Here is a 55,639-nt window from a genome sequence, read left to right on the forward strand (position 1 = left end):
CGCGGCGCCCGGCGGTGCGGGCGAGCAGCGGGAGGCCGAAGGCCAGGGTCTTGCCGGAGCCGGTGCGGCCGCGGCCGAGGACGTCGCGCCCGGCGATCGAGTCGGGCAGCGTGGCGGCCTGGATCGGGAAGGGCTCGGTGACGCCCTGGCGGCCGAGCGCGGAGAGGATCGCCTTGGGCATCTCCAGCTCGGCGAAGGACGCCGCCGGGGGCCGGGCCGGGGTGCCCTGGACCACGGTGAAGTCGGTGGCCTCGGGGGCGGCGGCGGGGCGGGCCTGCTTGGGGGCGCCGCTACGGCCGCGCGGCTTGCGCGGGCGGTCGCCGCCGGCGGTGCGGCGGGCCTGGTCGGTGGTGCGGGGGCCGCGGTCGCGCGGCGAGCGGGCAGGGGTGGTCACGGATTCTCCGTCCGTCGGTCTACAGCCCGGGCTGCGGGCTGGAGTCGGCCGTCGGATGCATGGAGTGCGCCGCCCCGGCCGTACGGCGGCATGAGCGGGGGCCCGCACCGTGCGGTGCGGGCCCCCGCTTCGCGATGATCGCGAGTCAGCGTGGAGGCTGACGTCAGCCGATGATCTGGATGTTCTCGGCCTGCGGGCCCTTCTGGCCCTGGGTGACGTCGAACTCGACCTTCTGGCCCTCGAACAGCTCACGGAAGCCCTGGGCAACGATGTTCGAGTAGTGGGCGAACACGTCGGCGCCGCCACCATCCTGCTCGATGAAGCCGAAGCCCTTCTCGCTGTTGAACCACTTCACGGTGCCGGTAGCCATAACCGTCTCCTCTAAATCCTGGGGGCATCAGGGATCCACACCTCGTGGATCCCCGTGGTAGCCGCGATCCCCATCCGGAGACTGAAACACCGGACAAAACAAATGCGCCTGTCGGTTGGTACCAGCAGGCGCACACCACGTTCATGGGAACCAAAACTGCAACTGCTTCGACTGTAGCACGGTGGCACGGGGGTTGACCGGGGATTTTCCCGCCCAGGAGATCACGTTTGGTGGCCTCGGAAACGGGGCAGCGGCGCCCCGCCGTAGCGGGGCGCCGCCTGTTCGTACCGACCCGGTCAGGGCCGGGTCAGGGCACCGTTCACACCGACCCGGTCGGCTCAGCGCCGGCCGGCCGGCTCCGGCATCCCGTGGGCACCGGCCACCGGGGCCGGGCCCTCGCCGTGACCGTGGCCGTGGCCGTGGCCCGGGGCGTCCGCGTGGCCGGGCCACCAGGCGCGGTGGCCGAGCAGCGCGGTGAGCGCCGGGGTGAAGAACATCGCCATCACGAAGGCCGCGATGAGGATGCCGATGGCGATCGAGAAGCCCATCTCGCTCATCATCGTGTTGCCGGCCAGCAGCATGGTGGCGAAGGTCGCGGCCAGGATGAACCCGGCGGCGGCCACCGTCGGGCCGGCGTGCCGGATCGCCTGGCTCGCCGCCTCGCGGGGGCTGCGGCCCTCCTGGGCCTCCTCGCGCAGTCGGGCGATCATCAGGATGTTGTAGTCGGTGCCGAGCGCGACCACGAACAGGTAGATCAGGATCGGCAGCATGAACATCAGGCCCTGCTCGCCCTTGATGTTCTGGAACAGCAGGGTGGTGGCGCCGAGGGTGGCGCCGAAGCCGAGGCCGACCGAGGCCATCAGGTACCAGGGGGCGACCACGCTGCGCAGCAGCAGTCCGAGGATCACCATGATCAGGACGGCGGCTATCGGGAAGACCAGGCTGTAGTCGTGGGCCATCGCCGTGTTGATGTCCTTGTACACGGAGGTGGTGCCGGCGACGTAGGCCTTGGTGCCGGCGGGCGCGTGGTCGTGGGCGACCTTGCGGACCTCGCCGATGGTGTCGATGGCCTTGTTGCTGGCCGCCTCGTCCTTGAGGACGACGGTGATGTCGGCGGTGAGCCCGTCCTTGCTGACCCCGTGCTCCGGGTCCGGCAGGGCCGCGCTGGAGACGCCGTCCACCTTGCCCAGGTCCGCCACGTAGCCCTTGAGGCCGGCGACGTCGATCTTGTTGCCGTTCTGGCTGGTCAGGTAGATGTGCGCGGGGTCGGCGGCACCGGCCGAGTAGGCCTTGATCATGGTGTCCTGGACGACCATCGACTCCTTGGTCTTCGGCATCGAGCTGCCGGCCATGTCGAAGGTGCCCTGGTAGCCGAGCGCGGCGACCGCGAGGCCGGCCATCACCAGGCCGGAGAGCAGGGCGGCGGCGCCCGGGCGGCGGCCGACGCTGCGGCCCATCGCGGCGAAGCGGGCGTTGGACGGCTCGCGCTGCCAGGCCTTGGAGGGCCAGAACAGGACCTTCTCGGGGATCAGGCAGAGGATCGCGGGTACCAGGGTGACCGAGGCGATCGCCGTGACGGCCACCGCGATGGCCAGCGACGGGCCGAGCGCCTTGAACATGCCGAGGCTGGACAGGACGAGCACGGCGAAGGCGACCACGACGGCACCGGCGGCGGAGGCGATCGCCTCGCCGACCCGGCCGACGGCGTTGGCGACGGCCTGCTTGCGGTCGTCACCGGCCCGCAGCCGCTCGCGGTAGCGGAACATCAGGAACAGGAAGTAGTCGGTACCGACGCCGTAGAGCACGACGGTGAGGATCTGTTCCATCGAGTTGTCGGCCTTGAGCCCGAACAGCTTGCTGGCGTCCGCGATCAGGCCGTTGGCGACCATCGAGTAGATGATCACGGAGAGGATCGGCAGCAGCGCGATGATCGGGCTGCGGAAGATGATCCCGAGCGTGAGCAGGATGATCACGACCGTGCCGAGGCCGATGAGCATGCCGGCCGTCTTGCCGGCGTCCTTCTGGTCCAGGTTCATCGCGGCCGGGCCGCCGACCTGGAACTTCAGGGTGCTGCCGGAGGCGAGCGCGGTGCCCTCGTCGCGGAGCTTCTTCGCGGCGTCGGTGAACTCGTCCGACTGCATCTTGGTCTTGTCGATGGAGACCATCGACATCGCGTACTTGTGGTCCTGGGAGTAGGACGCCGGAGAGACCGGGACGACCAGCTCGACCAGCGGGATCTTCTTGTCGGCCAGCCCCTGGGTGACCTTGGTCATGGTCGCCGCGTCGCCCTCGTCCAGCTTGCCGCCGTCGGTGCGCTCGAAGAGCAGCAGCGCGGAGGGCGAGATGTTGGACGGGAAGGCCTTCTGCTGGAGCTCGGCGGCCTGGATGGACTCGTAGTGCTTGGGCAGGAAGGCGGCCTCGTCGGTGTTCGCCTTCAGCGGCGGGGCGGTCGCGACGATCGCGACCGCGGCGATCAGCCATGCGCCGATCACCCACCAGGGGCGGCGTACGACGAATTGTCCTAGTCGGTGGAACATGCTCGTGTGCCTCCTGGGCATGGTTCACCGCAGCCCTTGGGGGACGGGACGCTGGGCGACGGCAGGACCGGCGCGGGGAGTGCCGACGGCACTCCCTTGCCGGTCGGCAGGTAAGTAGGTTTGGGGCATCATCCTACGAGTACTTGCTTGCCGCCCGGCAAGGAGCCCCCGTGTGCTTCAACCCCCGTCGGGCCGCCCGAAGCGGCCCCGGCCCAGTCTCTCCCGGACGCACCCCTCCTGACCTCGTGCTCCGGGTGGAGTCATCTCCCCCTCAGGGTGGAGGAGCATCCCCTACCCCCCAGGAGGAGATCTCGGGGTCGGAGGGTAGGGAAAACCCCACCCGGGCCCCGAAGGAAGCACCAGGAAACGGCCACCCGCCAGCCGGATTACCCGTCAGGACCGGCTTCCCTACTGTCGATCGGGACGCCGGAGCGCAGCCGGCGCACCCCAGAGCGGCGGTCCCCCGACCCAGGGCCCCCGCCGCTCCCGTCCGGCGACGACCGCCGCTCTCCCAGGGGGGAAACCACCGTGAAGCCCGTGAAGTCCAGACTCGGCCTGGCGGCCGCGATGGGCGCCTGGAGCGCCCGGCACCGCAAGACCGCCGTGTTCGGCTGGCTGCTCTTCGTCGTCCTGGCCGCCGCGCTCGGCTCCGCCCACGGCAGCGTCAGGATCACCGACGCCGAGTCGGTCCCCGGGCAGGTCTCCCGGGCCGCGCGGATCCTCGACGAGGCCGGGCTGAAGAGCCCGGCCGGCGAGACCGTCCTGGTCCAGAGCGCCACCCGCACCGCCGACGACCCGGAGTTCCGCACCGCCGTCGGCCAGGTGGTCGCCGCCGTGAACGGCACCGGCCGGGCCGCCGAGGTCCGCTCGCCGTACGACACCAAGGCGGTCTCCGCCGACGGCCACTCCGCGCTCGTGACGCTGACCCTCAAGGGCGACCGCACCGAGGCCGCCGACCAGGTCCAGCCGGTGCTGGACGCGGTGGCCGGCGTGCAGAGGCAGCACCCGGACCTCACCGTCGTCCAGCTCGGCGACGCCAGCTCCGGCAAGTGGATGCGGGACCAGGTCGGGAACGACTTCGCCCGCGCCGAGTGGACGGCCGTGCCGCTCGCCCTCGGCATCCTGCTGGTCGCCTTCGGCGCGCTGGTCGCCGCCGTGCTGCCGGTGGTGCTCGCGCTCACCGCCTTCGTCGCGGCCGCCGGACTGGTCGCGCTCGGCAGCGGCTTCCTGCACACCAGCGGCGACGCCTCCTCGGTGATGCTGCTGGTCGGCCTCGCCGTCGGCGTCGACTACTGCCTCTTCTACCTGCGCCGCGAACGCGAGGAGCGGGCCGCCGGGCGCGACGCCGCCACCGCGCTGGCCGTGGCCGCCGCCACCAGCGGCCGGGCGGTGCTGGTCTCCGGCGTCACCGTGGTGGTCGCCATGGCCGGGATGTTCCTCACCGGGATCGCCACCTTCAAGGCGATGGCCTTCGCCACCATCCTGGTCGTGATCACCGCCGTGCTCGGCTCGCTCACCGTGCTGCCGGCGCTGCTGTCGATGCTCGGCGACCGGGTCGAGAAGGGCCGGGTGCCGTTCCTCGCCAAGCTGCGCCGCCCGGACGCCGCACGGACCGGCGGACGCTTCTGGAACGCGGTGCTGACCCCGGTGCTGCGCCGCCCGCTGGCCGCCACCCTGCTCGCCGGCGCCTTCCTGCTGGCCCTGGCCGCGCCGCTGCTCACCATGCACACCGCCAAGCTGACCTTCCAGCAGCAGCTGCCCGCGGGCAACGCCCTGGTCGCCGCCTCGCAGAAGATCGAGGCCGCCTTCCCCGGCAGCCCCGCCCCCGCCACCGTCGTGATCAAGGCCGTCGACATCGACTCCCCCGCGATGACCGCCGCGATCGCCGACCTCAAGGCGAAGGCCCTGGCGAGCGGGCGGATGCACGGACCGGTGGAGGTCACGGTGCACGCCGACAGGAACGTCGCCACCGTCGACATCCCGCTCAACGGCACCGGCAACGACGCCACCAGCAACGACGCCCTGAGGGCCCTGCGCGAGGAGCTGGTGCCCGCCACCGTCCTCACGGTGCCCGGCACCGAGGCCCCGGTCACCGGCGACACCGCCGGGTCGTACGACTTCAACCGGAAGATGGGCGACTCGATGCCGCTGGTCTTCGGCTTCGTGGTCGTCCTCGCCTTCCTGCTGATGCTCACCACCTTCCGCTCCCCGGTCGTCGCGGCCACCGCCGTGGTGCTCAACCTGCTCTCGGTCGGCGCCGCGTACGGGGTGCTGACGCTGGTCTTCCAGCACGGCGTGGGCGCCTCGCTGCTGGGCACCGCCGGGGTCGGCGCGGTGGAGTCCTGGGTGCCGCTGTTCCTCTTCGTGATCCTCTTCGGGCTCTCGATGGACTACCACGTGTTCGTGGTCTCCCGGATCAAGGAGGGCCACGACCGCGGCCTGCCGACCCGGGCCGCGATCGCCGACGGCATCCGCTCCACGGCCGGGGTGGTCACCAGCGCCGCGGTGATCATGGTGGCGGTGTTCTCGGTCTTCGGCTCGCTGTCCATGCAGGTGATGAAGCAGATGGGCGTCGGCCTCGCGGTCGCGGTGCTGATCGACGCCACGGTGATCCGCGGGGTGCTGCTGCCCTCGGTGATGACCCTGCTGGGCGACCGCAACTGGTACCTGCCGCGCTGGCTGAACTGGCTGCCGGACCTCTCCCACGGCGAGCCCGTCCCGCCGGCCGGCGCCGACCGGGGCCTGCCCGCCCAGCCGGCCGGGCCGGCGGAGGGGGCCCGCCACCGCCGGGCCGGGGTCTGAGCCTCCCCGGCCTCCCCGACCCGTCCGGGCTGTCCGACCCGTCCGGCTTGTCCCACCCGCCCGACGCGTCCGGTGCCGGGCCCCGCAGCGCGCGGGGCCCGGCGTCCGTGCGTCATGATGATCACCGTCCGGGGTCCCCCGGATGAACGTCGGCGGAATGGGAACCCCAGTCATGATCCCCTTCGACGAGGGCCGCGCCCGGCTGCTCCTCGCCCAGGCCTGCGAGTCGGCCGGGCTGGCCGCCCCCGACGGGGCCACACTGCTCGCGCTCGGCGAGAACGCCGTCTTCGACCTCGGCGACCCGGCCGTGGTCGCCAAGGTCGGCCGCGGTCCCGAGCTGTACGACCGGGCGCACCGGGAGCTGGCGCTCGCCCACTGGCTGGCCGGCCAGGACGTGCCGGTGGTCCGCCCATACGACGCGGTGGCGCCCGAGCCGCAGCTGGCCGACGGCCACCCCGTCACCTTCTGGCACCGGCTCGCGCCCGCCGTCCGGCCCGCCCGCCCGGTCGACCTCGCCCCGCTGCTGCGCGCCCTGCACCAGCTGCCGCCGCCGCCCTTCACGCTCGGCCGGCGCGACCTGCTGGCCCCGGTCGAGCGCTGGCTGGCCTCCGCCGAGGGCCACGTCGACCCGGCGGACGTCGCCTTCCTGCGCCACCGCCGCGACGCCTTCGAGGCCGCCCTGCCCGACCTCGTCCCGCGGCTGCACCCCGGGGTGATCCACGGCGACGCGCTGCCGCGCAACATCCACGTCGGCCCGGACGGGCCGGTGCTGCTCGACCTGGAGTTCATGGCGAACGACCTGCGCGAGCACGACCTGGTGGTCCTCGCGCTCAGCCAGGACCGGTACGGCGTGCCCGCCGAGGAGTACCGCGCGTTCACCGAGGCGTACGGCTGGGACGTGCGCGAGTGGCCGGGCTTCACGGTGCTGCGCGGCGCCCGGGAGACCGCCAGCGCCTCCTGGGTGGCGCAGCAGGCGGCCAGCAACCCGGCCGCGCTGAAGGAGTTCCGGCGCCGGGTCGACTCGCTGCGGGACGGGGCCACCGAGGTGCGCTGGTACCCGTTCTGAAGGGCGCCTCCGGTACCCGCGGCGGCGCGGGGCCGCCACCGGGGCGAGTGTGAGAAGACTCTTACGGCGGTTCGGTCCGGTCGGCAACCGGTGCACGTACGATCGGCGTCCTATCGGACAGTCATCCTGACCCGAGAGATCGGCACCGTACTCGCACCTCAGGAGCCGCCGCCATGCACCGGACCGCCCGCCGCCCCTCCGCCCCGAACCGACTGTCCCGATCCCGGCGCCGGCTGCTCGCGGGCTGTGCCGCGGTGGCCGCCGCCCTGGGGCTGGCCGCGTGCGGGACCGCCAGCGGGGCGCTCCAGCCGCCGAGCGCGGCGGCGACCTCCGGGACGGCGTCCCCGGCCGACGCCCGGCCGAGCGGGACGGCGGCGACCGCCCTCACGCCGACCCCCGGCTCCGACGCCGTGCCGCCGGGCGCGGGCTCCCCGGCCGCCTCCCCTGCCTCCCCTTCCTCCCCGTCGGCGCCGGCCAAGCCGCACCCGCCCGCGGCCACCGGCACCCCCCTCTCCGCCACGCCCACCGCGCCGGCCACCCCGACCGCACCGGCCGCCGACCCGTCCTCGCCCGCCGCGCCGCCCCCGCACACCGGGGCGGGCACCGTGATCGGCTCCACCGCCTCCGGCGGCCGCACCGTCGCGCTCACCTTCGACGACGGCCCCGGCCCCGCCACCGGCCAGATCCTCGACCTGCTGGCCCAGTACCACGCCAAGGCCACCTTCTGCCAGATCGGCCAGAACGCCGCCGCCAACCCCGCCATGGTCAAGCGGATCCTGGCCGCCGGGCACCGGCTCTGCGACCACAGCGTCCACCACCCGCAGCCCTTCGCCAAGCTCCCGCACGACAAGGCCGCGTACGAGATCACCGCCGCCCGGAACATGATCCTCCAGGCGGGCGGCCCCGGCACCGAGGTCGGCTGGTTCCGCGCCCCGGGCGGCGGCTTCAACGCCGACAACGAGCACATCACCGCGAGCCTCGGGATGTCCTCGCTCGGCTGGTCCGTCGACCCGCGCGACTGGGCCCGCCCGGGGACGCCGGCGATCGTCTCGGCCGTGCAGAAGCAGCTCAAGCCCGGCGGCGTGGTCCTGATGCACGACGGGGGCGGCGACCGCGGCCAGACCGTGGCCGCGCTCAAGCAGCTGCTGCCCTGGCTGGTCGCCCAGGGCTACACCTTCGACTTCCCTGCCGCGTAGGGCCGTCGGGGCCCGCCGCCGCGGAGTTTCCCCCTCGTTCACCGACCGGACAGCGGGCGCGCGTACCGCCCGCCCCGGCCGTCGCACTAGCCTCCGGGCATGACTGCCGCTCCCCCGTCGAGCAAGCAACTCCCTTACCTGGAACCGCGCCTGGGCTTCGGCCGGGCGGTCGCGGCACTGCTCCTGCTGGCGCTGTGCGCGGTGGCCGGCCGGCTGTTCGCGGCCGGGGTGGTCGCCTACCGGGAGCCGGAGACCTGCACCCAGCAGCTCTGCCTCGGCTCGGCCGCCACCCAGGCGTACTGGGCCGGCGCCCTGTTCTGCTGGCTGACCGGCATGCTGGCGGCGGGCCGGGTCGGCCGCTCCCCCGGAGCCGGGGCCCCGAACCGGCTTCCCCCCGGCGGCGTGCTGTTCCTCGCCCTGCTGCTCGGGCCGCTCGGCGCGGCCTTCGGCCCCGGCGGACCGTACCGGCCCGCCCTGCCCGCCCTCGTGATCCTGGCGGCGCTCACCCTGCCGCTGGTCGTCCACTCCGAGTCCCGGCTCCGCGCGCAGCACCGCGCGTACCGCGCCGCCCGGACGGTCGCCGACCGGCTCGCCGCCCACGGGGTGAGCACCGCCGGCACCGTCACCGCCGTCCAGCCCGGCGAGCCCAGCGGCTACGCCCAGCCCCAGTTCCGGCTCACCGTCGGCTACACCACCCCCGACGGCGTCCAGCGCAGCCTGGTCTGCGCGATCCGCATCCAGGCCTACCTCGCGCCGAGGGTCGGACAGCTCATGACCGTCCGCTACGACCCGCTCGCGCCGGACACCGCCGAGGCCGCCATCGTGCCCCCGCCGGAGGGTGTCCGACCGCAGGCCTAGGTGTTCCGTCCCGTGAGGTCGGGGACGCAGCCGGCGGGCCTCACCGGGCGGGCCAGCGCGGGTCGACCACCGCCTGCGGGTCCTTGCCGCGGCGCAGCCAGGCCTGGAGGCCCTCGGCCCACTGCCGGTACCAGTCGATCTGCCGGCGGTGCAGCTCCGCGAGCGGCACCGCCCCCACCTCGGCCGGGTAGCGCCCGGCCAGCGCGACGGCGACCCGGACGGCGGCCAGCGCGTCGCTGCCCGCCTCGTGGGCGTCCGTCAGCTCCACCCCGTACAGCTCGCAGACCCGTTGCAGGGTGCGCGAGCCCTTGCGGTACTTGTCCACGGCCCGGTCGATCACCAGCGCGTCCAGCACCGGCCCGACCGGCCGCCCCAGGCGCTCGGCGAGCGTCGCCAGCCCGTGCCGGCGCAGCTCGGCGTCGAGCAGCGACAGGTCGAACGGCGCGTTGAACGCCACGACCGGCCGCCCGGCGGCGATCCGCTCGCACAGCGCCGCGGCTATCTCCTCCACCGCCTCCTTCGCCGGCCTGCCCTTGCTCCGCGCCACCTCGTCCCCGATCCCGTGGATCGCCTCCGCCTCGGCGGGTATCGGCACCCCCGGGTCGATCAGCCAGTGCGCGGCGTCCACCCGGGCGGCCCCGACGGTGTCCACGAGCGCGGCCGTGACGATGCGGTCCACGGCCGGGTCGGTGCCCGTGGTCTCCAGGTCGAAGCCGACCAGTGGCTGCTGCCACCAGCTCATCAGGTGTGTCCTTCCGTCCTGCCTCTCGAAACAGCCCCTATCATCACCCGCCCCACCGACAACCCGTCCCGCGGGGAGCCCGATCATGGACCCGGTCGCCCTACGCTGCCCCTCGGACCCGCACGAAGGAGCCGACCATGAGTACCGCCCCGAACCTGCCCGTGCCCCCTCACCGGCACGACGAGCCCCATCCGCTGCGGACCATCAGAGAGATCCGCGGGTCACTGCCCGAGGACCAGGTCGAACACTTCGACGCCGAGCTCGCCGACACCGACATCGACGCGCTTCCCGCGATGCTGCACCGCTGGGCGACGCTGGGCACCGACGGCTTCCTGGACTTCCTCCTGACGACGCCCTTCGACGGGCTGGAGTTCGGGGCGCGCTCCTACGACGGCGAGGGGGACCCCGAGTGACCTATCTGCTGGACACGAACGTGGTCGCCGAAATCACCACGCGGCCGAAGCCGGCCCCCGCCGTCATCGCACGGGCCCGGTCCGTCCCGGCCACCGAGCACTCCCTCAGCGTCATCACCGTCGCGGAGATCGAGGCAGGCGTCAGAGCCGTCTCCGACCCGGTGCGTCAGGCCGCTCTCGGACGGGTCCTCGACGGCCTCCGGGCGGAGTACGAGGGGCGGATCGCCGTCATCGGAGAGCGGGAGGCCGCCGCATACCTCTCCGTTCACCGTCGACCCAAGAGCCTCGGGGCCACCATCGATCCGCCCGACGCGCTGATCGCGGCCACGGCCATCGCGAACGGCTGGACGCTCGTCAGCCGCAACGTCAAGCACCTGGCGCGGACCGGTGCGACCGTGCTGAACCCGTGGATGTACTGACAGCCCGTCACGCCCGACCCGGCCGGGCGTGACGGGAGGCACGCGCTACCGGGCCGGGGGCCGGGTGGGGAGGGCGAGGCGGGTGGGGAGGACGCTGGAGGCGACGGCGAGCAGCAGGCACAGGAGGGTGCTCGCGGCGAGCGGGGTCCAGGGCAGGCGGAGGGGGACGGCGGCCTGGCCGGCCAGGACGCGGTGGTTGAGCAGCGCGGTGGTGCCGTACTGGGTGAGCGCGGTGACGGCGAGGGCGAGCAGGGCGGCGGTGGCGACGACCAGGACGGCCTCCAGTGCGACCATCCACGTCACCTGGCGGCGCACCGTCCCGGCCAGCCGCAGGACGGCGAAGTCGCGGCGGCGGTCGGCGGTGCTCATCACCATGGTGTTGACGATGGCGATCAGCGCGTAGAGCAGGGCGGGCCCGAGGATCGTGGTGGTGGCGATCCAGGCGTAGTGGGCGCCGGGGTCGGGTCCTGGGTCGCGGGCGTCGGTGAGGGTGCCGCCGAGCCGGTCGGCCGGTTCGGCGTCGAGGTGGACGGCGGCGGGGCGGGCGTCGGCGAGGTGGCCGGCGGCGGCCTCGCCGCTGAGCAGGACCTCGTCCAGGCCGAGCTGGGTGCGGTAGACCAGGGCGAGCCGCAGGCTGGTGACGGTGCCGTCGGCGAGGCGCAGGTTGACCTGGTCGCCGATCTTCCAGCCGTGGCCGCGGGCCTGGTCGGTGGAGGCGGCGAGGGTGGCGCCGTGCAGGTCGGCGGCGCTGCCGTCGACGGCGGGCAGGGTCCAGGCGGTGGCGAGGTCGCCGTCGACGACGGTGGCGGCGGAGGGCACGCTCGCGGGCGAGTCCTCGCCGTGGTCGTCGAAGTCGGCGGTGGCGGCGCCGAGGCCGGTGACCACGGTGGCGGTGGCGGCGGTGGCGTGCAGGTCGGGCCGGGCGGCGGTGAGCCGGCGGGCGGCGTCGGCGGGCAGCGGGGCGGCGGCGGGGCGCAGCACGTACCGGGCGGCGGTGGTGGCCCGGTTCTGGGCGGTCATGGCGTCGGCGAAGGCGGCGGTGGAGCCGATCACGGTGCCGGTGAGCGCGATGGTGAGGAAGGCCGGGGTGGCGGTGGAGACGGTGCGGCGCACGGCGGTGAGGGCGTTCTGCCGGGCGAGCAGCGGGGCGGCGGCGACGGCCCGGGTGAGCGGGGCGCTGAGCAGCCGCAGCAGCGGCGGTACGACGGCCGGTGCGAACAGGGCGAGCGCGGTGATGGCGAGCAGGTCGGCGCCGAGGACCCACTGGGAGGCGAGTTGCGGGTCGGCGGGCTGGTCGCCGGGGGTGGCGGGCAGGGTGGGCGCGGCCAGGTAGTAGCCGACGGTGGCGGCCAGGGCGGTCAGGCCGAGCAGCGCGCCGGTCCAGCGCAGCGGGGTCATGACCCGGCGGTCGGCGGCGGCGTCGCCGAGGGCCTCGACGGCGCGCACCCGGCCGGCCCGCAGGGCGGCGGTGACGGCGCCGAGCAGGGCGACGAGCAGGCCGACGGCGGCGGCGAGCAGCATCGGCCCGGCGGCGGGGCGCGCGGTGAACCCGTCGGGGGCGGCGCCGCGGGCGGCCAGCCAGGCGGCGAGGGCGGGGGCGCCGGGCAGTGAGAGCAGGCAGCCGCTGAGGGCGGCGGCGAGGGCGACGACGGCGGCCTCGCCGGTGATCAGCTGGACGATCTGCCGCGGTGTGGCGCCGACGGCGCGCAGCATCGCGATCTCCTGGCGGCGCTGGGCGACGGCGAAGGCGAAGGTTCCGGCGACGACGAAGACCGCGACGAAGGCGGCCATCGCGGCGGTGAACTGGAGCACCTTGTGCAGGGAGGGCGCGCCGAGCGGGGAGTCGTCGCCGGCGGTCTCGTTCAGCAGGCTGCCGGTGGTGGCGACGAGCAGGACGCCGAGGGTGAGGGCGACGTAGGAGCCGGCGAAGGCGGCCTTGCGGCGGCGCAGGCTCGCGGCGGCGACGGGCAGCAGGGTGAGCGGTGAGGTCATGCCGCCGTCTCCAGGGCGGTCATCCGCTCGGCGACCTGCTGGGCGGTGGGGCGGGGCAGGTCGTCGACGATCCGGCCGTCGGCGAGGAAGAGGACGCGGTCGGCGTAGCCGGCGGCGACGGGGTCGTGGGTGACCATGACGGTGCTCTGGCCCTCGCGGTCGACGAGGTCGCGCAGCAGGGCGAGGACGTCCCGGCTGCTGGCGGAGTCGAGGGCGCCGGTCGGCTCGTCGGCGAACAGCATCCGGGGCCGGGTGATCAGGGCGCGGGCGATGGCGACGCGCTGCTGCTGGCCGCCGGAGAGCTGGGAGGGCAGGTGTCCGGTGCGCTCGCCGAGGCCGACCTGGGCGAGGGCCCGGCGCACCTGCGCGGGGTCGGGTCGGCGGCCGGCCAGCCGCAGCGGCAGGCCGACGTTCTGTTCGGCGGTGAGCGAGCCGACCAGGTTGAAGGCCTGGAAGACGAAGCCGATCCGTTCGCGGCGCAGCACCGTCAGTTCGGTCTCGCCCATCCCGGAGAGGTCGGTCCCGTCCAGGGTGACCCGGCCGCTGTCGGGCCGGTCGAGGCCGGCGCAGCACTGCAGCAGGGTGCTCTTGCCGGAGCCGGAGGGGCCCATGACGGCGGTGAACCCGCCGCGGGCGAACTCGACGTCCACCCCTCTGAGTGCCCGTACGGCCTCCGGCCCGGTTCCGTAGGTGCGGTGTACGTCGTCGAGGCGCAGTACGGCCCCGCTCTCCCCCGTGATCTTCACGGGGGCTACACCTACCACGGGGGTCACGGCCCTGACCAGGGCGTTTGGGGGAATCGTTATGCCGTCAGTTACGCCGCCAGTTACGCCGTCAGCCGCCGCGCCCCGGCGTGGACTTCGGCGCGGGCTTCGGCTTCGCGGACTCCGGTCCCGCCGACGGGGCGGTGCAGGTGGACGTCGACCGGGTCCTCGTGGACGACGGTGAAGCCGTGGCGTTCGTACAGCCGCTGGGCGGCGCTGCCGCGGAGGACGATGAGGCGAAACGGTTCTCCGGCGGCGTCGGCCTCGGCGAGGAGGTGGCGCAGGACGGCGGTGCCCAGGCCCCGGCCCTGGAGGTGCGGGGCCAGGTAGAACAGCTCCAGGTGGCGTCCGCCCCGCTCGTCGGGGCGAACGGTGACGCAGCCCGCGAAGGCCCGGTCGACCAGGAGCACGGAGGTGTACCTGGTCGAGAAGGACGCCCGCACCCGCTCGCGGGAGCGGGCCGGGTCCCAGCGGCCGAGGCGTTCCAGGTCGGCGCGCATGACCCGGGCCTTGAGGTCCGTGACGGGTTCGAGGTCGTCGGGGGTGGCGGGGCGCAGGCTCCAGGCGGGGTCGCTGTTCACGGCCCGCAGTCTGGCAGCCGCGCCACCGCCCCGACCAACCGGCCTAGGAGACGGACCGGGAGTCGGCCCAGATGCCCTCGAACTCCTCGCGGTAGACCTCCAGCAGTCCGGGCTCGGTGCCGCCGGGCTGCTGGCCGGCGCCGCCGCGCAGCACCAGGGCCGGGGACTCCATGCCACGGGCGCGGCGCAGGTAGGGCTGGATGACGCCGAGGTCGCGGCCCTGGCGGCGGCCGCCCGCCTGGCCGGGCGTGCGGGGGCCCTCGACCAGGTAGGCGGTGAAGCGCGGGGTCTCGTCGAAGACCCGGATCTCGAAGCCGCCCTGGTCCCGCAGCCGGGCCCGGACCCGCCGTACGTGCATGATGTTCATCTCGATGGAGCGGGACAACTCGCTGCGCCCGAGGCCGAGTTCGCGTTCGCGGCGGCGGACGGCGCTGCTCGCCGGGTTGAGGAAGAGCAGCCGGACCCGGCAGCCTTCGCCGGCCAGCCGCACCAGGCGCTTGCCGGTGTAGTTCTGGCAGAGCATGCCGAGGCCGATGCCGAGCGCGTCCAGCCGCCGGGCGCCGTCCAGCAGGTCCTCGACGGGCAGGTCGCGCTGGAGCCGGACCCGGTCGGCGTGGACGGCGACGACGTCCGCGTACCGGCCGGCCACCAGGGACTCGACGACGTCGGCGGGCACCCCGCCGGCGCCGCCGTCCAGCACGGCCAGCAGCCGGGCGGCGGCGCGTTCGGTCTGGGCCAGCACGGTCTGGGTGAGCACCCGGTTGCGGGAGACGACGTGCCGGGCCACCTCCAGTTCGTCCAGCGCCAGTTCGATCTCGCGCCGGTCGGCGAGGTACGGCTCGAAGCAGGGCCAGTGCTGCACCATCAGCTCGCGCAGCTGGGGCAGGGTGAGGAAGACCAGCGGGTCGTCGTCGGCGGGGTCGAGCAGGTAGCCCTTGCGGCGGCTGACCTCGCGCACGGCGCCGGCCCGGTGCGCCCACTCCTCGCCGGCCGGGCCGGCGGCGGCGGTGACCCAGTCCTCACCGTGGGCGGGGGCGTAGATCGGGTGCAGCACCTCGTCGACGAGGGCGCGCAGCCGCTGTTCGACCAGGTTGAGCCAGACGTAGGCGCGGCCGGACAGCCGGACCCGCTGGTAGGCGTCCTCCCACTCGGCGGCCGACCAGGCCAGGGCGGGTATCTCGACGGGGCCGCTCTGGGCGGGCACCAAGGCCCGGCCGGTCAGGGTGGGGCGCATGACCACCGTGGGCGCCTCGCTGCGGGCCGCGCCCCGGCCGGGCCCGTCGGGCCCGGTGCCGCGGCCGCCGGCGGGGAACACCATGCGCCACCTCATCTGGTCGCCGCACCGACCCCCGCGGGCGCGGGGACCGTTGACGGGCTGTCGGGAGTCGGCCCAGGCGGCCGGACGATCAAGGGTACTGCCCGTCGCGAGCCGCCCGCAGCCGGATGCCCGGGGGCTCTCCCGCACCACCGGGAGCACTCTTCACACGAATGCCCGACGGGCGCTCGTTCGGCCCAACCCGGGCCGGATCTCCCGGACGCCGGGGGAGGGCTCGGGGAGTATGCGCTGTGCCGCGCGTCACGGCGACTGTGCCGTGCGTCACGGCGCACGCTTGCGCACATGCCCGGCCGTCCGGCCGGGAAGAGAGCGTCCGGGTCCGGGCGGACGGCCGGGCCATTCATCGGACTACACGTCAGTTTCCGTTGGCAGCAAGGAAGTTGAGGAGTCATGCAGGTCTGGCCCGGTACTCCCTACCCGCTCGGCGCCACCTACGACGGGGCCGGCGTCAACTTCGCGGTGTTCTCCGAGAGCGCCGACCGGATCGAGCTGTGCCTGATCGCCGAGGACGGCTCCGAGACGGCCGTCGAGCTGCGCGAGACGGACGCCTTCGTCCGGCACGCCTACCTCCCGGGCATCCAGCCCGGCCAGCGCTACGGCTTCCGCGTGCACGGCCCGTACAACCCGGGCCTGGGCCAGCGGCACAACAGCGCCAAGCTGCTCCTGGACCCGTACGCCAAGGCGATGAGCGGCCACATCGACTGGGACGAGTCGGTCTACGGCTACCACTTCGGCGCCCCCGAGCGCCGCAACGACCTCGACTCCGCCCCGCACACCATGCACTCGGTGGTCATCAACCCGTACTTCGACTGGGGCACCGACCGCCCGCCGCGCACCGACTACCACCGCACCGTCATCTACGAGGCCCACGTCAAGGGCCTCACCCGGCTGCACCCGGGCATCCCCGAGGAGATCCGCGGGACGTACGCGGGCCTGGCCCACCCGGCGGTGATCGAGCACCTGGCCAAGCTCGGCGTCACCGCGATCGAGCTGATGCCGGTGCACCAGTTCGTCCGCGACCACCGGCTGCGGGACCTGGGCCTGGCCAACTACTGGGGCTACAACACCGTCGGCTTCTTCGCCCCGCACTCCTCCTACTCCTCCACCGGCGACCGCGGCCAGCAGGTGCAGGAGTTCAAGTCCATGGTCAAGGCGCTGCACGCGGCCGGGATCGAGGTGATCCTGGACGTCGTCTACAACCACACCGCCGAGGGCAACCACCTGGGGCCGACACTGTCGCTGCGCGGCCTGGACAACGTCTCCTACTACCGCCTCGCCCGGGACCAGCGCTTCTACGAGGACACCACCGGCACCGGCAACAGCCTGCTGATGCGCAGCCCGCACGTGCTCCAGCTGATCATGGACTCGCTGCGCTACTGGGTCACCGAGATGCACGTCGACGGCTTCCGCTTCGACCTCGCCGCCACCCTCGCCCGGCAGTTCCACGAGGTGGACCGGCTCTCCTCCTTCTTCGACCTGGTCCAGCAGGACCCGGTGGTCTCCCAGGCCAAGCTGATCGCCGAGCCCTGGGACCTCGGCGAGGGCGGCTACCAGGTGGGCAACTTCCCCCCGCTGTGGACGGAGTGGAACGGCATGTACCGGGACACCGTGCGGGACCTGTGGCGCGGCGAGACCGCCGCCCTCGCCGAGTTCGGCTCCCGGCTCACCGGCTCCTCCGACCTCTACCAGGACGACGGCCGCCGGCCGATCGCCTCGATCAACTTCGTGACCTGCCACGACGGTTTCACCCTGCGCGACCTGGTCTCGTACAACGAGAAGCACAACCAGGCCAACGGCGAGGAGAACCGGGACGGCGAGTCCTTCAACCGCTCCTGGAACTGCGGCGTCGAGGGCCCCTCCGCCGACCCGGCCGTCGAGGAGCTGCGGGCGCGCCAGCAGCGCAACCTCATCGCCACCCTGATGCTCTCCCAGGGCGTGCCGATGCTCTCGCACGGCGACGAGCTCGGCCGCACCCAGCTGGGCAACAACAACGCCTACTGCCAGGACAACGAGCTCACCTGGGTGCACTGGCCGCAGGACGACGGGCCGCAGGCGCGGCTGCTGGAGTTCACCCAGGGGATGATCTGGCTGCGCCGCGACCACCCGGTGTTCCGGCGGCGGCGGTTCTTCCACGGCCGGCCGGTGTCCGGGCGGCCGGGGGCGGCCGGGCCCGCCTCCGCCGTACCGGGCCGGGGCGGGCACGGCCCCGGCCCGCAAGGCCCGGGCGGGCCGGCCGTCGGCGGGTTCGACGACCTCACCGACATCGCCTGGTTCACCCCGGCCGGGGAGGAGATGACCAAGCGCAACTGGGGCGCCAGCTACGCCAAGTCGCTGACCGTCTTCCTCAACGGCTACGCGATCTCCGAACCGGACCGGCGCGGCGGGCGGATCGTCGACGACTCCTTCCTGCTGCTGTTCAACGCCCACTTCGAGCCGCTGGAGTTCACCGTGCCCGCCGACCACGGGCAGGAGTGGCAGGTCGTGGTCGACACCGCCCGGTCCCGGCTGCCCGCCCCGGGGACGGGCGCCCGGGTCAAGGCCGGGGACTCCCTCTGGCTCACCGACCGCTCGCTGATGGTGCTGCAACGGCCCGCGTAGCACGGTGACGGCGGCCCCGGACCGGCTCGTACGGGGGCGCGCGGCGCCGTCGGACGGCCGGGGCGGTCACCTGTTCGGGTCAGCAGCGGGTCTTGGCGGCGGCCTCCCCCGGGTACCTATGGAGCTATGACCCCCGCCGCCGAGCCCGCGCAGCCCCGCCCGGCCGCCGCCGTCCCCTCGTCGTCGTACCGCCTCCAGCTCCAGCCCGGCTTCACCCTCCGCGACGCCACCGCCGCCGTCCCCTACCTGGCCGCCCTCGGCGTCTCCCACCTGCACCTCTCCCCGCTGCTGGAGGCCGTCCCCGGCTCCACCCACGGCTACGACACCGTCGACCACACCCGGATCAGCGAGCAGCTCGGCGGCGAACCGGCGCTGCGCGCGCTGGCCGCCGAGGCGCACCGCCACGGCCTGCGCCTGATCGCCGACGTGGTGCCCAACCACATGGCCGTGCCCGCCCCCGAACGGCTCAACCGGCCGCTGTGGCAGGTGCTGCGCGACGGGCCCGACTCGCCGTACGCGCACTGGTTCGACATCGACTGGACCGCCCAGCCGGGCCCCGCCGACGCCCCCGGGCGCGGACGGGTGCTGCTGCCGCTGCTCGGCGACCGGCTCGGCGCCGTGCTGGACCGGCTCACCGTGGACGGCGACACCCTGCGCTACCACGAGCACGAGCTGCCGCTGCGCCCCGGCACCTCCGGGCTCCCGCTGGAGGAGCTGCTCGCCCGCCAGTGGTACCGGCTCGCCTGGTGGCGCCTGGCCCGCACCGAGCTCAACTACCGGCGCTTCTTCACCGTCAACGAGCTGATCGCACTGCGCGCCGAGGACCCGGAGGTGTTCGCCGCCACCCACGCCGTCCTGCTCGCCCTGCACGCCGACGGCGTCCTGGACGGCTTCCGAATCGACCACCCGGACGGGCTCGCCGACCCGCGCGGCTACCTGCGGCGCCTGGCCGACGCCACCGGCGGCGCGTACGTGGTGGTCGAGAAGATCCTCACCGGCGAGGAGCGGCTGCCCGAGGACTGGCCGGTGGCCGGCACCACCGGCTACGACGCGCTGCGCCGGATCGACGGCGTGCTCCTCGACCACGCGGGCGCCTGCCGGCTGGCCGGGGCGTACGAGTCCTTCCTGCACGGCGGCCCGGTCCGGGACCTCTGCGCGGACCCGCACCCCGCGGTCGCCGAGGCCCGGCGCGGGCGGGCCGACATGACCGGGCCGGACGGCGAACTCGCCGCCGAGGTCGAGCGGCTGGTCCGGATCGCGCTGCGGATCGGCGCCGCCGAGCCCGCGCACGCCGACCACGCGCCGGGGCAGCTGCGCGCGGCGCTCGGCCGGCTGCTCACCGGCTACCCGGCGTACCGGCCGTACGCCCGGCCCGGCGAGGCCGTCCCGGCCGCCTCGGCGCGGCAGCTGCGGGCCGCCCTGGACGACTCCGCCGACCCGACCGACCGGCTGGTGGCCGCGCTCGCGCTCGGGGAGCTGGGCCGCGGCGCGGACAAGGACGAGTTCTGCGCGCGCTTCGCCCAGACCGCCGCCGCGGTGGCCGCCAAGGGCGTCGAGGACACCGCCTTCTACCGCTGGAACGCCCTGCCCGGCCTCAACGAGGTCGGCGGCGAGCCGGCCCGGCCCGGACTGCACCCGGCGGAGTTCCACGACTGGTGCCGCGCCCAGGAGCGCACCTGGCCGCACGGCATGACGGTGCTCTCCACCCACGACACCAAGCGCAGCGCCGACGCCCGGGCCCGGCTCGCCGTGCTCGCCGAACGGCCGGACGCCTGGGCCGCCGAGGTCGACGCCTGGTCCACCGCCGCGGGCCCCGCCGCGCCCGGCCTCGACCGGGACGCCGACTGGCTGCTCTGGCACACCCTGGTCGCCGCCTGGCCGATCGACCCGGACCGGCTGGCCGCCGCCCTGCTCAAGGCCGTCCGCGAGGCCAAGCTGCACACCTCCTGGACCACCCCCGACCCCCGCTACGAGCGGGCCCTGGAGCAGCGCGCCCGCTCCGTCCACGGCAACCCCGGGCTGCTCCCCCGGGTCGAGGGCGCCGTGCACGCCCTCGCCCCGTACGCCCGCGCCAACACCCTGGCCGCCGCGCTGCTGCACCTCACCGTGCCGGGCGTGCCGGACCTCTACCAGGGCGGCGAGGAGCCGCTGTACACCCTGGTGGACCCGGACAACCGGGGCGTGGTGGACCTCGGCGCGCTGGCCGTGCGGCTCACCGACGCGGCCGCGCCGCGCCCCGGCGACCTCGCCCGGGAGAAGCTGCACCTCACCGCCACCGCGCTGCACCTGCGCCGCTCCCGGCCGCTCGGCTCCTACCGCCCGCTGCCCGCCGCCGGCCCGGCCGCCGAGCACCTGCTGGCCTTCGCCCGGGGCGCGGACGTGGTCACCGCCGTCACCCGGCTGCCGTACGGGCTGGAGCGGGCCGGCGGCTGGCGCGACACCGTGCTGGAGCTGCCGGCGGGCGGGCCGTGGACGGACGAGCTGACCGGGCGGGGCTTCCCGGCGGGCGCGGTGCCGGCCGCGGAGCTGCTGACGGCGCTGCCGGTGGCGCTGCTGACGAGGAGGGGCTGATGCCGGTCTACCAGGTGTGGGCGCCCCGCGCCGCCACCCGGGTACGGGTCGAAGTCGACGGCACGGCCCACGAGTTGGCCCGCCGCCCGGACCGGGACGGCTGGTGGTCCGGCGAGGCCCCGGCGGGCGACTACGCCTTCCGGCTGGACGACGGCCCGCCGCTGCCCGACCCGCGCTCGGCCCGGCAGCCGTACGGCCCGGACGGGCCCAGCCGCGCCGTGGACCACGCCGGGTTCCGCTGGTCGCGGACCGGCTGGCACGGCCGGGCCCTGCCCGGCGCGGTGCTGTACGAGCTGCACGTGGGCACCTTCACCCCCCGCGGCACCTTCGAGGCCGCCGCCGAACACCTGGACCACCTGGTCGAGTTGGGCGTGGACTTCGTCGAGCTGATGCCGGTCTGCCCGTTCCCCGGCAAGCACGGCTGGGGCTACGACGGGGTCTCGCCCTGGGCCGTCCACGAGCCCTACGGCGGGCCCGAGGGGCTCAAGCGCTTCGTGGACGCAGCCCACCGCAAGGGCCTCGGGGTGGTGCTGGACGTCGTCCACAACCACCTCGGCCCGTCGGGCAACTACCTTCCCGCGTACGGGCCGTACTTCACCGACCGGCACCACACCCCGTGGGGCGCGGCGGTCAACCTGGACGCGCCCGGCTCGGACGAGGTCCGCGCCTACCTGATCGGCAGCGCGCTGGCCTGGCTGCGCGACTACCGGATCGACGGGCTGCGGCTGGACGCCGTGCACGCCCTCGCGGACGACCGGGCCGTCCACTTCCTGGAGGAACTCTCCACCGAGGTCGGGACGTTGGCGGCCGCCACCAACCGGCCGCTGTTCCTGGTCGCCGAGTCCGACCGCAACACCCCGGCCACCACCACCCCGCGCGAGGCGGGCGGGCAGGGCCTCACCGCCCAGTGGAGCGACGACTTCCACCACGCCCTGCACTGCGCGCTCACCGGCGAATCCCACGGCTACTACCGGGACTTCGCCCGCGAGCCGCTCGCCGCCCTCGCCCGGACGCTCACCCGGGGGTTCTTCCACGACGGCACCTGGTCCTCCTTCCGCGGCCGCACCCACGGGCGCCCGTTCACCCCGCTCGACGCGGGCCACCGGCTGCTCGGCTACCTCCAGACCCACGACCAGGTCGGCAACCGGGCCCTCGGCGACCGCGTCTCGGCCGGCCTCTCCCCCGGCCGGCTCGCCTGCGGCGCGGCCCTGGTGCTCACCTCTCCGTTCACCCCGATGCTCTTCATGGGCGAGGAGTGGGGCGCCGCCACCCCCTGGCAGTACTTCACCGACCACACCGACCCGGACCTCGCCGAGGCCGTCCGACAGGGCCGGCGGCGGGAGTTCGCCGAGCACGGCTGGGCCGCCGAGGCCGTCCCCGACCCGCAGGAACCCGCCACCGTACTGCGCTCGGTCCTCGACTGGACCGAGCTTCGGCGCGCCCCGCACAGCGAACTCCTCGTCTGGTACCGGAAGTTGATCCGACTGCGGCGCGAGCGGCCGGAACTGTCCGACCCCGACCTCGGCGCGGTGCGGGCGACGTACGACGAGGCGGCGGGCCTGCTGGTGGTGCACCGGGGGCCGTACCGGATCGCCGTCAACCTCGGGCCGCGGGAGGCCGCACTGCCACTGGGGGCCGCCGGGCGCGAGGTGGTCGCGGCCTTCGGGGCGGCGGAACTGGAGGGGACGGCGGTGCGGGTGGCGGCGGACGCGGTGGCGATCGTGCTGACCTGAGCCGTCGGCCGACCTGACCGGCTCACCCGGCCGGCTACCAGAGGAAGGTGCCGATCCGCTCCCGCAGCGACGGGGCGTCCAGGCCGTAGGCGGCCAGGTGCTCCTCGATCGAGCCGTAGTGCCGGTGCTCCTCGCGCGGCACGCCCAGGCCCAGCACCCGGTGCGGACGGTCGGCGAGCGCCGCGTGCGCCTCGTTGGCGGAGGTGCCCGCCAGGTACGGCTCGACCAGCACCACGTCCGCCCGGTCGCCCAGCGCCGCGCGCAGCCCGGCGGCGTCGAAGGGGCGCACCGTCGCCGCGTACAGCACGGTGACGTCCAGGCCCCCGGTGGCCGCGAGCACCGCGTCCAGCATCGGCCCAACGGCGAGCACCACGCCGCGCGAGCCCGTCCGGACGGTGGCGAAGCGGCCCGGCTCGACCGGCACCGCGGCCGCGTTCTGGTGCCCCGAGAGCCGCACGTAGACGTTGCGGTCGCCGTCCGCGTAGGCGTGGCGCAGCAGCCGCTCGGCCTCGTCCGGGTGGCCGGGGACGTGGACCGTCCAGTCCGGCAGGGTGTCCAGCAGGGCGACGTCGCCCGGGGACATGTGGGTGCGGCCGCCGGCCGGCCAGTCGTACGAGCCCGCCGCGCTCACCAGCACGGCGCCGACGCCCTGGTGGACGAGGTCCAGCTTGACCTGCTCGAAGGGCCGCTCGATCAGGAAGCTGGCGAAGGTGTGGGCGATCGGGCGCATCCCGGTGAGGGCCAGGCCGCCGGCCGCGCCGACCAGCAGCTGCTCGCGGATGCCGACGTTGACGACCCGGTCCGGGTGGCGCTCCTGGGCCGGGGCGAAGGCGGCCGCGGTGATGTCGGCGAGCACCACGGCCAGCCGGGGGTCCTCGTCCAGCAGGCGGGTGGTGACGTCCACGAAGCGGTCGCGCATGGTGTCCATCGGTGAAGTGCCTTTCGTTGCGGGGGTGGTCGGTGGTCGGGTCCGGCGGGGGCGGGCCGCCCGCTCAGGAGTCCTTGGGCTCGACCCGGGCGACCACCACGTGCGGGCGGCCCGGGTGCTCGGCGGTGTAGGCGCGGTGCAGCGCCTCGTGGTCGCGGCCGTCCACCGTCGCGGTCGACCAGCCCTCGGCCGCGAACCGCTGGGCGAGGCCGCCCTGCCAGCCGTGCGTGGCCGAGGAGTTGTCGATCACCACCACGTGCAGCCGGTCCAGTCCGTACGCCCCGGCGAAGGCCACCGCCTCGGCGTTGGAGCCCTCGTCGAACTCCGCGTCGCCGACCAGCACCCACACCGCCGGGTCGGTCAGGCCCTGCGCCCGCAGCCCGAGCGCGGTGCCGACGGCCAGCGGCAGGCCGTGCCCGAGCGAGCCGGAGGCGATCTCCACGCCGGGGACCAGCGTGCGGTCCGGGTGGTGGCCGAGCGGCGAGTCGTAGCCGCCGAAGCTCGGCAGCACCTCCGGGGAGATGAAGCCCTTGGCCGCCAGCACCGCGTAGTAGGCCATCGGGCCGTGGCCCTTGGAGAGCAGGAAGCGGTCCCGGTCCTGGGCCTCGGCGGTGGCGGGGGTGACCCGCAGCACCCGGTCGTACAGCACCCAGAGCGCGTCCAGGGTGGAGGTGGCGGCGGGGCCGTGCTTCTCGTCGCCGGTCATCAGGCCCATCAGGGCCGAAAGGTCCTCGAACCGGGCCCCGGTGGCGGTGCCCGCAGTCGCGTTCGTCGTCATGACCACGATGGTGCAACTTAAAGCCAGCTTGAGGTCAAGCGGTTACAGTGGGCTCCCATGACCGCCCATTCCGACGGCCGTCGGACCCCCGGCCCGCACCACACCGACCTGCTCACCATCGGCCAACTCGCCGACCGCAGCGGCCTCGCCCCCTCCGCGCTGCGCTACTACGAGAGCCTCGACCTGATCCAGGCCACCCGCACCACCGGCGGCCAGCGCCGCTACACCCGCGGCACGCTGCGCCGGATCGCCTTCATCCGCGCCGCCCAGCGGGTCGGCCTCTCCCTGGACGAGGCCCGGGTCGCCCTCGACCGCCTTCCCGAACGCCCGGCCCCCAGCGGCACCGAGTGGGACCGGGTCGCCGGGTCCTGGCAGAGCCGGATCGACGAGCAGATCGCCGAACTGGAGCGGCTGAAGGCCAAGCTCACCGGCTGCATCGGCTGCGGCTGCCTCTCGCTGACCCGCTGCGCCCTCTACAACGCCGCCGACCGCGCCGGCGAGGCCGGCCCCGGCGCCCGCTACCTGCTCACCCGCGACCCGGACACCGGGCCCGAGCCGGTCCCGCCGGCCGTCGAGGCCTGCGGCACCCGCCGGAGCGGGCACTGACCACGGGAGCGGGCGCTGACCGCCGGAGCGGGCGCTGAAAAGCCTTTGCGCTGCGGGTGCCCGCCTGCTTACGGTGCCGCCGTGCTGCCCTTGGTGCTGACGGACGAGGAGTGGGACGCGGTCGTCCCCGACGAGACGGTGATGCGCCCCGGCGCGGAGGCGCTCTGCGCCCGGCTGGGCCTCGCCGGCCTGCCCCTGGAACGCTTCCCGGAAGGCTCCGTCCCGGTGTACGCGGTCGGCGACGCCCTCGTGCTCAAGCTGTTCCCGGCGGACGGCGCCCGGGACGCCATCGTCGAGGAGCGCGTGCTCACCCGGCTGGACGGCGCCCTGCCGATCCCCACCCCGGCCCTCCACCAGGCCGGCGAGGACGCCAACGGCTGGCGCTACCTCCTGATGTCCCGGCTGCCCGGGCAGGGCCTCGCCCCGGCCTGGCCGCGCATCCCGCGGCCCGACCGCGAACGGATCGCCCGCCGCTGTGGCGAGTCGCTCGCCGCCCTGCACGCCCTCGACCCCGAACCACTCGCCGACACCCTCGGCCCCGGCGACTGGCCGGCCTTCCTGGCCCGCCAACGGGCGGGCGCGGTGGACCGCCAGCGCGAGCGCGGGCTGGCCGAGGAGTGGCTGGAGCAGATCCCGGACTTCCTCGCCGCCGCCCCGCTCCCCACCGCCCCCGGCCGCGCACTGCTGCACACCGAGTTCATGCGCGAGCACCTGCTCACCGACCCGGCCGACGACTGGCGCCTCACCGGCCTGCTCGACTTCGAGCCCGCGATGATCGGCGACCCGGCCTACGACCTGGTCGCCGTCGGCCTCTTCACCACCCGGGCCGACCCGCACCTGCTCGGCCACCTGCTGGACGCCTACGGCCACGCCGTCGACCCTCGCCTGCTGATGGCGTACACGCTGCTCCACGTCTACAGCAACCTGCCGTGGTACCTCCGGGAGTTGAAGCCCTCGGCGCGGACGCTGGACGCCCTCGCCGAGGAGTGGTTCGGGGTTTCCTAGGGACGTTTTGCGGACGTTTTGCGACGCGGGTCAGGGACGCGGGTCGGTGCGCAACAGGCTGTACCGGACGACGTCGCGCCACTCGCCGCCGCGGAAGGTCACCGCCCGCTGCACGCCCTCCCGGGTGAAGCCGAGCTTCTCCAGCACGCGCTGCTCCGCCAGGTTGCCCGCCTCGGTGTCCGCCTCCAGCCGCATCACCGGCGAGTGCGCGAACAGGTAGTCCACCAGCAGCCGTTGGGCCCGGGTACCGATCCCCCGCCCGCGCGCGCCCGGCACCAGCTGCACACCCAGACTCCAGTACGGCGCGGACGGCCGCACCCCACTGCGGTTGGCGGCGACGAAGCCGCCGAACCCGCCATCGACGACGACCGCGAGCATCACCTGCTCGTCCTCCAGCAGCCCGCTCGCCGCCCAGCGACGACGGTGCCGCTGCGGGTCCCGCCAGCCGTACCACTGGAATTCACCCAGCGCCTGCGGATCGTTCACCAGCTCCTCGAGGGCGCCGAGGTCGGCCTCGACCATCGGGCGCAGGGTGACGCTTTCTTCGCTCATGTCGGCGTCAACGCAGGATCCGGTGGCACCGGTTCCTCATTCCGTCGGAAATTCCGCGCGCCTGCCCCGCGTCCGTCCCATCGCCTCGCGATTCACCGCGCCGGGCACGACATCGGCGCCGCCTTCACAGGACGATCGAGCGGGCGAGCCGGAATCCGACGTCGTCGATCCGCAGGGTCGGGTGGCTGCGGCGGCGGACGGAGGCGCGGCAGCTCCAGTGCTCGTCGAACCAGCCGCCGCCGCGCAGGACGCGGTAGTCGCCGTACACCTCGGGGTCGTAGCGCTCCCAGCACCACTCCCAGACGTTGCCGAGCAGGTCGTACAACCCGTAGGCGTTGGGGAGCAGTTCGCCCACCGGGTGCGGCCGCTCGTCCGAATTGCCGCGGTGCCAGGCGATCTCGTCCAGCGAGCCGTAGCGCGGGCCGTCCGTACCGGCGCGGCAGGCGTGCTCCCACTCGGCCTCGGTGGGCAGCCGGTAGCCGCCGGCGGCGCGGTCCCAGGAGACCTCCTCGCCGTCCACCCGGTAGGCGGGGGCGAGGCCTTCGCGCCGGGAGAGCTCGTTGCAGTAGTGGACGGCGTCGAACCAGGAGACGCTGTGCGCGGGCCGCCGGTCGCCGCTCGCCCCCTCGTACTGCTCACGGGTCACCGGACAGGCCGCCAGCTCGTACGCGGCCACGTCGACGGCCCAACTGCGCTGGGTACGACGGTCGGAGAGGGTGACGCGGCCGGCCGGAACGGTGATCATCCACCGATCCTAGGGGGCGGCCCGCAGCAGGGCGATCGCGGACTGCTCGGCCAGCTCCTCCGCGTGCGGCGGCAGCGGCGCACCCGCGTGCAGGGGGCCGCGGACGACGGCGAGCGGCAGGCCGGTGACGGCCAGGGTGACCCGGTCGAGGTCCAGCGGCGTGGCGGCGCCGAGCCGCCCGGCCAGCCCGGCCAGGGCCTCCCGCACCCGGAGGCCGCCCTGCCGGTCGCGCAGCCGCTGCTCCTCGGACCACTCCGCCCGACCGAAGGCCTCCGGGCCGTGCAGCAGGACGACGGCCCGCTCCCGGTGGGCCCGGCACCAGGCGACGACCTGCCGGGCGAGCGCGCCCGCCGCGAGGTGCGGCTCCTCGTGCGCGTCGATGGCGGGCAGGCAGGCGCCCTGGAACTCCTCGACCGTCCGCAGCCACAACTCGGCCAGCAGGGCGGCCCGTTGGGGGAATCGGTGGTAGACGGAGCCGTTGGGCGCACCGCTCTCCCGGGCGACGGCGGACATCGTGACGGCGGCCGGCCCACCGGCGGCCGCGAGCCGTACGGCGGCGTCGAGGAGGGCGGATTCGTCATGGCGGGGTGGCCTGGGCATGTAGTAGAGAGTACTCTCCAATTCAATTGGAGGGGATCATCCAAAACCAGGAGGGGAGCCCCGGCATGGCCGTGCTCAACATCCACGAACGCACCGTCCCGGCACCGGCGGAGACCGTCGGCGCCCTCATCGACAGCCTCGCGAGCCCGGACGACCGGCTCTGGCCGGGCCCGCGCTGGCCCCGGATGCGGTTCGACCGCCCGCTCACCCCCGGCGCCACCGGCGGCCACGGCCCGGTCCGCTACACCGTCTCCGACTACGCACCGGGCCAGTGGGTGCGCTTCCGCTTCGACGGCCCGCGCGGCTTCGACGGCCACCACGAGTTCACCGTCCACCCGGCGGGCGACACCACCGTCCTCCGCCACACCATCGCCATGCGCCTGCACGGCCCGGCCCTGCTCGCCTGGCCCCTCGCCTTCCGCTGGCTGCACGACGCCCTCCTGGAGGACTGCCTCGACCGGGCGGTACGGTCGGTCGGCGGCACCGTCCCCCACCCCGCCCACTGGAGCCCGTACGTCCGCCTCCTGCACCGCCTGATCCCCCACTGACCGGCGCCTGCCCGACCGAGGCCCGAAGCCGGAGGCGGCCCTGGCTTCCCCTGCCTGCCCGCGCACGTGAACGCGTGCGCGGGCACGGTTTCCCACCGCCCAGTGCCCCGTCTCCTCAAGCAGCCCCGCGCCCAACGCGGGGCTGCCCACCTCGGTCCAACCGCCAACCGGACCGTGGGCTCAACGCCCGGCCACGAGGCGGGTTGTGTCTTGGGTTGCGAATTTCAAGCAGGTATCCGACCGTCAGTTTTCGGGTGGCCTCGTACCGAACACGAGGCCACCCTCACTTGACGTCTGTAGCGGTGTCACGACACGGTGTTACCCACACGGACTTGCAGCCAACTTCGCGGAAGGGGCAGTCATGACACTTCGCTTCATCGGGATCGACCCGGACTCGCCGAACGGTGGCTCTCCGACAGTCTGGCTCGAAGACGAAGCCGCGGAGATCGTCGTACAGGGGCTGCTCCCCTCCACGGACACGCTCCGCACCATCAGCGAGACCGAGTGGGTTCCTGATCACCCCGTCGGCATCCCGGACCACGAGGGCGTCGTCCGTATCCCTGTTCGGATGATTCCGGCTTTGCGGAAGGTGTGCGATGACGCAGAACGTGCCGGACTTTGGCGCCCTGCTGCGGAGCGCTGAGCGCTCGGCAGTCCACCTGGAGATGCGGGACTCCTATGCGGACGACCCGGTCTTCGCCGACTGGCGCGCGGGGCTACCGGTCGACCGCCCCGACGCCTACGAGCTTCCCGAGGAGTACCAGGCCTGGGCTGAGCTGGTGAAGGAGACCGTGGCCCGGGGCGTGATCATGCGTCGTGCCCGGATCGTCTCCGAACCCGTCACCGACTACATCCGTTGGGAACACGCCATCACAGAACGGCACAACATCGCCCTCGGCGAGCACGTGCGCTGGCTCCCCCGCCGCCTGGCGTCCGATCTCTCACTGCCTGGAAATGATCTTTGGCTGATCGATGACCGCCTGGTCCTCTTCCACTGGTTCACCGGCGACGGCGACTGGGCCGGCCACGAGTTCACCGAAGACCCGGCCACGGTGAAGCAGGTCACCGCCGCGTTCGAAGCGGTGTGGGATCGCGCTACGCCACACGCGCGGTATCCCGTCTGACTCACCATCGGCACCGGGCAGTCCATCACATGTCGTCGTCCCCGTCGTCCAGTGTCGTCGAGGCCCGCAAAGCCCTCGCCAATCGACTGACCGAGATCCGCAAGGACGCCGGACTCACCGGCGACGAGCTCTCTGCCCGGTGCGGGTGGCACCCCGCCAAGACCAGTCGTATCCAGAGCGGCAAGTCCGCACCCTCCGAGGACGATCTCCGCGCCTGGTGCACTGCGTGCGATGCCGAGGAGCAGCTCCCTGACGTCATCGCCACCGCCCGCGCCGTCGAATCGATGTACACCGAGTGGCGTCGGATGGAGCACGCCGGGCTGCGGGCCGCGCAGGAGTCCGTCGGCACGCTCTACCAGCGCACCGAGGTCTTCCGTGTGTACGCGAGCCGGGTCATTCCCGGCATGGTGCAGACAACCGACTACACCGCTGCCGTACTGCGCTCGATCCAACGCGACCGAGTGCCCGTCGATGACGTCGAGGAGGCCGTGGCGGCGCGGCTGGACCGCCAGCGCATGCTGTTCTCCGGCCGGCATCGATTCGGGCTGCTGGTCGAAGAGTACGTGCTCCGCGCCGCAGTGTGCGACGCCAGGACGATGGCGGACCAACTCGACCACCTCATCACTGCGTCCGCCAGCCCCTTCGTCAGCCTGGGCATCATCCCCACCGGTTGCCACCGATCCCAACTTCCGGTCGAGGACTTCTACATGTTCGACGAGGCCGAGGTCGCCGTCGAACTGACCTCCGGGTATCTGCGCATCACACGACCTCGCGAGATCGCCGATTACCTGCGCACCTACACCGCACTGGCAGGAATGGCCGTCTACGGCACGAAGGCTCGGCAGGTCATCACCTCGGCGATCGACGCACTCGGGTGAATCGGCGCAAGATGGCGCAACTTCTTTGAAAGAGCGATCTGTTGCTCCGTAGCGTCATGAGTGCTCCGCCATGCGGAGCGTCCACGAGCGCAAGGAGAGGCCTTGTCACTCCTACGAGCTGAGCGGAGCAGTGCCTTGCAGGTCACCGACCCACCGCAGCCGAAACCGAAGTCCGAGCCCAGGCCGACGACACCGCGTCCGCCGGACCGGTACCGGCCCACCGGGCTGTACACCCGAAGCAACCCCCACGGAGGACCCGCGATCGGGATGGCCGGGAAGCACGTGGGCGACCAGGACCCGGGCAAGGACAAGCCGTCGAAGGACACCTCGCGCCCGGCGCCCGCCCCGAAGCACGAGAAGAAGGACAAGTGACGGAGAGCCTCCACCCGCAGCAGGCCGCCTCGCGCGGCCTGCTGCGGGCCATCAGCGAAGAGCTCGGCCGTCCCGTCCCGTCGGAGTGGAAGGACGCCATCACGGCGGTCCCGCGCCACCGTTTCCTCCCGGAGCGGATCTGGCTCTCCGACGACAGCGGCGACCTCGAACCGTGCGACATCCGCTCCGAGCCCGACCGCTGGTTCGCGGCCGCCTACGCCAACGCTCCGGTCGTCACCCAGGTCAATGACGGCGAGGAGCCGACCGACGGCTCCGACGCCTGGCCGTCGTCCTCGGCGTCCTCACCAGCGATGGTCGTGCGAATGCTCGAAGCACTCGATGTCCGCCCCGGCCAGACCGTCCTGGAGGTCGGCACCGGCACCGGCTGGAACGCGGCTCTGCTCGCGCACCGGGCCGGTCCCGGCCGTGTCGTCTCGATCGAGATCGACCCCGCGGTCACCTGGCGGGCCCACTCGTCCCTGAACGCGGCGGGCGTGGACGTGGAGGTCGCCTGCGGGGACGGAGCCCTTGGTTGGGCCCGGCGGCAGCCGTACGACCGGGTCGTCTCCACCTGCTCGGTCAGCCGGGTGCCGACGGCGTGGATCGAGCAGACCCGCCCCGGCGGCACCATCGTGACGCCGTGGGAGAGCCCGATGCTCTCCTGGGGACTGCTCACCCTCACCGTCGAAGGCGGGCGCGCGACCGGGAGGTTCAGCCCGGACGCCTCGTTCATGCTGATGCGCGGCCAGCGGATCGACCTGCGCATCTTCCGGGACGTGGTCCGCGACAACCACGAACCCGAGGAGTCCACCACCCGGCTCTCACCGTGGCAGGTGAGCGGCGAGGACCTGGACGCGCGGTTCGCCCTCGGGCTGAAGCTCGGCGACGTGTGGACGGCCTGGCAGCACGAGCCTGATGCCGAAGGAGTGGCCTCCCGGCTCTGGGTGGCCACGACGGACGCGCGCTCGTGGGCCGCCGTCGACCACGACGACCGGCAGGAGGACCGCTTCGCCGTCCGGCAGTACGGCCCGCGCCGCCTCTGGACCGAGATCGAGGACGCCCACGCCTGGTGGGAGAAGCAGAACCGGCCGGGACCGGACCGGTTCGGGCTCCGCATCACCGGCGAGGAACAGCTCGTCTTCCTCGACGAGCCGACCGCCGTCGTCGGCCGGGTGCCGTAGCGCGCGACCGAGCCGGGGCGGCCGACAAACCGCCCCGGCTGGTCGGGTGGCTACTCCCAGCGCCAGCCGTTGTTGTCCCGGCAGGTGAGAGCACGGCCGTTGGCGTCGCTGCCGGTGTCGCCGTGGGCGCTGTTGGGGCAGATGCGACCCCGGACTATGCAGTTGCCCTTGGAATCCGTGGTGCAGGCTGACGCCTGGTGCTCCGAGGGTGCGGCGGGCTGCGGCGCGGGCGGGGCGTGCGTCGGGGCCGGGGCTGGCGGGGCGGCGGGAGCGGGGGCAGCAGGGGCGGCCGGGGCGGGGGCCGCCGGAGGGGCACTCGGTGCCGCCGGCTCGGCCGGGGCGGTCGCGGTCGGGGAGACCGGGGCCGGGGCCGGGTCCGCCGGGGCGGGCGCGGCGCCGCCCGGGCAGTCCTCCTCGTTCTTCACCACGGACAGCGTCACCGTCGTGTCCTTCGCCGAGGGTTCCCCGGCGGCCGGCTCCTGGGAGCAGACCTTCCAGTGGCTCGGCATGAGGACCGACCGCGTGTGGGACTCGCCCGCGTGGACGTCCTGGAACGTCACGGTCTTGGCGGCCCGGGCGTCCGGCTGCTGGAGGGTGTCCTTGGCCTTGTCCCCGTGCATTCCGATCACACTCGGGATCGGAATCGGCGTCGCCGCCGACGACGTCTCGTCGGCCGAGGCCTTGCACCCGGCCGCGAGGAGGGTGGCGGCCAGCGCGGCGGCGGCGAGGGCGGTCGCCCGCCTCCGGCGGGAGGGGCGGGTAGGTCGGGCTTCGTGGGTCTGGGCGGTCGTCGGCTGTATCACAGCAGGCACTTGGTCTTCCGGGTGAGCGGCGGGCATGGCGGGCGGAGCGTGGAGCGGGCAAAACTTTTCGAACGTACACCACCTCACTGGCGGAAGCCTGGGAATCCCCGCCGGGAATCCTTGATCGAAGCGTGATGTCGGCCCCCTCCCCGGGGCCTCTCCCCGCCCGACGGAAACGGCCCGTCCCGGCCTCCGGCGACAGCGACGCCGCCCTCCTCCACGCCCCCGAGGCACCCGTCCACACCAAGACAGGGAAGCCCCCAACAGCCCGCCACCCAGCGGCTTTTGCCGCGATCGCGCCCACCCCCCGAGCGTCCTACGCTCGGCCGTATGAACCGTACGATCCGCACCACCGAAGACGTCCTCGCCCTCCTCGACGGCTTCTTCCGGCCGGCCGAACCGTTCTGGGACCGGTTCTACGAGGACCGGTCCGCCGAGCGCCCGTTCTTCGCGCCGAAGCCGGACGAGAACCTGGTCTCCTACCTGGACCGCGGCCTGCTGCCGCCGGCCCCCGGCCGGGTGCTCGACCTGGGCTGCGGCACCGGCCGCAACGCGATCCACCTGGCCTCGCTCGGCTTCGAGGTGGACGCCGTCGACCTCTCCGCCACCGCCCTCGCCTGGGCCGAGGAGCGTGCCCGCGAGGCCGGCCCCGGAGCCCGCCCGCGCTTCCACCGGGCGAGCATCTTCGAGGTCCAACTCCCTTGTGACTCCTACGACCTGGTCTACGACTCCGGCTGCCTGCACCACCTGCCGCCGCACCGCCGGGTCGGCTACCTGGCCCTCCTGGACCGCGTCCTCGCCCCGGGCGGGCACTTCGCCGTCACCGCCTTCGCGGCCGGGGCGATGGGCTCCGAGCGGCCCGACGAGGAGCTCTACCGGCTCGGCTCGCTGGAGGGCGGGCTGGCCTACTCGCCGGCCGAACTGCGGTCGCTGTTCCGCGAGTTCGAGCCGCTGGAGATCCGCCCGATGGCGGCGCACGGCCCGGATTCCGAGGCCTTCGGCGTCCCCTTCCTCCTCACAGCTCTCTTCCAGCGAACTGCCAGCCTCTAACCAGCCTCTCATCCTCCGCCCCTAGCCTCCGGCCCTATGAACGTCTCCCTGCTCGACGGCTGGTTCCCGTGGACGGTCCAGGCGGCGGCCCTCGCGCTGCTCCTGGCCACCGCCGCCCGACGGGAGCGGGCGTGGCTGCGGAGGCGGGGGCCGGTCGCGCTCGGGACGGCGCTGGCGCTCACCGCGGCCGGCGCCGTCGCCGTGCTGACGCTGGGCGGGATCACCGACCCGGTCCCGTTCGGGGTCTGGCTGTGGAGCGGGGTGGCGGTGGCGGCGCTGTGCGTGCTCGGCTTCGGCTGGAGCGGCGCGCGGTGGTGGCGCCGGGCACTGGTGGCACCGACCGTGCTGCTGGCGCTGTTCTGCGCGGCGAACAGCGTGAACATCGCCACCGGCTACTACCCGACGCTGGACGACGCGATCGGCGAGCTCGGCGGGCAGCCGCTGCCGGAGCAGATCACCCTGGACGAGCTGAAGTCGATCCACGGCCGGACGGGCACGGGCCGCATCGTCCAGGTCGACATACCGGACACCGCCAGCGGCTTCGCCCACCGCCAGGAGCTGGTCTACCTGCCGCCCGCCTGGTTCCGCAGCCAGACCCGGCCCAAGTTGCCCGTCCTGGAGATGATCGGCGGCGAGTTCGCGGCGCCCGACAACTGGATCCGCTCGGGCAACGCCGTGAAGACCGCCGACGCCTTCGCCGCCCGGCACAACGGCTTCGCCCCGATCCTGGTGTTCGTGGACGCCACCGGCGGCTTCCGGGTGGACACCGAGTGTGTGGACGGCCCGCACGGCCAGGCCGAGAGCCATCTGCTCAAGGACGTCCCGCCGTTCGTCCAGAAGACCTTCAACGCCGCCACCGACCCGCACAAGTGGGGCGTGGCCGGCTGGTCGATGGGCGGCACCTGCGCGGTCGACCTCACCGTCGAGCACCCGAACGTCTTCACCCACTTCGGCGACTTCTCCGGCGACAAGGGCCCGTCCACCGGCGACAAGGACCACACCGTCCAGGAGCTGTACGGGGGCGACGCCGCGGCCTGGGCCGCCCACGACCCGCTGACCGTGCTCGCCCACCACCCCAAGTACCAGGGCGTCTCCGGCTACTTCGCCCAGGGCGACGAGGAGCACGGCCAGATCGACTCCGCCAGGGCCCTGGAGGCGGCGGCCCGGAAGGACGGCATCCGCACCGTGAACGTGGTCGGCTCCGGCAGGCACACCTGGCAGACCGGCGCCGCGTCCTTCGCCCAGGCCCTCCCCTGGCTCGCCCAGCAGCTCGGCGTCCCGGGCACCCATGCGTAACGGCACCCACGCGTAACGGCACACCCGCACTACGGCACGTGCTCTCCTCCCCGTTCGACGGCCGCCGCCCGTCGCGCGGTTCAGCTCCGGGTGTTGACATCGCGCACCCCTCCGCCGCCGGTCGCCGGGCCCGGCACACCCGCCCCCACCAGCCCGGATGTGCCGCACCCGGCCCGCGCGCGGTGCCGGTCGCGCGCCCCGGGGATCCCCCGCACGCCGTCCGCCGTCCGACACCACCTGCCCCACAGGACCCACCAACCCCAAAGGGAATCCGGGCCTCCGGCCGGAACCCGGCTTTGCGAGCGGCCGTTCGGTGGCATAGGTTTCGACCGCCGCCGATGCGCCGCCACGACCCTGACCGCCCCTCATCTCCGAGGCGGGCGGCGGGCCGAGGAGCCGACGGCCCTAACGCACAGGGGGAGGCCCGCCATGCCGAGTGCCCGCGACCGCGCGTCGCGCGGGCGGCGAGGACGGACGGCCGGCGCCGCGCACCAGCGGCCCGCGGCCGACCCCGTCCTTCGCCCCCGGCAGCAGGGCGGTGCGCGGCCGACCCCGTTCCACGCCACCGGACACCCGAGGAACCGTCAGTTGCGCACCACCAGAGTCGTCACCGCCACCGCCGCCGCCCTCGTCTGCCTGGGCGCGCTCAGCGCCTGCGGGCCCGACAACGGGGACGGCGGCCAGACCGCCCTCCCCGCCGCGGCCCCCACGCCCAGCACCAACCCCACCAAGCCCGCCGGCTCCGACAAGGGCATCCCGGACAAGGCCTGGATGGACACCAAGAACATCCCGATGGACGAGAGTTACCACTACACGCCGCTGGCGGCCAACGCCAAGCAGGTCTCCGGGCCGGTCCAGTTCAAGGGCCTGGAGCTGTGCCGCGCCGCGATCGCCAAGGATGACGAGCCGCTGTTCACGGGCACCGCCGCCGCGAAGTCCGAGGTCGGCTTCGGCGGGGACCGCTGGGCGGCCCAGCAGACCCTGCTGTTCCACGGCGACCCGGTCCACAGCAGCGCCGCCAAGCAGTCCACCAACATGGCCGAGGCGCGCCTGGCGGAGGCGCTCAAGTCCTGTGCCAAGACCGCGCCCGGCGCCACCGTGAAGGTCGAAAGCGCCCCGGACGCGCCGTACTTCGCCGCCGTCCTGACCGTTCCGCAGGCCGACGGCGGCACCGTCACCCTGCACGAGTACGTGGTCGGCGACGGCGGCACGGTCAGCGAGCTGGCCGTCTGGGCCACCACCAAGGCCGGTGCCCAGCCCAAGGACGCCTGGAAGGCCCCCGAGGACAAGGCCGTCGGCACCGGCATGACGGCGGCGATGTGCGAGGCGCTCCCCGGCTGCGACGGGCGCTGACGTCCGGCGCGCGCCCGGTCCGCCCGACCCCTCCCGAGAACGGGAACGGGCTCGGACGGACCGGGCGGACCGGGCGGCCCGATCAGATCAGGCCCGGGCTCACAGCCCCAGGACGCTGAGCGCGGTGGTCCAGTCCTTCGCGATCGCGGCGCGCGCGTCGTCGAGGCCGGCCCGGCCGCCGCAGACCGCGTTCTTGAGCTTGGTCTCGACGGAGTCCTTGCTCTGCGCCGGCTGGCTGCCGTAGCGCGGCTCGGGCCACAGGTTGGCCGGGTCGCGCGGGGCGCCGCCGAGCTCCAGCGGGACGAGGTGGTCCTCCTCGTAGTCCGCCGTGCTGGTGTCCGCGTAGCCGTAGGCCGCGATCTGCTGCACCTTCAGCGCGTTGGTGTAGCTGGTCGGCGGGCGGACGGTGGCGGTCCAGCCGGAGACGCAGATGGTCTGGCCGATGGTCGCCTGGGTGACGTCCGGGTTGTACGCACCGGGGGTGCAGGACGGGTCGGGCAGCGGCAGGTACGCCTGCGAACAACTCGCCGCGAGCGTACGGGCCTTCTGAGCGGTGCCGTGGGCCGGGGCGGCGGCCTGCGCGGTGCCGGCGGCGAGCCCGGCGGCGGCGAGGGCGGCCGCCGAGGCGGTGACGGTGAGACGGTGACGGAGCATCATGGGGGAAGCACTCCTGGTCCGGCCCGGCCTCTCGCCGGGCGACTGTGCTCATGACAGCACCACCCGGCCGACCACCGTCAGATCCGTGACGTGAACGCCTGGTGACCGCGTCTCCACAACCGCGCCCCGACGAGCGCCCCGTGCGAAGACCCCGCGCGAGCGCCCCGCCCCCGTCTCCCCGCCCCCGCCTCCCGGCCGTGCGGTCAGCCCCGCAGGACCGCCAGCTCGACCTCCCGGCCGGCCAGGCCGTCGGGCGCCGGCAGCGTCACCCCGGAGGGCTCGAAGCCGGCCTTCCGGTACATCGCCTCGGCCCGGGGGTTGTCCTCGTGGACGAACAGCCGCACCCGCTCGATCCTGGGCCCGGTGAGCGACCACGCCCACTCCTGGAGGGTCCGGATCAGGTCGAGCGCCAGCCCGGTGCCCCGCGCCTCCGCGCGGACGAACACCCCGACCACGTGCACCTGGTCGACCTCGACGACGTCGCCCTCCAGGGCGCCGTTCCCGCCGGCCGGCTCGACCACCCCGGTCATGCTGCCGAGCCAGCGCCCGTCCTCGGCCTCCGCGATGAACTGCGCCGCGTGCGGGTCCGTCGCCGCACGGGTCGTGCGGTCCTGCCAGAACTCGTCGGGCTTGGTGACGGCCTGCTCGTAGACCTCCAGGAAGGCCACGGCCGCGACCGGGTCCCGCAGCGCGTCGAGGCGGAGGTCCCGGGCCCGCTGCCAGTCCTCGACCCGTACCTGTCTGATGATGATTCCGGTGCTCATCGCCTGATCATTCCATCGGCACCATTGGCCCGCGCAACCGATTTCCAAGGCCGCAGACCTCTAGCCCCGGGACGACTCCAGCAGCCGCGCCAGCAGCGCCGCCGGCCCCTCCGGCAGGCTGCCGTGGACGAGTTCGGTGCGGTGCACCAGCCGGGGCGCGGCGATCGGCGCGTACCCGACCCCGGGCGCCGCGTCGAGCACCGGCTCGGGCAGCAGGGTGAGCCCGTGCCCGGCCGCCACCAGCGCGAGCAGTCCGTGCAGGTCGGTGCCCTGGTAGCGGGTGGCCGGCCGGAAGCCGTCGACGCCCGCGGCCGCGCACAGCCGGGCCGCGGGCGGGGTGAGGTCGGGGGCGTCCAGCCAGCGGGCGGCGGAGAGGTCGGCGAGCGCGAGGCCGGCGCGCCCGGCCAGCGGGTGGCCGACGGGCAGCGCGACGGCGACCGGCCGCTCGGCCACCGCGACGGTGCGCAGCGGCCCGACGTCGGGCAGCGGCAGCGGGTCGCTGGGCGCGGCCAGTCCGTCGACCAGGGCGAGGTCGACCTCGCCGGTGGCGACCTGGGCGGGCAGCACGTCCTGGGCGAGGACCCGGACCACCGGTTCCACCCTCGGGTACGCCCGGCGCACCTCGCCGAGTGCGCGCCCCAGTGCCGCACCGACCGCCAGCGCGGTGGCCCCGAGCACCAGCCGGGTGTTCGGCGCGCCCGCCAGGCGTGCGACGTCGGCGCGCGCCGCCTCCAGCCGGACCAGCAGCGGTGCGGCGTGCTCCAGCAGCCGCTGCCCGGCCCCGGTCGGGCCGACCGGGCGGCGGAGCAGCAGCGCGGTCCCGAGGTCCGCCTCCAGCGCGGCGATCTGCTGGGAGACCGCGGACTGGGTGTAGCCGAGCTCCCGGGCCGCTTCCGAGAAGGAGGCGAGGCGGGCGACGGTGACGAAGGTGCGCAGCTGCTGCGGGTCCACGGTGGACATCAACCGATCTGATCGAAGCTTAAGGAATCATCGTTGGCGCTGATCTCGGGTGCGGGGTCAGGATAGCCGCATGACGCATCAGACCCCGCGGATCGCCCTCGTCGGCGACCGCTCCCCCGCCGTCCGCTCGCACGCCCGGATCCCCGGCCTGCTGGACGCCCTCGCCGAGCACGACCACCTCGTCCTGGACGCCTACTGGATCCCGACCGGGGACGCCGCCGCGCCCGGCGCCCTGGACGGCTTCGACGCGGTCTGGCTGCTGCCCGGCAGCCCGTACCGCAGCGAGGCCGGCGCGCTGGCCGCCGTCCGGACCGCCCGCGAGCGCGGCATCCCCTTCCTCGGCACCTGCGCCGGGTTCCAGCACGCGGTGCTGGAGTACGCCCGGAACGTCTGCGGCCTGGCCGGGGCCGTGAACGGCGAGGACCACCCGGACGCGGAGCAGCAGGTGATCGTCCCGCTGGCCTGTTCGCTGGTCGGCCACGAGGGGGCCGTCACCGTCACCCCGGGGAGCCTCGCCGAGCGGGTCCTCGGCGCCACCCGCACCCTGGAGCGCTACCACTGCGCGTACGGCCTCAACGGCGCCTACCTGGAGCGGCTGGCCGCGCACGGCCTGCGGTTCAGCGGCGCGGACGAGTCGGGCGAGGTGCGCGTCCTGGAACTGCCCGGCCACCCGTTCTTCCTGGCCTCGCTCTTCCAGCCCGAGCTGTCCGGCGACGGCACCCGGGCGCACCCCATGATCCGTGCCCTGGCCGGCGCCGCCGTGGCGCACGCGGACGCGGACGCGGGCACCCCGGCCGCGACGGTCACAACGGTCACAACGGCCTGATCAAGCCCCGCACCTGAGCGCGCCTCATGCGCGAGCGCGTCTCACATCGGCAGCGACCGCAGCCGCACCGGCCCCTCCGGCCACCCGGCCCCGACGGCCAGCGGCGCCCACATGGTGCGCAGCGGCATCTCCGCCAGCCTCCCCTCCGGCTGTTCCACCGTCACCCGCTCGGCCACCTCCCGGAAGCCGAGCCCCCGGTAGAACGCGGCCAGCGGCGGGCGGCAGAACAGCAGCGCGTACCGGTGGCCGAGCGTGCGCGCGTGGTCGAGGGCGGCCCCGACCACGGCCTGCGCGAGGCCGCCGTGGCGCCGGTCGGGCGCGACGCAGACCCCGCCGACGCCCATCACGGCGAGGTCGGTGCCGCCCACGGTGAGCGGCAGCGGCACCAGTCCGGTGTGGGCGACGAGCCGGCCGTCGGCGGCCCGGACGCCGAAGTGGATCTCCTTGGGGCGGAAGGTCAGCCCCGTGTACGCGACGCCGTACGGGTCGTCCCCGGGGCCGAGGATCTCAGCCTGCTCGGCGCGGCCGTACTGCGCGATCCGTTCGACCACGGGCGCTCCGACGAGCGGCTGTTCGGCGGGAGACTGTCCGGCGGGAGGCTGTCCGGCGAGCGGCGGCGCGGGCGAGAAACGATCATCCATTCCGCCATGCTCCCCTCCCGCCGGAGCCTTCCACCAGTCCCTTCCCGGCCACTCGGTCCGCCGGCCACCCGGTCCGCCGGCGGACGGCCACCCCGATCGGCCCGCGGGCGCCGACCCGGCGTCAGGCCGCCGCGCGCCGCACCAGCTCCGCCCAGACCTCGGCCACCCGCGCCTCCAGCTCCGCCAGGCCGCAGCCGTTGTCGATCACCAGGTCCGCGATCGCCAGCCGCCCGTCCCGGGAAGCCTGCGCGGCCATCCGGGCCCGGGCCTCCTCCTCGGCCATCCCGCGCAGCCGCACCAGCCGGTCCAGCCGCACGTCGTCGGCCGCGTCCACCACCACGACCAGGTCGAACAGCGGCGCCAGGCCGTTCTCGGCCAGCAGCGGCACGTCGTGCACCACGACCGCGTCCGGCGCGGCCGCCGCCTCCAGCTCGGCGGAGCGGGTCCGCACCAGCGGGTGGACGATCGCGTTCAGCGCCTTCAGCCGCTCCGGGTCGGCGAACACGACCGCGCCGAGCGCCGGACGGTCCAGCGAGCCGTCCTCCCGCAGCACCCCCGGTCCGAACTCGGCGACCACGGCCGCCAGACCGTCCGTTCCGGGGGCGACCACCTCGCGGGCGATCACGTCGGAGTCCACGATCACCGCGCCGTGCGCGGCGAACAGCCGGGACACCTCGCTCTTGCCCGCACCGATGCCGCCCGTCAGTCCGATCTTCAGCATGGCGTCAGGCTACCGGTGCCCCCTCGAACCCGTCAGCAGAGGCCCGGCCGGCCCAGGCCCGGTCGGCCCGGCTCCGATCCAAACAGGCCCGGCTCCGATCCGAACAGGCCCGGCGAAGCCCGGATCCGGTCGAGCACAGGCCCGGTCAGCCCAGCTCCAGGCTCTCGCCCTCCCCCAGCACCAACAGCTCCGCACCCGTCCCCGGCCCGTCCGGCCCGACCAGCCGGGTCTGCACGGCGAGCCCGATCGGGCTGAGCACCGCCTCGTGCACCGGCACCGCCCGGCGCGGCGAGGCTTCCCGGACGTAGTCGACCACCTCGGAGGCCTTGCTCCAGGGGGCCGCGATCGGCAGCAGCAGGGTCTCCACGGCGTGCGGCGGCACGGTGAACGCGTCGCCGGGGTGGAACAGCCGGCCGTCGAAGAGGAAGCCGATGTTCCGCACCGGCGGGAGGTCCCGGTGGATCTCCGCGTGCCACTCGCCGTGCACCGAGACGCCGAGCCCGCCGACCTCGAAGGCGTCGCCCTCGCCGACCACGCCGACCCGCTGCGCCACGCCGTCCAGCTGGTCGGCGACGGCCCGGTTGGTCCACACCCGCAGCGCCGGGTCGGCCTCCAGCGCGGCGCGCAGCCGGGACTCCTCGAAGTGGTCCATGTGCTCGTGGGTGATCAGGACGGCGTCCGCCCCGGCCAGGGCGGCGGGGTCGGTGAAGCTCCCGGGGTCGACGACGACCGTGCTGCCGCCGTGCTCGACGCGTACGCAGGCATGTCCGAACTTGGTGATTCGCATGCTCGAAACCCTACAGCAAGGCTGTACAGCAGTGCTGGACATTTTGCCGATAGACTTCCCCCATGACCAGCGAAGCCCCGCACCCGGACACCCTGGAACTCGCCGCCGACCTGCGCGCCGCCCTCGGCAGCCTGGTCCGCTCCCTGCGCGACAGCGACGAACTGCCGCAGAACCAGGCCGCCGTCCTCGGCCTGCTGGTCCGCGACGAACGCTCCTGCACGGTCGCCGAACTCGCCGCCCTCCAGCGGGTCCGCCACCAGTCGATGGCCCGCACCGTCGCGCTGATGACCGAGGCCGGACTGGTCGTCCAACAGCCCCACCCCACCGACGGCCGCAAGCTGCTCGTCACCGCCACCGGGGCCGGCCGCGCCGCCCTGCTCGACCAGCGCGCCCGCCGCGAACACCGGATCGCCACCGCCATCGAGTCCCGCCTCGACCCCGCCGAACGGGAGCGGCTCCGCGCGGCGGTCGACCTGCTACGCCGGCTGGGCTGAGCCCACCAGGCCGTCGCGGGCCGCCGCCTCCCCGTCGGCCGGCCTCGGCGCCGGGACCACCGCCGACCCGCTCTCCGCCGACCCGGTCTCCGCCGCCGGCACCACCGGCCGCGGCGCCGGGACGTCCGCCGCCCCGATCTCCGGCAGGTCGACGTGCTCGCTCAGCCCGAACCGCCGGTGCAGCCGCCGCAGCGGGGCGGGCGCCCACCAGTTGAACTCGCCGAACAGGCTCATCGCGGCGGGCACCAGCAGGCACCGCACCAGGGTGGCGTCCACCGCGACGGCGACGGCCAGCGCGATGCCCATCTGCTTGACCATCAGCATGTCCCCGAGCGCGAACCCGGCGAAGACGATCACCATCAGCAGCGCCGCCGAGGTGATGATCCGACCGCTGCGCTGCACGCCCAGCTCCACCGCCCGGACGCAGTCGTGCCCGCGCAGGGTCAGCTCCCTGATCCGGGCGAGCAGGAACACCTCGTAGTCCATCGACAGCCCGAAGGCGAAGGCGAAGACCAGCACCGGTATGAAGGTCTCCAGCCCGCCGGTCGGGCTGAACCCGAGCAGCCCGCTGAACCAGCCGTCCTGGAACACCAGGGTGAGCGCGCCGAGCGAGGCGCCCAGCGAGAGCAGGTTCATCAGCAGCGCCTTGACCGGCATCACCACCGAGCCGGTCATCAGGAAGAGCAGCACCAGCGTCCCGGCCGCGACCAGGCCCAGCGCCCACGGTCCGCGCGAGAGCAGCTCGTCCTGGAAGTCCACCACCGAGGCCGCACCGCCGGTGACGTAGGTGGTCAGCCCGCCGCGGTCGGCCCGCAGCTCCTCGACCACCCGCTTGGCCTGCCCGCCCTGCGGGTCCCCGGGCACCAGGACGTCGATCGTGGAGACCGCGTCGCCCACCGGCGACACGGCCCGCACCCCGCTCACCCCGGGCAGCTTGGCGACCACCTCGTCCGCGTACGCCTGCGCCACCGGCGCCCCGCCCTCGACCACCACGGTGATCGGCGCGGCCGAGGCCTGCGGGAAGCGCTGGTCGATCGTCTCGGCGACCTGCCGCCCGGCCGAGGAGGCGGGCAGGACGGCGGCGCCGGAGCTGCGCATCTCGGCGTGGAGGAACGGCGCCCCGGCCGCCAGCAGCAGGGCCACCGAGGCGAGCGTGACCAGGACCGCCCGCTTGCGCACCCGGCGCACGGTCCGGCTGAAGAACCCCTCGTCGGCCACGGGCGCCGCGGGCGCCTTGATCCGCGCGCCGGCGAAGCCGAGCAGGGCGGGGATCAGGGTCAGCGCGGCGGCGACGGCGATCACCACGACGCTCACCCCGGCCGCGGCCACCGCGCCGAGCACCGGGCTGGTGAAGACGAACAGACCGGAGAGGGCGACGGCGACGGTCAGTCCGGAGAAGGCCACGGTGCGTCCGGCGGTCGCCGCGGTCCGTTCGACGGCGGCGGCGATGTCCGCGCCGTGGCCGCGTTCCTCGCGGAAACGATTCACCATGAGCAGCGCGTAGTCGATCGAGAGCCCGAGCCCCAGCACCGTGGCGATCGGCAGCACGCTGGTGTCGATGTCCATGATCCGGCTGAACCCGAACATCGCCAGCAGCGCGCCGCCCACCGAGGCGACCGCCCCGATCGCCGGCAGCGCGGCCGCCGCCAGCCCGCCGAAGACCAGCACCATGACGATCAGCGTGAGCGGCAGCGTCACCAGCTCGCCGAACCGGGTGTCCTTCTCGGTCTGCTTCTTGACCTCCTGCTGGAGCACCAGGTCCCCGCCGACCGTGACGTGGGCGCCGCCCGCCCCGTTCAGCGCGGCGAGCCGCTGGGTGACGGCGTCGGTCTGGGCGGTGCTCGCGGTATCGGCCATCCGTACGGTGACCAGGCTCGCCGTCCCGTCGGCGGAGCGCAGCGCGGCCGGCGCCGGTCCGGTGCCGTACGCGTCGAGGGCGGAGGAGACCCCGGGCAGGGCGGCGATCTCGGCGGTGGCCCGCTCGACGGCGGCCCTCACCTGCGGATCGTCCACCGGCCGGCCGTCCACCACGGCGGTGACGGTGCCCTTGGCCGGGTCGGCGGCGGCGACCACCGCACCGCCCCGGTCGGCCTCGGCGCTGGCGGAGGAGGCCCCGGCCACCGAGCCCTCGAAGACCCGGCCCCCGATCAGGACGCCGACCACCAGGACGACGGCCCACAGGCCGAGCACCCAACGGCGGTGACGGAAGCAGAACCGGCCGACGGCCGCGAGCCTGCCGCCGACCACGGCGGTGGGGGCGGCGGGAGAGGGAGTGCGCATGAGGAGCCTTTCGGGCGGCTCCCCTCAATCTAGGGGCAACCCGAACTACGGCCTATAGATGGGCAATGAGCCCCATCTCACACTTTCCTTCACATAAACCACACATAAGTCAGGGCGTGATAAGTCATAGCGAAAAGCAAATGATGGAAAGCGCATGGGAAAAACAAATGGGCCCCACCCGGAAATCCGGGTGGGGCCCACCGTCTAGCTATCGGCTAGCGGGAAGCGAGAGCCTCAGCTCTGGCCGCCGGCCAGCTTCTCGCGCAGAGCGGCCAGGGCCTCGTCGGAGGCCAGGGCGCCCGAGCCCTCGTCGCTGCTGGACGAGTAGGAACCACCGGCGGCAGCGGCGACGGCGTCGCCACCCTCCTCGGCGGCCTGGGCGTCGGCCTCGCGGCTCTTGATGACCTGCGCCTGGTGCTGCTCGAAGCGCGACTGCGCCTCGGCGTACTGGCGCTCCCACTCCTCGCGCTGCTTCTCAAAGCCGGGCAGCCAGTCGTTCGCCTCGGGGTCGAAGCCCTCCGGGTAGATGTAGTTGCCCTGGTCGTCGTACGAGGCGGCCATGCCGTACAGGGTCGGGTCGAACTCGACCTCGGCCGGGTTGGCACCCAGGGCCTCGTTGGCCTGCTTGAGCGACAGGCTGATGCGGCGACGCTCGAGGTCGATGTCGATGACCTTGACGAAGATCTCGTCGCCGACCTGGACGACCTGCTCCGGGATCTCGACGTGGCGCTCGGCCAGCTCGGAGATGTGGACCAGACCCTCGATGCCCTCGTCCACGCGGACGAACGCACCGAACGGAACCAGCTTGGTGACCTTACCCGGAACGACCTGGCCGATCTGGTGGGTACGGGCGAACTGCTGCCACGGGTCCTCCTGGGTCGCCTTCAGCGACAGGGAGACGCGCTCGCGGTCCATGTCAACGTCGAGAACCTCGACGGTGACCTCCTGGCCGACCTCGACAACCTCGGACGGGTGGTCGATGTGCTTCCAGGACAGCTCGGAGACGTGCACCAGGCCGTCGACGCCACCCAGGTCCACGAAGGCACCGAAGTTGACGATCGAGGAGACGACGCCGGAGCGCACCTGGCCCTTCTGCAGGGTGGTGAGGAAGGTCTGGCGGACCTCGCTCTGGGTCTGCTCCAGCCAGGCACGGCGGGACAGGACCACGTTGTTGCGGTTCTTGTCCAGCTCGATGATCTTGGCCTCGAGCTCCTTGCCCACGTAGGGCTGGAGGTCGCGGACGCGGCGCATCTCGACGAGCGAGGCCGGAAGGAAGCCACGGAGGCCGATGTCGAGGATGAGACCACCCTTGACGACCTCGATGACGGTACCAGTGACGATGCCGTCCTCTTCCTTGATCTTCTCGATCGTGCCCCAGGCACGCTCGTACTGAGCGCGCTTCTTGGACAGGATGAGACGACCCTCCTTGTCCTCCTTCTGGAGAACCAGGGCCTCGATGTTGTCACCGACGGCGACGACCTCGTGCGGGTCAACGTCGTGCTTGATCGAGAGCTCGCGGGACGGGATGACGCCCTCGGTCTTGTAACCGATGTCGAGGAGGACCTCGTCACGGTCGACCTTCACGATGACGCCCTCGACGATGTCGCCATCGTTGAAGTACTTGATGGTCTCGTCGATGGCGGCGAGGAAGGCCTCCGCGTCGCCGATGTCGTTGACCGCGACCTGCGGGGTGGTGCTGAGGGAGGAGTCGGTGGGGCTCGTCATTAGGAAAAGGGCTCCGGTACGGACATGAAAGTCGTAGGTAATGCCACGCGGAGGGCCCGTATCGCTCCCACCGAAAGCCGGACAGCCAAGAACACGGCACACCGGTGGTCCCGTAACAACGAGAACCGGCGTCCGTCTTGCGACCGTGGGGTCTTCGACAGATGCGAGCGCGACCTGCTCCGTCCGAGGCGCGCAGGCCCGCAGCGCAACTTGTAGCATACGGGGACGGCCAGGCACGGTCAATGCCGAAGGACGGCAAGACGGTGGAGCCCGGTACGGATCAGGCCATATCCTCCGAATGCGCGCCTCGCGGCGGCGCCCGAAGGGGCCACGTCCCCGGATGCCACCGCCAGGATCCGGACCCTGACGGGCCGGTTCGCGGCAGCGGCGCTTCCGCACTCCATACCCTACGCGATGGGCATTGTCACCGTGGCCACCACCCCCCAAGCAGACCTGCACGATCTTGACACCTCCGCCGCGCGGGTCGAGGAAGAGGGCGACGACGCGGTGCGCCGCGCGGCCGGCACCGGGGAGAGCAGCCGGGCCAGCCGGCACTGGTGGGACCGCAACGCCGACGAGTACCAGGACGAGCACGGCGAGTTCCTCGGCGACGACCGCTTCACCTGGTGCCCCGAGGGCCTGGACGAGGCCGACGCCCGCCTGCTCGGCGACGTCGCCGGCCGCGACGTGCTGGAGATCGGCGCCGGCGCCGCCCAGTGCTCCCGCTGGCTGGCCGCCCGGGACGCCCGGCCGGTCGCCCTCGACATCTCCTACCGCCAGCTCCAGCACTCCCGCCGGATCGACCTCGGCCGCGGCACCACGCCCGTCGCCGTCGTCCAGGCCGACGCCGCCGTCCTCCCCTTCGCCGACGCCTCCTTCGACCTCGCCTGCTCCGCCTACGGCGCCGTCCCGTTCAGCGCCGACACCGCCGCCCTGATGCGCGAGGTCCACCGGGTCCTGCGGCCCGGCGGGCGCTGGGTGTTCTCGGTGACCCACCCGATCCGCTGGGCCTTCCCGGACGAGCCCGGCGTCGAGGGCCTCACCGCGACCTCCTCCTACTTCGACCGCACCCCCTACGTCGAGCAGGACGAGCAGGGCCGCGCCACCTACGTCGAGCACCACCGCACTATCGGCGACCGGGTCCGCGAACTCGTCGTCGCCGGCTTCCGGCTGGTCGACCTGGTCGAGCCCGAGTGGCCGGCCGGCCTGGAGCAGGAGTGGGGCGGCTGGTCCCCGCTGCGCGGGCGGCTGATCCCCGGGACCGCGATCTTCGTCGCCGAACGGGGCTGACCTTGCCTCCCGTGTGGCACGACCTTCCCGTCCGCACCGCCCTGCCCGCCCTGCACGAGGCACTGGACGGGCCCGGCACCGCCGTCCTCGCCGCGCCGCCCGGCACCGGCAAGACCACCCTGGTGCCGCTCGCCCTGGCCGGACTGCTCGCCGACGGCCGGCCCGTACGCCGGGTGCTGGTCGCCGAACCGCGCCGGCTCGCCGTACGGGCCGCCGCGCGGCGGATGGCCTGGCTGCTCGGCTCGTCCGTGGGCCGCGAGGTCGGGTACACGGTGCGCGGCGAGCGACGCACCGGTCCGGACACGGTGGTCGAGGTGGTCACCACCGGCGTGCTGCTGCAACGGCTGCAGCGCGACCAGGAGTTGCCCGGCGTGGACGTCGTCGTCCTGGACGAGTGCCACGAACGGCACCTCGACGCCGACACCGCGCTCGCCTTCCTGCTGGACGTCCGGGCGGCACTGCGGCCCGAACTGCGCCTGGTCTGCGCCTCGGCCACCTCCGACACCGAGGCCTGGGCCGAACTCCTCGGCGGCGCCCCGGTGGTGGAGGCGCACGGGACCTCCCACCCGGTCGAGGTGGTCTGGGCGCCGCCGCCGCGCGCCGTCCGGCCCGCCCACGGCACCCGGGTCGACCCGGCGCTGCTCGACCACGTCGCGGCGACGGTACGGCGAGCGCTGGGCGAGCGGGACGGGGACGTGCTCTGCTTCCTGCCCGGCGTCGGCGAGATCGCCAGGGTCGCCGGGCAGTTGGCCGGCCTGCCTTCTGTCGATGTCCTCCAACTGCACGGCCGCGCCCCGCAGGACGTCCAGGACGCCGCGCTCTCACGTGGAGAGCGCCGCCGCGTCGTCCTCACCACCGCCGTCGCCGAGTCCTCGCTCACCGTGCCCGGCGTCCGGACCGTGGTCGACGCCGGGCTCGCCCGCGAACCGCGCACCGACCACGCCCGCGGCCTCGCCGGACTGGTCACCGTCCGCGCCTCGCTCGCCGCCGCCCGCCAACGCGCCGGCCGCGCCGGGCGCGAGGCCCCCGGCACCGTCTACCGCTGCTGGAACGAGGCCGAGGACGCCCTCGCCGCCCGCTTCCCCACCCCCGAGATCGCGCTCGCCGACCTCACCCCCTTCGCCCTCCAGGCCGCCTGCTGGGGCGACCCGGACGCCACCGGCCTCGCCCTGCCTGACGCCCCGCCCGCCGGAGCGATGGCCGCCGCCCGGCAGACCCTGACCGCCCTCGGCGCGGTCTCCCCGGACGGACGGGCCACACCGCGCGGGGTGCGCCTTGCCCGTACGGGGCTGCACCCCCGGCTGGGGCGCGCCCTGGTCGACGGGGCGGCGGCGGTCGGCGCGCGGCGGGCCGCCGAGGTCGTCGCGCTGCTCTCCGAGGAGCCGCCGCGGGCACTGGGCGACGACCTCGGCGCGGTCTGGCGGTCCGTACGGTCCGCGAAGGACCCGTACGCCGGCCGCTGGCGCGAGGAGGTCCGCCGCCTGCTCCGCGCCACCTCCGACGAACCCGCCACCGACCTGCCCGACGCGGCCGCCGCCGGACTCGTCGTCGCCCTCGCCTTCCCGGAGCGGATCGCCCGCGCCCGCGTCGAACGGCCCGCCCCCGGCGAGCGCAGCCCGTACCTGATGGCCTCCGGCACGGCCGCCGAACTCGCCCCCGGCACGGCGCTCGGCGCCCTGCCCTGGCTCGCCGTCGCGGTCGCCGACCGCCCGGCGGGGTCGCACTCGGCGCGCATCCTGCACGCCGCGGCGCTGGACGAGGCGACCGCCCTGACCGCCGGGGCGGCGCTGGTCACTTCACGCGAAGAGGTCCACTGGGACACCCGGCGGGGCGAGGTCGTCTCCCGCCGGGTGGAGTCGCTGGGCGCCATTGAGCTGGCCGAGAAGCCCCTAGACCGGCCCGACCAGTCCCTCGTCCGGGGCGCCCTCCTCGAAGGCCTCGGCCGCGAGGGCGTCAGCACCCTGCTGACGTTCCGCTCCGGCCTCCGCGAGCGCCTCGCCTTCCTCCACAGCGCCATCGGCACCCCCTGGCCCGATGTCAGCGACGAGGCCCTCCTCGCCCGCGCCGACGAGTGGCTGGAGCCCGAGTTGTCCCGCGCCCGCCGCCGCACCGACCTCGCGAGGATCGACACGACGGCCGCCCTCCAACGCCTCCTCCCGTGGGCGACCGGAGAAGCCGGCCGCCTGGACGAGCTGGCCCCCGAGCGCATCACCGTCCCGTCCGGCTCGAAGATACGAGTCGACTACACGACCGAACGGCCAGTGCTGGCAGTCAAGTTGCAAGAACTCTTCGGCTGGACCAAGACGCCCGCCCTGGCCGGTGGCCGGATACCGTTGACCATCCACCTCCTCTCCCCCGCCGGCCGCCCAGCCGCCGTCACCGGTGATCTGGAAAGCTTCTGGCGCGAGGGCTACCGCGCCGTCCGAGCAGACCTCAGGGGCCGCTACCCCCGCCACCCCTGGCCCGAGGACCCGACGACAGCCGAACCCACCCGCCGCCTCAACGCCCGGAAGCAGTAGGAGAGGAGGACGCCCGCCCCCACCTTCCCGGCACCGGTTACAGGCTTATCGGAAGGACTCTCCCAGCAGGGCCTCCCGGTGCTGCCAGGCAAGCCGCAGAAGGGCCGCACCGGCAGGCTGCATCGGTTCAGTGCCTGTGAGGCGATCCACCTGCTCAGCGGTGAAGGGGATCCCGACCGAGCACCCGGTCGCGTCCTCCGGTCCGACCCGATGGCCTTCATCATTGGTGGAGACGATCCGCTGGAACGTCTCATCGAACAGGTCGGCGTCGAACACGGCGACGGTCAGCATGTCCGTGACGTACGTCAGCGGATCCATACCGAGGCCCAGCCAGAAGACCCGCAGCCTCCCGTCTTCGCGAGCAGTGGTGAGCGTCTGGTTGAGCGGCCAGGCCGCGTAGTCGATGGGCGCCCTGTCGCTTCCGTAGTCCTCGGTGCCACCGAGCAGTTCCTCGCTCAGCTCCCTGAGGATCGCCCGCCAGAGATCGAAGTCGTTCTCCTCGTTCCATGGTGCGTCGTGTGACGCCTGGAACATTCCGACCGGCATGACCTGGTAGAGGCCTCCACCGCTGGCAACCTTCTCGGGGTCGCGCCAGTGCAGCACGAACTCGGCCTCGCCGCTTGCCCGATCGTTCCGGATGGTGAGCGTGCTCGTTGCCGCCATGACGGGTCGATGCAGGAGGTCGGTCGGATCGGCGATGGACACGCGGAAGGGCGTTGCCGCAGGATCCACCGGCTTGTCCGGGCTCGCCAGGGCTGCCGCAGCGTACTCGTGCGCGGCAGCCTCGCAGATGTTGATCACGTCGAAGTACCGGCCCCGGCCGAAGGTCAGTCTCGGGCCGGTGGCTGATTCCTCAACAGTGAGCAGGCGATAGCAGTTTCGGTTCTCGAACAGCCTCGGCTTGGCGAGATCCCGGACCGCGTCCGCGTAGGTGCGATAGACCGTCCCGTCCTCCCGGCACGGCCTGATCTGATCAAGCTCAGGCTCACCGCCATTCAAAGATGCTGCGGGCGCGTCTGGATTCCAGCCCAGCCGAACGTGCTCCAGCGGCACCGGCCGTTCCGGAATCCAGTGCTGTCGAGCCAGAAGGGGTGTCCCCGGGATGAGACTCCCGGGCGTGCTCTCTACCAGCAGCCGGCCGGTCAACGCGTAACGCTGGTCGTTCAGGAAGCCGCGCACCCGGCGCCACTGCTCGACACTGGCGAACGGGGCGGGTTGGTCATCTGCCACGGGCGCGCTGGGCACGATGCTCCTTCGGTACTTCCAGGCAGGAGCCAAGCGTGCCGCGCCCGGCGGCACCATGGGCTCTGTTCCGATGAACTGTAGGACACCCCTGCTCGGTGAACGGGATACCGGCGGAGGCGTCCTGACCGTTCCGCTCCGGCTGCCTGTCCGACAGCCGGATACAGTGCCATCCCGCTGCCCGGCGGCGGGTACGGTCCCGAGGAGGCCACTCACCCGGAGGACGACACCCAGATGGCACTGACCGCCCCGACCGTCACCCGTCCCGGCAAGACCGGACTCCCCTTCGCAGCTCTGATCCTGGACTTCGTCGGCGTACTGACCGCCAATGCCGGCCCCGCACACGGCGAGTGGTGCCTCGCCCAGGGCCTCGACGCCGGGGCGTGGCGGCAGACGCTCGGTTACGAGCCGGAAGCCGGCCGCCTGTACACCGAGCTCGAAGCCGGACGGCTGAGCCAGGCGGAGTGGAACCGGCGGGTGGCTCCCATCCTCGGCGTGCCGGAGCACGAGAACCTGATGGGCCGGGCGTGGTCCGGCGTCCGGCCCGCCGACGACATGATCGCGCTCGCCCGCTCGGCCCGGCGGGCCGGCCTCAAGGTCGCAATGCTGTCCAACTCCTTCGGCCTGGACCCGTACGACCCGTACGAGGCCCTGGGCGTATGGGAGTTGTTCGATGCGACGGTGATCTCCGAGCGGGAGGGTGTCGCCAAGCCCGATCCGGCGATCTATCAGCTCATCCTGGACCGACTCGAACTGCCCGGCGAGGCCTGCCTGTTCGTGGACGACCACCCGAGGAACCTGCCCCCGGCCGAAGCCCTCGGCATCACCACCGTCCTCGTCGACGGCACACCCGGCAACGCCGCCCGCATCGCAGCCCTTCTCGGTCTCCCCGCCCTGCTCTGATCCTTCACAGCGCGATGGACCTGCGGCCGAACAACGAATGGTGGCTGGCGCACCACGAGGACCGACCCGGAGCGCCAGTCGGCCAACCGCTTGCGGATGTCGGGACGACCACGAAAGCGGCCAAGACCAGTGAGTCCACCGCGGAGCGTCCGGGGCGCCCTCGAAGACACACCTGGACATGGTCCACTACCTCCGCTGCCTGGCTTGTCACAGCAGGTGCCGACCGTCATGGGCCCGGACGCTCGGCACAGCGTCGTCCCGAAGCCCGTCCAGGACGCGTACGGCATAGACCTCGGCCATGCGTTCGGAGACCTCTGCCGGCGAGAGCCAAGCGACCTCGACCGACTCCTCCGAGAGCCGCGTCGCCTCGCTCTCCGGTCGGCAGCGAAGGACGAGGGCGACGATCCCTCGGCTCACGTTCTTGTAGACGCCGGTCAGCCGCTCCACGCCGACCTTGACCCCGGTCTCCTCGTAGACCTCGCGGCGCACGCCATCCTCGATGGCCTCGCCCAGTTCCAGCACGCCACCCGGGGGTTCCCAAGTTCCGTTGTCAGCCCGACGAATCGCCAGCACGCAGCCGTCCTCGCGCACCACCACTCCGGCGACCGACACCGAGTGGAGCGGCGTCTTCCCGGCACCGTTGCTCATGTGCAGGAGGATAGAGCCCTGAAGGACTATGGCGAGTGGCGAGGTGGCCTCGTCGACCACAGCGATCGGACACACCGTCGTCCTGAGCTCACCGTAGATGCGCCATCCAGGCGTCGCGGCCGATCCTGACGAGCAGCGGTAACGTCACGATCATGTTGCCGTCGAAGCGCTCGGCATCACTACTGTCCTCGAAGCCCAGGCACTCTCAGAGCTGCCGCCAACACGGCTGACAGCCAGGTCGTTCCGGCACCGGGAGCGGAGTGGCGGGGGTACGGTCCGTTCTGAGGCCGCTCACCTTCGGAGGCTCCCATGACGCAGTGGTCCGACTACTCCACCGGCCAGCGCATCAAGATGCTGCGGGCAGGCATGACCCAGGAAGAACTCGCCGAGGCCGCCGGGGTGTCCGTGCCGACCGTTCGCAAGGCCGAGAAGGAGGGCGGCAGCATCGGCCTGCCGTCACTGCTCAAACTGTCCGCCGCACTGCATGCGGACGTGTCGGTGATCCTTGGACAACAGGCACCCCGAAGGGCCTCGCTAATCGGCGACAGGGCCATGCTGCGAGGGCTGTCCCGCACCGTGCACGACACCGCCGCAGGGGTCGGAACCGACGTCGAACCGCCCGCCGCCGCAGCGCTGCGCGCCGATCTCGCTCGGGCATGGGCGGACTACCGGGCCGGGGACTACACCCAGGCCGGCAGCCTCGCCGCCCCGGCCATCACCGAGGCCGCGGCCCTCCTGCGCTCCGCCCCGGACGGCGAGCAGTGCGCCGCTCATGGCCTCCTCGCCGACGCCTACCGACTCGCCTCCTACACCGCCCAGTTCCACGGCGCCCGAGACCTGGCCTACGCGGCGATCGGCCACGCCCGCCACCACGTCCACAAGGCCGCCGACCCGCTGCGGGCCGCCATGGTGGACTGCGGCCGGTCCTGGCTCTACATGCGTGATGCCCGCCTCGACCAGGCCACCACCACCGCCGAGGACGCGTTCGCGTCGATCGAACCGCACTATGCGGAAAGGGATCTGGAGAGGCTGGCCACCTACGGCTGGCACGTTACCTTCGCCGCCGTCATTGCCTCCCGCCGCGGAGACACCGACCGTGCCCAGGATCTGCTCGCCCAGGGACAAACGGTTGCCGCCCGTATGGGCCGCGATGTGATGGTCAACGGCACCAGCTACGGGCCGACCACAGTCACCACGCAGGCCATCGGCATCCACACCGTCATGGGCGATCCCGGCAAGGCCCTGGCGCTCGCCCGCAACCTCGGCGACCTGTCCCCGCTGCCGCAGGCCGCCCGCAATCGGCTCGCCTTGGACGTCGCCCTCGCCCAGGTCGACACCCGCCAGTACGACGCCGCCCTGGACACCCTGCTCCAGGTGTGCAACGCACACCCCGGCTGGGCCCGCCACCAGGCCCTTCCCGGGGCAATCATGCAACGCGTCGGCCATGCCCGCACCACCCGCCTCCGGAAGCTCGGCTGCATCCTCGGCATCAACCCGTTCACCCACTGACACCGCACCGATACAACCTGCAGGACCCGGAGCAGGTACGGATCCGAGAGAGGCAACGCCCCGCTCCCACCACGACCCCGCCCGACCCGAATATCAATGCCGTCGTTTCGGAGCATCCCGGCAGGTGTCCACCAGTCCCTGCCAGTTTGGCCCACCGACCGCGCCACCACTTTTCCCCAAGGCCCGAAGACCCGACGACAGCCGTACCCACCCACCGCGCCAACGCCTGGACGTAGCAACGGAAGACCCCACTACCCATCTGCGGGTAGTGGGGTCCGAGGCGGTTCACAGGACGCGTCAGACGTCGCCGAACTCTCCGGAGCGGACGGCGGTCACGAACGACTGCCACGCGTCCGACCGGAAGACCAGCGCAGGACCATGAGGATCCTTGGAATCGCGCACCCTTCCGGGGCTCAAGTCATCGACCTCGACACACCCGCCTTGCCCGTTGCTGTAGGAGCTCTTTCGCCACGCGGCGTCAGTCGGATGGTCACCGTGCATGCCGTTCATAATCCTTCCGTGCCTCCCGGATCATGGTTACGCTCTCCGGCCGGGTCAGGGCGTCGACCTGAAGCCGATCGTACTGGGCGGCCCATCTGGCCACGACCTCAGAGTCCCGTTCCAGAAGGCCTCGTCCGAGCGTTTCGGTGTAGCCGACCATCGTGCGAGTGGGCAGGGTCAGCAAGGTGACCGAGTGCGAGAAGGGGCGCGACTCGCCAAGCGTGAACGGGGCGACCTGGAGGATGATGTGGGGCCGTGCCGCCAAGTCCTCCAGGTGTTGCAGCTGGCGGCTCATGACATCCGGTCCGCCGATCTGGCGCCGTAGAACCGCCTCGTCGAGGACCACATGGACCGTCGCAGGACGGTCGAGCAAGCGCTGACGTCCGGCCAGAACCCGCAGCCGCTTGTCCGCCTGTTCCTGTGTGGCTTCACCGCGCCGGACCGGCGCCATCTCGTACGCCGCACTGTAGTCCGGGTGCTGGAGTATGCCGGGCACCATGTCCAGTTCGAAGATCCGAATGGCTACGGACTCCCGCTCTTTGGCCGCGTACTGGTCGAAACCCTCGAACAGAACCCTCTGTCCGGCCTGACGCCACTCCCGTTCGAACTGATCTGTTCCGAATGCCCCATCAATTCTCTTCACGAATCCACTGGTTGGAGGTTTCCGCCCAGTTTCGACGGCGGAGATGTGGACGGAAGAGTACCCGGCGAGGCCACCCAGGTGTTCCTGCGTCCAGCCCCTCGCCTCTCTGGCCTGACGAAGAAGCACGCCGAACTTCGCGGTGGGCGAGGAGTCAGGGTCAAGTTCCTTCCGGTTCATGATCGCTAGCAACTCTCCCTTCTGATTTGAGAAGTTGAAGCCACATGGTCAATGCTAGGCCACAGTGAGTGCCCTGGGTAGTCGCATCACTACGGAACGGATTGACGCCGTGATGTGCGAGCCCCAGCAGACACCGAAGGACACCGCTCGAAGCCGACCGA

Annotated in this window: 51 protein-coding genes (1 of these 51 only partly in view); 25 read left to right on the forward strand and 26 right to left on the reverse strand. The window is 73.3% G+C overall.

The features are described 5' to 3' along the window. From ACFVXH_RS01275 to ACFVXH_RS01285, 3 genes are all read right to left on the reverse strand, one after another. On the reverse strand, positions 1–394 hold the beginning of the coding sequence (locus ACFVXH_RS01275) for a DEAD/DEAH box helicase (RefSeq protein WP_387819484.1). The gene continues 1,274 nt to the left of window position 1, outside the view; only the first 394 of its 1,668 coding nucleotides appear in the window; the start codon lies at positions 392–394; its stop codon lies beyond the left edge, outside the window. A 163-nt stretch (positions 395–557) separates the two neighbouring features. Then, complete coding sequence (locus ACFVXH_RS01280; protein ID WP_049657493.1) at positions 558–764, reverse strand: cold-shock protein; 207 nt, start codon at positions 762–764, stop codon at positions 558–560. 338 nt (positions 765–1,102) lie between these two features. After that, positions 1,103–3,301 carry an MMPL family transporter gene (locus tag ACFVXH_RS01285; protein WP_049657492.1) on the reverse strand — a complete coding sequence of 733 codons (2,199 nt, stop codon included), beginning with the start codon at positions 3,299–3,301 and terminating at the stop codon, positions 1,103–1,105. A gap of 567 nt (positions 3,302–3,868) precedes the next feature. On the opposite strand from ACFVXH_RS01285, the gene ACFVXH_RS01290 reads away from it, so the two are divergent. The 4 genes from ACFVXH_RS01290 to ACFVXH_RS01305 all read left to right on the forward strand — a co-directional run bounded on the left by ACFVXH_RS01290 (position 3,869) and on the right by ACFVXH_RS01305 (position 9,223). Further along, positions 3,869–6,103, forward strand: a complete 2,235-nt coding sequence (locus ACFVXH_RS01290) for an MMPL family transporter (RefSeq protein WP_387819870.1) — start codon at positions 3,869–3,871, stop codon at positions 6,101–6,103. Between the two features lie 157 nt (positions 6,104–6,260). Further along, positions 6,261–7,169, forward strand: a complete 909-nt coding sequence (locus tag ACFVXH_RS01295; protein WP_234348599.1) for a phosphotransferase enzyme family protein — start codon at positions 6,261–6,263, stop codon at positions 7,167–7,169. Between the two features lie 173 nt (positions 7,170–7,342). Continuing rightward, positions 7,343–8,365: a polysaccharide deacetylase family protein gene (locus ACFVXH_RS01300; RefSeq protein WP_387819486.1), complete on the forward strand. Its 1,023-nt coding sequence runs from the start codon at positions 7,343–7,345 to the stop codon at positions 8,363–8,365. A 99-nt stretch (positions 8,366–8,464) separates the two neighbouring features. Beyond that, the gene (locus ACFVXH_RS01305; protein WP_387819488.1) at positions 8,465–9,223 is read left to right on the forward strand and encodes a DUF3592 domain-containing protein; all 759 of its coding nucleotides are present in this window, start codon (positions 8,465–8,467) and stop codon (positions 9,221–9,223) included. Positions 9,224–9,263: 40 nt separating this feature from the next. Here the strand turns inward: ACFVXH_RS01305 and ACFVXH_RS01310 are convergent, their stop codons facing one another. Beyond that, the gene (locus ACFVXH_RS01310; protein ID WP_049659490.1) at positions 9,264–9,965 is read right to left on the reverse strand and encodes an exonuclease domain-containing protein; all 702 of its coding nucleotides are present in this window, start codon (positions 9,963–9,965) and stop codon (positions 9,264–9,266) included. 137 nt (positions 9,966–10,102) lie between these two features. Here ACFVXH_RS01310 and ACFVXH_RS01315 point away from each other — a divergent pair, with 137 nt between their 5' ends. Both ACFVXH_RS01315 and ACFVXH_RS01320 read left to right on the forward strand, forming a co-directional pair. After that, positions 10,103–10,378 (forward strand): hypothetical protein, encoded by a 276-nt coding sequence (locus tag ACFVXH_RS01315; protein ID WP_049659491.1) that lies wholly within the window; start codon positions 10,103–10,105, stop codon positions 10,376–10,378. Beyond that, complete coding sequence (locus ACFVXH_RS01320) at positions 10,375–10,797, forward strand: type II toxin-antitoxin system VapC family toxin (protein WP_387819491.1); 423 nt, start codon at positions 10,375–10,377, stop codon at positions 10,795–10,797. The genes ACFVXH_RS01315 and ACFVXH_RS01320 overlap by 4 nt, the downstream gene beginning before the upstream one ends. Positions 10,798–10,842: 45 nt before the next feature. Here ACFVXH_RS01320 and ACFVXH_RS01325 read toward each other — a convergent pair whose 3' ends face one another. The 4 genes from ACFVXH_RS01325 to ACFVXH_RS01340 form a co-directional block, all read right to left on the reverse strand. After that, positions 10,843–12,789 (reverse strand): FtsX-like permease family protein, encoded by a 1,947-nt coding sequence (locus ACFVXH_RS01325; RefSeq protein WP_387819493.1) that lies wholly within the window; start codon positions 12,787–12,789, stop codon positions 10,843–10,845. Beyond that, entirely contained in the window at positions 12,786–13,529 is a 744-nt protein-coding gene (locus ACFVXH_RS01330) for an ABC transporter ATP-binding protein (RefSeq protein ID WP_369808346.1), read from the reverse strand. The genes ACFVXH_RS01325 and ACFVXH_RS01330 overlap by 4 nt, the downstream gene beginning before the upstream one ends. A gap of 86 nt (positions 13,530–13,615) precedes the next feature. Then, complete coding sequence (locus ACFVXH_RS01335) at positions 13,616–14,134, reverse strand: GNAT family N-acetyltransferase (protein ID WP_387819495.1); 519 nt, start codon at positions 14,132–14,134, stop codon at positions 13,616–13,618. Positions 14,135–14,177: 43 nt separating this feature from the next. Further along, positions 14,178–15,452 (reverse strand): SAV2148 family HEPN domain-containing protein, encoded by a 1,275-nt coding sequence (locus ACFVXH_RS01340; protein WP_063780326.1) that lies wholly within the window; start codon positions 15,450–15,452, stop codon positions 14,178–14,180. 408 nt (positions 15,453–15,860) lie between these two features. Here ACFVXH_RS01340 and glgX point away from each other — a divergent pair, with 408 nt between their 5' ends. The 3 genes from glgX to treZ all read left to right on the forward strand — a co-directional run bounded on the left by glgX (position 15,861) and on the right by treZ (position 22,372). Beyond that, entirely contained in the window at positions 15,861–18,068 is a 2,208-nt protein-coding gene (gene glgX / locus ACFVXH_RS01345) for a glycogen debranching protein GlgX (protein WP_049657607.1), read from the forward strand. Positions 18,069–18,194: 126 nt separating this feature from the next. Beyond that, complete coding sequence (gene treY / locus ACFVXH_RS01350; RefSeq protein WP_387819498.1) at positions 18,195–20,639, forward strand: malto-oligosyltrehalose synthase; 2,445 nt, start codon at positions 18,195–18,197, stop codon at positions 20,637–20,639. Beyond that, positions 20,639–22,372: a malto-oligosyltrehalose trehalohydrolase gene (gene treZ / locus ACFVXH_RS01355; RefSeq protein WP_387819500.1), complete on the forward strand. Its 1,734-nt coding sequence runs from the start codon at positions 20,639–20,641 to the stop codon at positions 22,370–22,372. The genes treY and treZ overlap by 1 nt, the downstream gene beginning before the upstream one ends. A gap of 34 nt (positions 22,373–22,406) precedes the next feature. Here treZ and ACFVXH_RS01360 read toward each other — a convergent pair whose 3' ends face one another. Together ACFVXH_RS01360 and ACFVXH_RS01365 are read right to left on the reverse strand one after the other, a co-directional pair. Continuing rightward, positions 22,407–23,300 (reverse strand): transketolase family protein, encoded by an 894-nt coding sequence (locus tag ACFVXH_RS01360; RefSeq protein WP_049654926.1) that lies wholly within the window; start codon positions 23,298–23,300, stop codon positions 22,407–22,409. 64 nt (positions 23,301–23,364) lie between these two features. Next, entirely contained in the window at positions 23,365–24,078 is a 714-nt protein-coding gene (locus ACFVXH_RS01365; protein ID WP_049654931.1) for a thiamine pyrophosphate-dependent enzyme, read from the reverse strand. A gap of 57 nt (positions 24,079–24,135) precedes the next feature. On the opposite strand from ACFVXH_RS01365, the gene soxR reads away from it, so the two are divergent. Beyond that, entirely contained in the window at positions 24,136–24,684 is a 549-nt protein-coding gene (gene soxR / locus ACFVXH_RS01370; RefSeq protein WP_387819503.1) for a redox-sensitive transcriptional activator SoxR, read from the forward strand. A gap of 81 nt (positions 24,685–24,765) precedes the next feature. Continuing rightward, positions 24,766–25,689 (forward strand): phosphotransferase family protein, encoded by a 924-nt coding sequence (locus tag ACFVXH_RS01375; protein ID WP_387819505.1) that lies wholly within the window; start codon positions 24,766–24,768, stop codon positions 25,687–25,689. A gap of 30 nt (positions 25,690–25,719) precedes the next feature. Here the strand turns inward: ACFVXH_RS01375 and ACFVXH_RS01380 are convergent, their stop codons facing one another. The 3 genes from ACFVXH_RS01380 to ACFVXH_RS01390 form a co-directional block, all read right to left on the reverse strand. Then, positions 25,720–26,241 carry a GNAT family N-acetyltransferase gene (locus ACFVXH_RS01380; RefSeq protein ID WP_074000991.1) on the reverse strand — a complete coding sequence of 174 codons (522 nt, stop codon included), beginning with the start codon at positions 26,239–26,241 and terminating at the stop codon, positions 25,720–25,722. A gap of 124 nt (positions 26,242–26,365) precedes the next feature. Further along, positions 26,366–26,986, reverse strand: a complete 621-nt coding sequence (locus tag ACFVXH_RS01385) for a formylglycine-generating enzyme family protein (protein WP_387819507.1) — start codon at positions 26,984–26,986, stop codon at positions 26,366–26,368. A gap of 9 nt (positions 26,987–26,995) precedes the next feature. Beyond that, complete coding sequence (locus ACFVXH_RS01390) at positions 26,996–27,586, reverse strand: TetR/AcrR family transcriptional regulator (protein WP_380780254.1); 591 nt, start codon at positions 27,584–27,586, stop codon at positions 26,996–26,998. A 65-nt stretch (positions 27,587–27,651) separates the two neighbouring features. Here ACFVXH_RS01390 and ACFVXH_RS01395 point away from each other — a divergent pair, with 65 nt between their 5' ends. The 5 genes from ACFVXH_RS01395 to ACFVXH_RS01415 all read left to right on the forward strand — a co-directional run bounded on the left by ACFVXH_RS01395 (position 27,652) and on the right by ACFVXH_RS01415 (position 31,689). After that, complete coding sequence (locus ACFVXH_RS01395) at positions 27,652–28,134, forward strand: SRPBCC family protein (protein ID WP_387819509.1); 483 nt, start codon at positions 27,652–27,654, stop codon at positions 28,132–28,134. Between the two features lie 361 nt (positions 28,135–28,495). Further along, positions 28,496–28,777, forward strand: a complete 282-nt coding sequence (locus tag ACFVXH_RS01400) for a hypothetical protein (RefSeq protein ID WP_380738746.1) — start codon at positions 28,496–28,498, stop codon at positions 28,775–28,777. After that, positions 28,731–29,258 carry a DUF6879 family protein gene (locus ACFVXH_RS01405; RefSeq protein ID WP_380738748.1) on the forward strand — a complete coding sequence of 176 codons (528 nt, stop codon included), beginning with the start codon at positions 28,731–28,733 and terminating at the stop codon, positions 29,256–29,258. Before ACFVXH_RS01400 ends, ACFVXH_RS01405 begins: the two co-directional genes overlap by 47 nt. 29 nt (positions 29,259–29,287) lie before the next feature. Continuing rightward, complete coding sequence (locus ACFVXH_RS01410; protein ID WP_380738750.1) at positions 29,288–30,136, forward strand: helix-turn-helix domain-containing protein; 849 nt, start codon at positions 29,288–29,290, stop codon at positions 30,134–30,136. 368 nt (positions 30,137–30,504) lie between these two features. Further along, the gene (locus tag ACFVXH_RS01415; RefSeq protein ID WP_387819512.1) at positions 30,505–31,689 is read left to right on the forward strand and encodes a methyltransferase domain-containing protein; all 1,185 of its coding nucleotides are present in this window, start codon (positions 30,505–30,507) and stop codon (positions 31,687–31,689) included. Between the two features lie 50 nt (positions 31,690–31,739). Here the strand turns inward: ACFVXH_RS01415 and ACFVXH_RS01420 are convergent, their stop codons facing one another. Then, positions 31,740–32,501, reverse strand: a complete 762-nt coding sequence (locus tag ACFVXH_RS01420) for a hypothetical protein (RefSeq protein WP_387819514.1) — start codon at positions 32,499–32,501, stop codon at positions 31,740–31,742. 321 nt (positions 32,502–32,822) lie between these two features. On the opposite strand from ACFVXH_RS01420, the gene ACFVXH_RS01425 reads away from it, so the two are divergent. The 3 genes from ACFVXH_RS01425 to ACFVXH_RS01435 all read left to right on the forward strand — a co-directional run bounded on the left by ACFVXH_RS01425 (position 32,823) and on the right by ACFVXH_RS01435 (position 36,191). Next, positions 32,823–33,542 carry a class I SAM-dependent methyltransferase gene (locus ACFVXH_RS01425; RefSeq protein ID WP_387819516.1) on the forward strand — a complete coding sequence of 240 codons (720 nt, stop codon included), beginning with the start codon at positions 32,823–32,825 and terminating at the stop codon, positions 33,540–33,542. Positions 33,543–33,578: 36 nt separating this feature from the next. Continuing rightward, positions 33,579–34,838, forward strand: a complete 1,260-nt coding sequence (locus ACFVXH_RS01430) for an alpha/beta hydrolase (protein WP_387819518.1) — start codon at positions 33,579–33,581, stop codon at positions 34,836–34,838. A gap of 588 nt (positions 34,839–35,426) precedes the next feature. Further along, positions 35,427–36,191 (forward strand): hypothetical protein, encoded by a 765-nt coding sequence (locus tag ACFVXH_RS01435; protein ID WP_049658563.1) that lies wholly within the window; start codon positions 35,427–35,429, stop codon positions 36,189–36,191. A gap of 99 nt (positions 36,192–36,290) precedes the next feature. Here the strand turns inward: ACFVXH_RS01435 and ACFVXH_RS01440 are convergent, their stop codons facing one another. From ACFVXH_RS01440 to ACFVXH_RS01450, 3 genes are all read right to left on the reverse strand, one after another. Continuing rightward, positions 36,291–36,848, reverse strand: a complete 558-nt coding sequence (locus tag ACFVXH_RS01440; RefSeq protein WP_049658561.1) for a hypothetical protein — start codon at positions 36,846–36,848, stop codon at positions 36,291–36,293. Between the two features lie 203 nt (positions 36,849–37,051). After that, positions 37,052–37,612 (reverse strand): GNAT family N-acetyltransferase, encoded by a 561-nt coding sequence (locus tag ACFVXH_RS01445; protein WP_387819520.1) that lies wholly within the window; start codon positions 37,610–37,612, stop codon positions 37,052–37,054. A gap of 60 nt (positions 37,613–37,672) precedes the next feature. Beyond that, a complete protein-coding gene (locus ACFVXH_RS01450; protein ID WP_387819872.1) occupies positions 37,673–38,563 on the reverse strand; it encodes a LysR family transcriptional regulator in 891 nt (296 codons plus the stop codon). 79 nt (positions 38,564–38,642) lie between these two features. On the opposite strand from ACFVXH_RS01450, the gene ACFVXH_RS01455 reads away from it, so the two are divergent. Further along, positions 38,643–39,398, forward strand: coding sequence for a hypothetical protein (locus tag ACFVXH_RS01455; RefSeq protein WP_387819522.1), 756 nt, complete (start codon positions 38,643–38,645; stop codon positions 39,396–39,398). A 41-nt stretch (positions 39,399–39,439) separates the two neighbouring features. Here ACFVXH_RS01455 and ACFVXH_RS01460 read toward each other — a convergent pair whose 3' ends face one another. From ACFVXH_RS01460 to ACFVXH_RS01470, 3 genes are all read right to left on the reverse strand, one after another. Further along, a complete protein-coding gene (locus tag ACFVXH_RS01460) occupies positions 39,440–40,039 on the reverse strand; it encodes a GNAT family N-acetyltransferase (RefSeq protein ID WP_387819524.1) in 600 nt (199 codons plus the stop codon). A gap of 121 nt (positions 40,040–40,160) precedes the next feature. Continuing rightward, on the reverse strand, positions 40,161–40,760 hold the full coding sequence (gene coaE, locus ACFVXH_RS01465) for a dephospho-CoA kinase (protein WP_387819526.1): 600 nt from the start codon (positions 40,758–40,760) through the stop codon (positions 40,161–40,163). Between the two features lie 145 nt (positions 40,761–40,905). Then, positions 40,906–41,547, reverse strand: coding sequence for an MBL fold metallo-hydrolase (locus tag ACFVXH_RS01470; protein WP_117487381.1), 642 nt, complete (start codon positions 41,545–41,547; stop codon positions 40,906–40,908). Between the two features lie 62 nt (positions 41,548–41,609). Here ACFVXH_RS01470 and ACFVXH_RS01475 point away from each other — a divergent pair, with 62 nt between their 5' ends. Beyond that, positions 41,610–42,041: a MarR family winged helix-turn-helix transcriptional regulator gene (locus tag ACFVXH_RS01475; RefSeq protein ID WP_387819528.1), complete on the forward strand. Its 432-nt coding sequence runs from the start codon at positions 41,610–41,612 to the stop codon at positions 42,039–42,041. Here the strand turns inward: ACFVXH_RS01475 and ACFVXH_RS01480 are convergent. Then, on the reverse strand, positions 42,024–44,321 hold the full coding sequence (locus tag ACFVXH_RS01480; RefSeq protein ID WP_387819530.1) for an MMPL family transporter: 2,298 nt from the start codon (positions 44,319–44,321) through the stop codon (positions 42,024–42,026). The two genes, ACFVXH_RS01475 and ACFVXH_RS01480, sit on opposite strands and share 18 nt — an antisense overlap. 234 nt (positions 44,322–44,555) lie before the next feature. Beyond that, positions 44,556–46,046, reverse strand: coding sequence for a 30S ribosomal protein S1 (rpsA, locus tag ACFVXH_RS01485; RefSeq protein ID WP_049653883.1), 1,491 nt, complete (start codon positions 46,044–46,046; stop codon positions 44,556–44,558). A gap of 414 nt (positions 46,047–46,460) precedes the next feature. Between rpsA and ACFVXH_RS01490 the strand changes: the two genes are divergently transcribed. Next, positions 46,461–47,336, forward strand: a complete 876-nt coding sequence (locus ACFVXH_RS01490) for a class I SAM-dependent methyltransferase (protein WP_387819532.1) — start codon at positions 46,461–46,463, stop codon at positions 47,334–47,336. 11 nt (positions 47,337–47,347) lie between these two features. Beyond that, the gene (hrpB, locus tag ACFVXH_RS01495; protein ID WP_387819534.1) at positions 47,348–49,855 is read left to right on the forward strand and encodes an ATP-dependent helicase HrpB; all 2,508 of its coding nucleotides are present in this window, start codon (positions 47,348–47,350) and stop codon (positions 49,853–49,855) included. Between the two features lie 45 nt (positions 49,856–49,900). Here the strand turns inward: hrpB and ACFVXH_RS01500 are convergent, their stop codons facing one another. Then, entirely contained in the window at positions 49,901–51,100 is a 1,200-nt protein-coding gene (locus tag ACFVXH_RS01500; protein ID WP_387819536.1) for an XRE family transcriptional regulator, read from the reverse strand. 231 nt (positions 51,101–51,331) lie between these two features. On the opposite strand from ACFVXH_RS01500, the gene ACFVXH_RS01505 reads away from it, so the two are divergent. Further along, entirely contained in the window at positions 51,332–52,000 is a 669-nt protein-coding gene (locus ACFVXH_RS01505; RefSeq protein ID WP_387819538.1) for an HAD family hydrolase, read from the forward strand. Between the two features lie 207 nt (positions 52,001–52,207). On the opposite strand, the gene ACFVXH_RS01510 is transcribed toward ACFVXH_RS01505, so the two are convergent. Continuing rightward, positions 52,208–52,660: an NUDIX hydrolase gene (locus ACFVXH_RS01510; RefSeq protein WP_387819874.1), complete on the reverse strand. Its 453-nt coding sequence runs from the start codon at positions 52,658–52,660 to the stop codon at positions 52,208–52,210. Between the two features lie 297 nt (positions 52,661–52,957). Here ACFVXH_RS01510 and ACFVXH_RS01515 point away from each other — a divergent pair, with 297 nt between their 5' ends. Then, positions 52,958–54,157 (forward strand): helix-turn-helix domain-containing protein, encoded by a 1,200-nt coding sequence (locus tag ACFVXH_RS01515; protein ID WP_387819540.1) that lies wholly within the window; start codon positions 52,958–52,960, stop codon positions 54,155–54,157. A 297-nt stretch (positions 54,158–54,454) separates the two neighbouring features. Here ACFVXH_RS01515 and ACFVXH_RS01520 read toward each other — a convergent pair whose 3' ends face one another. Next, complete coding sequence (locus tag ACFVXH_RS01520; RefSeq protein ID WP_387819542.1) at positions 54,455–54,667, reverse strand: DUF397 domain-containing protein; 213 nt, start codon at positions 54,665–54,667, stop codon at positions 54,455–54,457. Then, positions 54,648–55,478 (reverse strand): Scr1 family TA system antitoxin-like transcriptional regulator, encoded by an 831-nt coding sequence (locus tag ACFVXH_RS01525; RefSeq protein ID WP_387819544.1) that lies wholly within the window; start codon positions 55,476–55,478, stop codon positions 54,648–54,650. The genes ACFVXH_RS01520 and ACFVXH_RS01525 overlap by 20 nt, the downstream gene beginning before the upstream one ends. Between the last annotated feature and the right edge of the window lie 161 nt (positions 55,479–55,639).

Origin of the sequence: Kitasatospora sp. NPDC058184 (assembly GCF_042883725.1) — a bacterium.
In the GTDB taxonomy this organism is placed as follows: domain Bacteria; phylum Actinomycetota; class Actinomycetes; order Streptomycetales; family Streptomycetaceae; genus Kitasatospora.

Excerpts from the sequence above, each read along its gene's own strand:
- glgX (WP_049657607.1), top strand. The coding sequence starts at position 15,861 with ATGCAGGTCTGGCCCGGTACTCCCTACCCGCTCGGCGCCACCTACGAC.
- ACFVXH_RS01400 (WP_380738746.1), top strand. The coding sequence starts at position 28,496 with ATGACACTTCGCTTCATCGGGATCGACCCGGACTCGCCGAACGGTGGC.
- ACFVXH_RS01440 (WP_049658561.1), bottom strand. The coding sequence starts at position 36,848 with ATGATGCTCCGTCACCGTCTCACCGTCACCGCCTCGGCGGCCGCCCTC.
- ACFVXH_RS01280 (WP_049657493.1), bottom strand. The coding sequence starts at position 764 with ATGGCTACCGGCACCGTGAAGTGGTTCAACAGCGAGAAGGGCTTCGGC.
- ACFVXH_RS01470 (WP_117487381.1), bottom strand. The coding sequence starts at position 41,547 with ATGCGAATCACCAAGTTCGGACATGCCTGCGTACGCGTCGAGCACGGC.
- ACFVXH_RS01385 (WP_387819507.1), bottom strand. The coding sequence starts at position 26,986 with ATGATCACCGTTCCGGCCGGCCGCGTCACCCTCTCCGACCGTCGTACC.
- ACFVXH_RS01305 (WP_387819488.1), top strand. The coding sequence starts at position 8,465 with ATGACTGCCGCTCCCCCGTCGAGCAAGCAACTCCCTTACCTGGAACCG.
- ACFVXH_RS01490 (WP_387819532.1), top strand. The coding sequence starts at position 46,461 with ATGGGCATTGTCACCGTGGCCACCACCCCCCAAGCAGACCTGCACGAT.
- ACFVXH_RS01325 (WP_387819493.1), bottom strand. The coding sequence starts at position 12,789 with ATGACCTCACCGCTCACCCTGCTGCCCGTCGCCGCCGCGAGCCTGCGC.
- ACFVXH_RS01360 (WP_049654926.1), bottom strand. The coding sequence starts at position 23,300 with ATGGACACCATGCGCGACCGCTTCGTGGACGTCACCACCCGCCTGCTG.
- ACFVXH_RS01300 (WP_387819486.1), top strand. The coding sequence starts at position 7,343 with ATGCACCGGACCGCCCGCCGCCCCTCCGCCCCGAACCGACTGTCCCGA.
- ACFVXH_RS01430 (WP_387819518.1), top strand. The coding sequence starts at position 33,579 with ATGAACGTCTCCCTGCTCGACGGCTGGTTCCCGTGGACGGTCCAGGCG.
- ACFVXH_RS01380 (WP_074000991.1), bottom strand. The coding sequence starts at position 26,241 with ATGAGCGAAGAAAGCGTCACCCTGCGCCCGATGGTCGAGGCCGACCTC.
- ACFVXH_RS01340 (WP_063780326.1), bottom strand. The coding sequence starts at position 15,452 with ATGGTGTTCCCCGCCGGCGGCCGCGGCACCGGGCCCGACGGGCCCGGC.
- ACFVXH_RS01515 (WP_387819540.1), top strand. The coding sequence starts at position 52,958 with ATGACGCAGTGGTCCGACTACTCCACCGGCCAGCGCATCAAGATGCTG.
- ACFVXH_RS01480 (WP_387819530.1), bottom strand. The coding sequence starts at position 44,321 with ATGCGCACTCCCTCTCCCGCCGCCCCCACCGCCGTGGTCGGCGGCAGG.
- coaE (WP_387819526.1), bottom strand. The coding sequence starts at position 40,760 with ATGCTGAAGATCGGACTGACGGGCGGCATCGGTGCGGGCAAGAGCGAG.
- rpsA (WP_049653883.1), bottom strand. The coding sequence starts at position 46,046 with ATGACGAGCCCCACCGACTCCTCCCTCAGCACCACCCCGCAGGTCGCG.
- ACFVXH_RS01290 (WP_387819870.1), top strand. The coding sequence starts at position 3,869 with ATGGGCGCCTGGAGCGCCCGGCACCGCAAGACCGCCGTGTTCGGCTGG.
- ACFVXH_RS01505 (WP_387819538.1), top strand. The coding sequence starts at position 51,332 with ATGGCACTGACCGCCCCGACCGTCACCCGTCCCGGCAAGACCGGACTC.
- ACFVXH_RS01425 (WP_387819516.1), top strand. The coding sequence starts at position 32,823 with ATGAACCGTACGATCCGCACCACCGAAGACGTCCTCGCCCTCCTCGAC.
- ACFVXH_RS01315 (WP_049659491.1), top strand. The coding sequence starts at position 10,103 with ATGAGTACCGCCCCGAACCTGCCCGTGCCCCCTCACCGGCACGACGAG.
- ACFVXH_RS01455 (WP_387819522.1), top strand. The coding sequence starts at position 38,643 with ATGACGCATCAGACCCCGCGGATCGCCCTCGTCGGCGACCGCTCCCCC.
- ACFVXH_RS01445 (WP_387819520.1), bottom strand. The coding sequence starts at position 37,612 with ATGAGCACCGGAATCATCATCAGACAGGTACGGGTCGAGGACTGGCAG.
- ACFVXH_RS01285 (WP_049657492.1), bottom strand. The coding sequence starts at position 3,301 with ATGTTCCACCGACTAGGACAATTCGTCGTACGCCGCCCCTGGTGGGTG.
- ACFVXH_RS01460 (WP_387819524.1), bottom strand. The coding sequence starts at position 40,039 with ATGGATGATCGTTTCTCGCCCGCGCCGCCGCTCGCCGGACAGCCTCCC.
- ACFVXH_RS01410 (WP_380738750.1), top strand. The coding sequence starts at position 29,288 with ATGTCGTCGTCCCCGTCGTCCAGTGTCGTCGAGGCCCGCAAAGCCCTC.
- ACFVXH_RS01475 (WP_387819528.1), top strand. The coding sequence starts at position 41,610 with ATGACCAGCGAAGCCCCGCACCCGGACACCCTGGAACTCGCCGCCGAC.
- treY (WP_387819498.1), top strand. The coding sequence starts at position 18,195 with ATGACCCCCGCCGCCGAGCCCGCGCAGCCCCGCCCGGCCGCCGCCGTC.
- soxR (WP_387819503.1), top strand. The coding sequence starts at position 24,136 with ATGACCGCCCATTCCGACGGCCGTCGGACCCCCGGCCCGCACCACACC.
- treZ (WP_387819500.1), top strand. The coding sequence starts at position 20,639 with ATGCCGGTCTACCAGGTGTGGGCGCCCCGCGCCGCCACCCGGGTACGG.
- ACFVXH_RS01525 (WP_387819544.1), bottom strand. The coding sequence starts at position 55,478 with ATGAACCGGAAGGAACTTGACCCTGACTCCTCGCCCACCGCGAAGTTC.
- ACFVXH_RS01405 (WP_380738748.1), top strand. The coding sequence starts at position 28,731 with ATGACGCAGAACGTGCCGGACTTTGGCGCCCTGCTGCGGAGCGCTGAG.
- ACFVXH_RS01520 (WP_387819542.1), bottom strand. The coding sequence starts at position 54,667 with ATGAACGGCATGCACGGTGACCATCCGACTGACGCCGCGTGGCGAAAG.
- ACFVXH_RS01390 (WP_380780254.1), bottom strand. The coding sequence starts at position 27,586 with ATGCCCAGGCCACCCCGCCATGACGAATCCGCCCTCCTCGACGCCGCC.
- ACFVXH_RS01310 (WP_049659490.1), bottom strand. The coding sequence starts at position 9,965 with ATGAGCTGGTGGCAGCAGCCACTGGTCGGCTTCGACCTGGAGACCACG.
- ACFVXH_RS01295 (WP_234348599.1), top strand. The coding sequence starts at position 6,261 with ATGGGAACCCCAGTCATGATCCCCTTCGACGAGGGCCGCGCCCGGCTG.
- ACFVXH_RS01395 (WP_387819509.1), top strand. The coding sequence starts at position 27,652 with ATGGCCGTGCTCAACATCCACGAACGCACCGTCCCGGCACCGGCGGAG.
- ACFVXH_RS01365 (WP_049654931.1), bottom strand. The coding sequence starts at position 24,078 with ATGACGACGAACGCGACTGCGGGCACCGCCACCGGGGCCCGGTTCGAG.